Origin of the sequence: Kitasatospora sp. NPDC086791 (assembly GCF_040685975.1) — a bacterium.
Lineage (GTDB): Bacteria > Actinomycetota > Actinomycetes > Streptomycetales > Streptomycetaceae > Kitasatospora.
Window position 1 is genome coordinate 1 of sequence record NZ_JBFBOC010000036.1, and the last position, 55453, is coordinate 55453.

Genomic DNA, 55453 nt, shown 5'->3' on the forward strand with positions numbered 1-55453 from the left:
GCCGCCGTCCGGGTCGCCGTCGCCCTGGCCGAGCGCTACCCGGCCGAGGTGGGGGAGGTGGCGCCCGCCGACCTGCACCGGCGGCAGATCGGCTGGTACCGGACGTGGGCGGAGGGCCTGCAGGCCTGGCTGCGCCGTGGCAAGGACCCGCAGGCGGTGGTCGACCCGCGCTGGCCCGCCCGCTGACCACCCCGGCGCACCGCGTACTGGGCGCCCCGGCGCCCCGTTCCCGGGTGCGCCGGTCCTGCGGGCTGCCGCACGGTCACCTCCGGCCGTCGAGCAGGGCCGCCTTGGCGCGCTCGAACTCGACGGCGTCGAGGGAGCCTTCGCGGTGGAGCGCGGCCAGCCGCTCCAGCTCGGCGGTGAGCGGCGGGCGGGCGTCCTGCGGGGCAGCGGCGTCGGGCCGCAGTTCCCCGACGGCGGCGGTGGCCGGGTCCTGCGGGTCGTAGCGGACGGCGACGCGGCTGCCGACCCGGGGCGCGTCGTAGACGGGGTAGGTTCCGGTGTGCCTGCGGGCGTGTTCGGTGCCGTCGGCCGCCAGGTACCGGACGGTGAGCCGGAGTTCGACCGCGTGGTCCTCGGTGGAGTGCAGGGCCTCGGCCGCGGTGACGGTGCCGGTGGTGCTGACGCCGTGCGCCTCCAGCCGGCGCGCGGTGGCCAGGGCGGTCAGGTACGCCCGGCGTTGCCGCGCGCGCCGGGGCCGGGCCAGGACGGCGGCGGGCACCGCGACGACGGCGGCCGTCGCGGCGGCGGCGAGCAGCCAGGGGTGGGTGCGGCCCTCGGTGCGGGCCGCGCCGAGCAGCCCGGCGGCCAGGGCGGCGAGCAGGACCGGGGCGAGCGGCAGCAGCCGGGGCGCGCCGGCCGTCCGACGGCCCGTGGCGGCGGCCGTGCCGACCAGACCGAGGCCGCCGGCGAGGAGTCCGCCGAAGAGCTGGACGGCGGTGATCGGGCCGCCGTGGCAGGGCGGGACCTCGCAGTCGTCGGGGCCGCCGATCAGCACGACGGCGGTGGACAGGAGCCATCCGCCGCCGGCGCAGAGCAGCCCCCAGCAGATCGCGGCGAGCGTCCGGCCGAAGCCCATCCGCAGTGCGCGGGAAGGGAGTTGATCGTCCGTCGGACGCTTCGTCGTCATGGCCGGATGCTAGTGGGGCGCCCGGCCGCGGAGAACGACCGCCCGCCGATCACCGGGTGAACGGCGGGCGAACAGGGTGACAGGTCCAGACCGCGCGCTACGCCGCCGGGAAGTCGAAGGTGTACCCCTGGGCGACCAGCCAGGGCAGCAGCTGCTTGAGCGCGGCCACGGTCTGGCTGCGGTCGCCGCCGCCGTCGTGCATCAGGATCACGCCGCCCGGCTTGAGCTGCTGCTGCACGGTGGAGACGATGGCCGGCACGCCGGGGCGGGACCAGTCGCGCGGGTCGACGGACCAGCCGAGCGAGGACATCCCGAGGCCCGCGGTGATCTGCTCGTTGTCGGCGTTGAAGCCGCCGCCCGGGGCGCGGAACCAGCCGACCTGGGTGCCGGGGCCGCCGGCCTGGACGATCATGTCCCGGGCCGCGGTGATCTCGGACACGGCCCTGTCGTGCGGGAGCTTCGCGAACGGCTGCGGGTGGTGGACGCTGTGGTCGCAGAGCCGGTGCCCGGCGGCCAGGACGCGCTTGACCATGGCCGGGTTGGCGGCGGCGTTCTGGCCGATCTCGCAGAAGGTGGCCTTGGCGTGGTACTGGGCGAGCAGGTCGAGGATCTGGCCGGTCGCGGGGCCGGGGCCGTCGTCGAAGGTGAGCGCGACGGTGCGGCCGCCGGAGGCGGTGGAGCCGATCACCGTGCCCGCCCCGTGGCGCTCGGGCGGCCCGGCCGGCGCGGAGGTCGCGGCGGGGGAGGCCGGCGCACCGGTCGCGGCCGGGGAGGAGGCGTCGGCGGGCTTGGCCGTGCGCGGCTTCGCGGGGCCGGCCGGAGCCGTCGGGGCGGAGGACCCGGCGGAGCCCGGGGCCGGCGGCACCCCGTCGGAGCCGGGCGTCGGCGCGATGGTGGCCGCCGCCGTTCCGCCCGGCTGCGCGGCGACCGGCGGCTGTGCGGAGACCGGCGACTGCGCGGCCGAGGTGCCCGGCGACTGCAGCGCCCCGCTGGCGGTGCCGCACGCGGTCAGCCCCAACAGGCCGGCCACCGCGACGCAGCCCGCGATCAGCCGGCGCCGGGAGCGGGACGGTCGGGTCGGGGCGGAGGGGTGGCGGGCGGTCCGGTGCATCACGGCGGCTCCTGAGGTGCGAGTACGGTGCCGATCCCTCGGGTCAGGATGACTGTCCGATAGGACGCCCACCGTACGTGCCGCGGTTGCGCGCCGGACCTCTTCCTCCCGGGACTCTTCTCACACCCGCCCGGGTTGGCGTCCGCCCGCGGACCGGGGTATCGCCCGGCCGTCAGAACGGGTACCAGCGCACTCCGGTGGCACCGTCCCGCAGCGAGTCGACCCGCCGCCGGAACTCCGCCAGGGCGGCCGGGTTGCTCGCCGCCTGCTGCGCGACCCAGGAGGCGCTGGCGGTCTCCCGGGCGCCGCGCAGCACCGTGAAGCCGGGCCACTCGCGCACGTCCCAGCCGTACGCCGCGGTGAAGGCGTCGTACTCCTCGCCGGGCACGCCGTAGCGGTCGTGGGCGAGCGCGAGCACCACCAGGTCGTGCTCCCGCAGGTCGGCGGCGACGAATTCGAGGTCGAGCAGCACCGGCCCGTCCGGGCCGACGTGGACGTTGCGCGGCAGCGCGTCGCCGTGGATCACGCCGGGGCGCAGCCGCGGGGCGAGGTCGGGCAGGGCGGCCTCGAAGGCGTCCCGGCGGTGGCGCAGGAAGGCGACGTCCGCGGGGTCGACGTGGCCCTCGGCGGAGGCCAGCCAGCGTTCCACCGGGGCCAGCAGGTCGCGCCGGCCGAGCGGGACGGGCGGCACCGGCAGCCGGTGCAGGGTGCGCAGCAGCGGGGCGAGGTCGACCGGGCGGGCGGGGCGGACGGCGGGCGCGAGCCGGTGCCAGAAGGTGACCGGGTGCCCCTCGGCGAGCTGCGGCTCGGGCGCCACCGCGTCGTACGGGCGCACCACCGGGACACCCTGCCCGGCCAGCCAGTGCGCGACGGTCAGCTCGCGGTGCGCCCGCCCGGACAGTTCGGGGCCGCGGCCGACCTTGGCGACCACGGCCGGGTCACCGAGGTCGAAGACGGCGTTCTCGCCGAGCGCGAGCAGCCGGGCGTCCTCGGGGCCGGGCAGGCCGACGGATCCGCAGGCGCGGGCGAGCAGCAGCCGGGCGCGGCCCTCGTCGAAGGGGATCATGACTGGGCTCCGTTCCGGCGGTGTGCACCCGGGAGGCCCCGGGCGGTGATCATCATGACGCACGGACGCCGGGCCCCGCGCGTCGCGGGGCCCGGCGTGGTCGGCGTCACCGGCGTCGGGTCAGACCCCGACCCTCCGGTGCCGGGCGGTGCCGTCCGCGGGGACGGCGGGCTCCCCGTGCGGGGCGTCCGCGGCGCCCGGCGCCGGGACGGACTCGCCGTGCGACAGGTTCGGCAGCCAGCCCAGCCAACGCGGCAGGTACCAGTTGCGCTCGCCGAGCAGGCTCATCACCGAGGGCAGCAGCACCGCGCGGATCACCGTGGCGTCGATCAGCACGGCGACCGCCAGGCCCACGCCCATCTGCTTCATCGCCTGCATGGACAGGGTGCCGAAGACCGCGAACACCGCGACCATGATCACCGCGGCGCTGGTGACCACCCCGGCCGTGGAGCGGATGCCGTGGGCGATGGCGGCCCGGGTCGGCAGCCCGCGGTCGTGGCCCTCCTTGATCCGGGAGACCACGAACACGTGGTAGTCCATCGAGAGCCCGAAGAGGATCACGAAGAGGAACAGCGGCACCCAGGACTCCACCGCGCCGACCCCGGCGGTGCCCAGCAGCGAGGCGCCCACGCCGTGCTGGAAGACCAGCGTCAGCACCCCGTACGCGGCGCCCACCGAGAGCAGGTTGAGCACCACGGCGGTGCCGGCCACGGCCAGCGAGCGGAAGGAGGTGAGCATCAGCAGGAAGGCGAAGGCGACCACGAAGCCGAAGACCAGCGGCATCGAGCCGGTCATCTTGGCGTTGAAGTCGTACGACCCGGCGGTGCGCCCGGTGACCGGGGCCTCGGTGCCGGGCACCTTGAGGACGGTCGAGGGCACCAGGTCCTCGCGCAGGGACTTCAGCGCGGCGTTGCTGGTGGCGTCGTTGCCGGAGCCGTTGAGCGGGATGTCGACGGTGGCGACGTTCTGGTCGGCGTGCACGGTGACCTCCACCGGTCCGTGCATCCGCCCGTCGGCCAGTGCCCTCGCCTTGAGGTCGGCGATCGCGGCGGTCATCGCGGGGGAGCCGATGTCGGTGGCCTTGATGACGACGGTGGCCGGGGCCGGGCTGCCGGGGAACGCGGCCTCGATCTTCTGCGAGGCGGCGACCAGCGGGTTGCCCGCGGGCAGCTGCTGCCGGAAGGTCAGGTTGGCGGTGTGCATGGTGACCATCGGCGCGGCCAGGGCGAGCAGGAAGGCCCCGGCGAGCACGGTGGAGGCGAGCGGGCGGTTCAGCACCGGGGTCAGCACCGCGTTCCAGAACCGTCCGCCGGTCCGGGCGGAGTCCGCGCGGCGGAGCTTGGCGAGCAGCGGCACCCGGCCCCGGTCGACCCGGTCGCCGAGCATCGACAGCAGGGCGGGCAGCACGGTCAGCGAGCCGAGCACGGCGGTGATCACGACCAGGATGGTGGCGAAGGCCATCGCCCGGAAGTCGGCGATCCCGGTGAGGAACATGCCGGCCATGGCGACCACCACGGTGACGCCGGAGACCAGCACCGCCCGGCCGCTGGTGGCGGCGGCGACGGCCAGCGCGGTGTCCGCGTCGTGTCCGGCGGCCCGCTCCTCGCGCTCGCGGCGCAGGTAGAAGAGGCAGTAGTCGACGCCGACGGCGAGGCCGACCAGCAGCATCACCGAGCTGGCGTCGTTGCTGGTGTGCAGCAGGCCGCTGCTGAGCGCGACCAGCCCGGACGCCGCGACGAACGCGGTCAGCGCGAGCACCACCGGCAGCACGGCGGCGACCAGCGCGCCGAAGGCGATCAGCAGGATGCCGAGGGCGAGCGGCACGGCCGTCCACTCGGCGCGGGAGAAGTCGTTCTTGAACTGGTCCTGGATCCACTTGCCGGAGCTGGCGTCGCCGAGCTCGACCACGGTCAGGCCGGGGTTGCGGGTCTGCACGGCGGCCACCGCGTCCATCACCGGGGTGACGTTCGCGACGGCCTCGTCCCCGGTGCCCTTGAGCGTGACCAGGACGAGCGCGGAGTGGCCGTCCGGGGAGACCGCCTTGGTGTCGTAGGGCGAGCGGACCTCGGCGGCCTTGCCGGTTCCCTGCACGGCGGTGACCACCTGGCCGACGGCCGCGCGGAAGTCGGGGTCGTCGGCGCTGCGGGTGGCGCTCTGGACCAGGACGGTCTCGCTCGCCGGGCTGGTCAGGCCCGCCTCGTCGAGGATCCGCGCGGCCCGGGACACCTGGCCGGGCATCGACTCGGCCTCGGTCACCTTGGTGCTGCCGTGCATGCCGCCGAGCACGGTGGCCAGCACGACGAAGAGCAGCCAGCCGAAGACGGCGGTCTTCCGGTGCCGGGCGCTCCAGGCGCCCATCGTGGCGGCCATGCCGAGTCTTGTCTTCACGGGTATCACGGGTGGTTCCCCCCTGGGAGAGCGGCGGTCGTCGCCGGACGGGAGCGGAGGCGGCCGTGGTCCCCGGCGTCGCCCTGCGCTGCGCGCCGGGTGCGGATCCGGCGTCGCCACAGACACTAGGGAAGCGGCCGTCGACCGGTAATCCGGCTGGCGGGTGACCCTTCCCTGGTGCTCGCCTCGGGGGAGGGGTGGGGTTTTCCCTACCCCCCGACCCTGAGATCTCCTCCTGGGGGAAGGGGGCACGACTCCACCCTGAGGGGGAGGTGACTCCACCCGGAGCACGAGGTCGACGGGGGCTGGGTCGGGAGAAACTGGGTCGGGGCCGTTTCCGGGGCGGTCCTTCGTACGGGGGTTGAAAATGCGGGGGCTACTTGCCGGGCGGCAAGCAAGTGCTCGTAGGATGATGCCCAGTCACTTACCTGCCGACCGGCAAGGCGTGTCGCCGGACACGTCCTGACCGGTCCTGCCGTCGCCCATCGTCCCGTCCCAAGGGCTGCGGTGAGCCATGCCCAGGAGGCATCACGAGCATGTTCCACCGACTAGGACACTTCGTCGTTCGCCGTGCGTGGTGGGTGATCCTCGCGTGGGTCGTCGCGATGGTCGCCATCGTCGCGTCGGCCCCGAAGGTCACCTCGCAGACGGACGAGTCCGCGTTCCTGCCCAAGCACTACGAGTCCATCCAGGCGGCGCAGCTCCAGGAGCAGGCCTTCCCGTCGAGCTTCACCCCCTCCGCGCTGCTGCTCTTCGAGCGCACCGACGGCCAGGCGCTGAACGACGCCGACCAGGCCTCGATGGACAAGGTCGTCAACGGTCTGACCGACGCGCACATCCCTGCGGTCGAGAAGATCCTGCCGGTCGACGCCAAGACCTCGAAGTCCAAGGACGGCAAGTACGCGCTGTCCATGGTCGCCATCGACAAGACCAAGATGCAGAGCGAGGAGTACCCCGACGCGGCCAAGAAGCTGCGCGAGGAGGGGGCCAAGCTCGCCGACGGCACCGGGCTGAAGTTCCGGGTCGGCGGTCAGGCCGCCAGCTCCCTGGACCAGAAGGACGCCTCCGGCGCCACCGACGCCATCGTCCTGTTCGGCAGCCTGCTGCTGGTCATCCTGATCGTCGGCGTCATCTTCCGCAGCATCCTGGCCGGCCTGCTGCCGGTCCTCCTCTCGCTGGTCATCGCGATGCCGGTGGCCAACGGCCTGATCGCCGACGCGATCAAGGTGTTCGACCTGAAGTCCTCCCCGATGACCTCCGCGATCCTGATCATCGTGGTCCTCGGCGTCGGCACGGACTACTTCCTCTTCCTGGCCTTCCGCTACCGCGAGCGGCTGCGCCTGGGCGAGGACCGCAAGACGGCCGTGGCCAACGCCGTCGGCCGGGTCGGCGAGGCGATCGCCTCCGCCGCCGGCGCGGTCGCCGTCGCCTTCGCCGTGCTGATCCTCTCCAGCCTGGGCATGTTCACCGCGCTCGGCCCGGCGCTGGCCATCGCGGTCGTCGCGACCGCCCTGGTCTCGCTGACCCTGGCGCCCGCCGTGCTCGCCGTCATCCCGTCCAAGGGCGTGTTCTGGCCCGGCAAGAAGTGGATGCAGGAGCCGACCAACGCCCGCTTCGCCGCGCTCGGCCGGATGACCGGCAAGAAGCCCGGCCTGGTCGCCCTGGTCTCCGGCGGCATCCTGCTGGTGCTGACCCTGGCCGGCGTCAACTACAACGGCACCTACGACCTGGCGGGAAGCTCGATGCCCAAGGGCAAGGAGTCGATCGTCGTCCAGGACAAGCTGATGACCGCGTTCTCGGCCGGCGCCGCCGACCCGAGCCACGTCTACCTGACCAGCACCAACGGCGCCAAGCTTGGCGACGCCGCGATCAAGGACTTCGCCGGCAAGCTCCAGGGCGTCCCCGGGGTGGCGAGCGTGGTCACGCCGAGCGCCGAGAACAAGGCGATCAACGCCGACGGCACCACCGGTGACTTCACCGTGATGCTGAGCGACGCGCCGGCCTCCAACAAGGCCATCGACACCATCGCGAAGGTCCGCGACACCGCCCACGCCTCGGCCCCGGCCGACACCAAGGCCCTGGTCGGCGGCATCACCTCGGTGTACAAGGACATCAACACCGCGATGGTGCACGACTACACGCTGGTCTTCCCGATCGCGGCCGTGCTCATCATGATCATCCTGGGCCTGCAGCTGCGCAGCGTGGTCGCGCCGTGGTACCTGATGGCCTCGGTCGGCCTCGGCTTCGGCGGCACCCTCGGTGCCACCACCATGCTGTTCCAGAACATCAAGGGCGAGCAGGGCCTGATGTTCATGCTGCCGATCTTCATCTACCTCTTCGTGGTGGCGATCGGCACCGACTACAACATCCTGATCATCGCCCGCCTCCGCGAGGAGGCCCGCGAGGGCCGCAACCCGCGCGAAGCGGCCCGCGAGGCCGTCAAGCACGGCGGCCCGACCGTCGCGGCGGCCGGCTTCATCCTGGCGGCGTCGTTCGCGACCTTCATGTTCGCGGGCAACGTGCTCTTCATGGAGCTCGGCTTCTCGCTGGCCTTCGGCATCGTGCTGGCGGCCTTCGTGATGGCGATGTTCTTCACCCCGGCCCTCACCGCGCTGCTCGGCCACCGCGCCTGGTGGCCCGGCCACGCCGACACCCCCGGCCACGGCCACGGTGACGGCCCGACCCCGCTGGCGGGCGCGCACGGCCGGCCGGAGCCGGCCGGGCGGCACTGATCCGGGGGTGACCCCGCGGCCGGTCCGGGAGTGATCCGGGACCGGTCCGGGGGGTCACCCGGGAGTGATCCGGGAAGGTTCCCGGACCGGTCCCGGAACGGCCCGGTGCACAGGCGGCGTCCCGCTTCGGCGGGGCGCCGCCTGCCCTTGTTCCGAGGGCGTCAAACGTGATCTGTTCAGCGGAAAATCCCCGGTCGCCCGGGGTGTCGCCGTGCTACAGTCGATGCAGTTGCAGTTTTGGTTCCCATGAACGTGTATGTGCGCCTGCTGGTTCCAACCAACAGGCGCATTTGTTTTGTCCGGTGTTTCAGTCTCCGGATGGGGATCGCGGCTACTTGGGGATCCACGAGGTGTGGGTCCCTGATGCCCCAGTTAGAGGAGACGGTTATGGCTACCGGCACCGTGAAGTGGTTCAACAGCGAAAAGGGCTTCGGCTTCATCGAGCAGGACGGCGGCGGCGCCGACGTGTTCGCCCACTACTCGAACATCCAGGCTCAGGGCTTCCGTGAGCTGTTCGAGGGCCAGAAGGTCGAGTTCGACGTCACGCAGGGCCAGAAGGGCCCGCAGGCCGAGAACATCCAGATCATCGGCTGACGTCAGCCCACGCTGACTCGCGATCATCGCGAAGCGGGGCCCGCACCGCACGGTGCGGGCCCCCGCTCATGCCGCCGTACGGCCGGGGCGGCAGACACACTCCCGACGGCCGACCCAGCCCGTGACCCGGGCTGCCGATCGACGGACGGAGACTCCGTGACCACCCCTGCCCGCCCGCCGCGCGACCGCGGCCACCGCACCACCGACCAGGCCCGCCGCACCGGCGGCGGCGACCGCCCGCGCAAGCCGCGCGGCCGCGGCGACTCCTCCCGACAGGGCGCCCCCAAGCAGACCCGGGCCGCCGCGCCCGAGGCCGCCGACTTCACCGTCGTCCAGGGCACCCCGCCCCGCCCCCCGGCGGCCACCTTCGCCGAGCTGGACCTGCCCAAGGGGATCCTCTCCGCGCTCGGCCGCGAAGGCGTCACCGAGCCGTTCCCGATCCAGGCCGCCACGCTGCCCGACTCGATCGCCGGGCGCGACGTGCTCGGCCGCGGCCGCACCGGCTCCGGCAAGACCCTGGCCTTCGGCCTGCCGCTGCTCGCCCGCACCGCCGGCAGCCGCGCCGTCGCCCGGCACCCGCTGGCGCTCGTCCTGGTGCCCACCCGCGAGCTGGCCCAGCAGGTCACCGAGGCGCTCACCCCGTACGCGACCGCCGTCAACCTGCGGATCACCACCGTCGTCGGCGGCATGTCGATCAACCGGCAGGCCAACGCCGTCCGACGCGGCACCGAGGTCCTGGTCGCCACCCCGGGCCGGCTGGACGACCTGATCGGGCGCGGTGACGTCAACCTCTCCGACGTGGCGATCACCGTCCTGGACGAGGCCGACCAGATGGCCGACATGGGCTTCCTGCCGCAGGTCAGCAAGCTGCTGGAGCAGGTCGCCGAGGGCGGGCAGCGGATGCTCTTCTCCGCCACCCTGGACCGCAACGTCGACCGGCTGGTCAAGCGCTTCCTGACCGACCCGGTGACCCACTCGGTCGACCCGTCGGCCGGCGCGGTCACCACCATGGACCACCACGTCCTCCAGCTCGACCAGACCGACAAGGCCTCCGCCACCGCGCACATCGCCTCCCGCGACGGCCGCGTGATCATGTTCGTGCACACCAAGCACGGCGCCGACCGGCTCGCCAAGCAGCTGCTCGCCAACGGCGTGAAGGCCGCCGCCCTGCACGGCGGCAAGTCCCAGCCGCAGCGCAACCGGGTCCTGGACCAGTTCCGCGACGGCCACGTCACCGCGCTGATCGCCACCAACGTCGCCGCGCGCGGCATCCACATCGACGGCCTGGACCTCGTCGTCAACGTCGACCCGCCGGTCGACCACAAGGACTACCTGCACCGCGGCGGCCGCACCGCCCGGGCCGGCGAGTCCGGTACGGTCGTCACCCTCGTGCTGCCCGAGCAGCGCCGCGAGGTCAACCGGCTGATGACGGTGGCCGGCATCCGCCCGACCGTCACCAAGATCCGCCCCGGCGACGCCGACCTGGCCCGGATCACCGGCGCCCGCACGCCGAGCGGCGTCCCGGTCACCGTGGCGGTGCCGGTGGTCCAGGCGGCCGCCGCGCCGGCGGAGGAGACGGCCGGCGGGCGCGCCGGGTCCAAGGCCGGTGCCCAGCGCCGCCGTCCCGGCAAGCGCTCCGGACTGCCCACCGACGTCGACATGAACGGGAACCCGCGCCGCCCCCGCCCCAAGCAGCGGACCGGCGCCGCCGCCCAGGGCGACCGCCCGCAGGCGGCCGGCTTCATCGGCCGCTCCTCCGGGCGCTCCAAGCCCGGCAGCGGCTCCAAGTCCGGCTCCAACTACGGGACCGGGCGCCAGCGCCGCACCGTCGACTGACGCGCGGAACCGAACGGCCCGGTGCCCCCTCGTGCTGAGGGTGCGCCGGGCCGTTCGGCGTTCCGGCGGGCGGTCGTCAGACCGCCACGGCCTCAGGGGCAGCGGGGGCAGCGGCGGCAGCGGGAGCCGGGGCCAGGGCGCGCAGCCGCTCCTCCGTCTCGGCGTCGCGCGGGGCCAGCACGATCAACTGCAGGCCCTCGGCGGCCAGCAGCACGTGCTGGTCGATCCGCAGCAGGCCCACCACCTCGTGCCGGATGGCCTTCCGGATGCCGGTGCGCTCGGCGACCTGGTGCTCGTCCAGCCAGGCGTCCGCCTCCGGGTGCTCGTCGCGCACCTGCTGGATCATCCGGGCCAGGTGGCGCCCCACGGCCGTCGCCTCACCGCCGCGCTCGGCGTAGGCGGAGCGCAGCTGCGCCAGGAAGCGGCGGGCGTGCTCCTCCCAGTCCTCGAGCCGGGCCCGGTGCACGGGGTTGCCGAACACCACCCGGGCCAGGTTGCACTCCTCCGGCGGCCGTCCGGTCAGACCGAACAGCGCGTCCGCGCCCGGGTTCCAGGCCCGGATGTCCCAGGTGGCGTCCATCACGAAGGACGGCGCCGGCCACTGCGCGTGCATCAGCCGCAGCAGCGGGACCGGGACGTCCCCCGGCGCGGCCACCTCGCCGTCCCGGGGGTGGCCGCCGGCCAGCCGGAACAGGTACGCCGTCTCCGCCCGGTCCAGCCGCAGCGTCCGGGCGAGGCTCCCCAGCACCTCCGGGGACGGGTGGATGTCCCGCCCCTGCTCCAGCCACGTGTACCAGGTCACCCCCACCCCGGCGAGCAGCGCCAGCTCCTCCCGCCGCAGCCCGGGCGTGCGCCGCCGCACCCCCGGCGCCAGCCCGACGTCCTGCGGCGTCAGCCGCGCCCGGCGGCTGCGCAGGAAGCTCGACAACGCGGCACGGCGCTCCTGGGCGTCCTCGACCTCGACCATCTCCCCCGTCCTCCCTGGTAGTCGGGCTACCAGTATCCCCACGCACTGCTGCGGACCGCCCGTCCGCGCGAGGCTTGATCACGTCAACGGATCGCACGCGCAAGGGAATTCCGATGAGCAACCGTCAGCACCGTACCGTCCGTACCACCCGCGGCGTCCTGGTCGCCGCCGTGACCGCCGTCCTGCTCGGCACGGTCGGCGCCCTGCCCGCCGCCGCCTCCGCCGGCTGCCCGGCGCCGGCCGTGATCACCGGTCACGCGCCGAGCCTGGTACCCGAGTCGGGCGACTGGGACGCCGCCCACCACCGCTTCCTGCTCGGCTCGCTGCGGCACGGTACCGTCTCCGCCGTCGGCACCGACGGGAGCGTCCGCACCCTGGTACGGGACCCCGCGCTGACCGAGATCGCCGGCCTGCGGATCGACCGGGCCCGCAACCGCGTCCTGGTCACCGACCTCGACAACGGCGTCGGCGAGCGCAGCAGCGCCGCCACCCTGGGGAAGATCGCCGGGATCGGCGCCTACGACCTGGACACCGGGCGCCGGATCTTCTACACCGACCTCGCCGCCGTCGCCGCCGACGGCGGGAACCACCTGGCCAACGACATCGCGCTCGGCCCCGACGGCACCGCGTACGTCACCGACTCCTTCGCCCCGGTGGTCTACCGGGTGACGCCGGACGGCACCGCCGCCGTCCTGCTGCGCGACCCGCGGCTGGCCCCGGCCCCTGGTGCCTACGGCCTCAACGGCATCGTCCACCGGGACGGCCGGCTGCTCCTCGGCAAGTGGGACGACGGCACGCTGTGGCAGGTCCCGGTCCGCGACCCGGCCGCCCTGCGGCGGGTCGAGGTGACCGGCGGCGGGTCCCTGCTCCACCTGGACGGCCTGCGCGGCCGCCCGGACGGCTCCGTCGCGGGTGTCACCAACGCCTTCTCCGGGGCCGGCCGGGACGCCGAGGTCGAACTGCGCTCCGACGACCACTGGCGCACCGCCCGCCTCACCGCCGTCCGCCCCTCCGTCGACCCCACCCCCACCGCCCTCGTCGAGGGCCCGGCCGGCCGCCTCTACCAGCTCACCGGAGGCCTCGCCGAGGCCGTCGCGGGCCACCCGGGGGACACCTTCACCCTGCGGCGGGTCTGAGCGCCGCCGCCCTGTTCGATGTTGGTGAGATACAATGCCATGTATATCACCAACATCGTCGGAGGTGCGGAATGTCCGTGACCCAGATCGACATCGATGAAGAGGCGTTGGAACGCGCGATGGCCCTCGCCGGGGTCCGGACCAAGAAGGACGCCGTCAACCTCGCGCTTCGGTACTACGCCGAACGGCAGGAACGCGCCGCGCGCATCAGCCGGCACTTCGAGCGGGCCCGGTACTGGGGAGCCGTCGAGCACGCCGAGCAGTTGCACCGGGCGGAGAAAGACGCTCGATGATCTACCTGCTGGACACCTCCGCGCTGTTCAGGCTCCTCGGTGAGCCCAAGCTCCAGGCCGCCTGGTTCGACGCGATCGACGCCGGGTCGGTCGCGTCGTGCTACCCGCAGCGCGCCGAGTTCCTCTACAGCGCTCGCAGCGGCCAGGAGTACGACGAGATCGCCGAGATGTTCGCCGACATCTACCCGGATGTCTCCGTCCCCAAGACTGCGGGCCGGTGGATCGACACCGTGCAGCGACGGATGGCACTGGCAGGCCAGCACCGCAGTGCGTCCGCGGTTGACCTTCTCATTGCGGCGACGGCCGCACACCACGGACTCACGGTCCTCCACGACGATGCGGACTACCGGACCGTGGCCCGGCACGCCCCGGACCTGAGCGAGCACAGCATCCTCGACTACGCCTGAGCTCCGTGCGGCTCAGGCGGTGAGCGCCGGGGCCGGCCGCTCCGCGTGGCGGGCCTCGTCGTGGCGGTGCAGCAGCAGGGTGGCCAGCTCCGGGGCGGGGCCGAGGACGTCCGCGAGGACGTCCGCCCCGGCGGCGGCCGCCGCGATGCGGTCCGGCAGCAGGCCCGGGGCCAGCAGGTACGGGGAGACGGCGGTGCGCTCGGCGCCCGCGGCCCGCAGTGCGGCGAGGGCGTCGGGGACGCGCGGGCCGGCGGCGGAGGCGTAGGCGACCTCGACCGCGGCCCAGCCGCGGCTGCGCCGCCACTCGGCGGCGACCGCGCGGGTCGCGGCGTCCGCCGCAGGGTCGGAGGAGCCCGCCGCGGCGAGCACCACGCCGGTCCGGGCGCGGACCGCCGGGGAGGAGACGTCCAGGCCGGCCTCGGCGAGGCGGCGCTCCAGGGCGGCGAGCAGCAGCGGGGACGGGCCGAGCACCTCCGCGACCGGCAGCCGGGAGCCGGCGGCGCGCAGGGCGGCGGGGATGTCGTGTTTGGCGTGGAACGCCCGGTTGAGCAGCAGCGGGACGGCCACCGCGTCCGCCAGCCGTCCCACCACCTGTGGGATCCGCGGCGCGCAGTGGTCCAGGTAGGCGGTGACGACCTCGACGCCGGGCCGCTGGGCCCGCACCTCCTCGACCAGCGCGGCCACGGTCGCGGCGTGCCGCGGGTCACGGCTGCCGTGGGCGATGAGGAGGAGGGCGGGCATCAGCGGTGCCTCACTTGCCGGTGGCCAGCAGACCGCGGTTGCGCAGCACCCGGCGCTCGACCGGGGTGAACACCAGCAGCTCGATGGCGATGCCGACGAACAGGATCAGGACGATGCCCAGCAGCACGCCGGACATGTCGGAGAACTCGCGCTGGTCCTCCAGGAACCGGCCCAGCCCCCGGCCCAGGTCGGGGGAGGAGGCGACCAGCTCGGCGGCCATCAGCGACCGCCAGGAGAACGCCCAGCCCTGCTTGAGCCCGGCCAGGTAGCCGGGCAGCGCGGCCGGGATCAGCACGTGCCGGGCGCCCGCCAGGCCGGTGGCGCCGATGGTGCGCCCGGCCCGCAGGAACAGCGGCGGCACCTGGTCGATGCCGGCCACCAGCCCGTTGGCGATCGACGGGACGGCGCCCAGCAGGATCACCGCGTACATCATCGAGTCGTTGATGCCGAGCCAGATGACCGCGGCCGGCACCCAGGCCACCGACGGCAGCGACTGCAGGCCCTGCAGCACCGGCCCGATCGCGGTGCGCACCGGCCGGACCCGGGCGACCACCAGCCCGATCGGGGTGCCGATGACGACCGCGAGCAGGAAGCCGGACAGGCCGCGCCAGACGCTGGTCCAGATGATCGAGAACAGCGTGCCCTGGTACCAGAGGTCCTGCGCGGAGCGCCACACGTCCGCCGGGCTGGGCAGCTTGTACGAGGAGGTGACGTGCAGGCTGTACGCCCCCTGCCACAGCGCCAGCACCACCAGCACGCCGATCAGCGGCGGCAGCGCCTTGGTCCGCAGCGCCTCGCCGAACGAGCCGCGCTGCGCTGAGACGGCGTCCAGGGCGTCCAGGCCCGCGCCGACGTCGGCGCTGTCGCTGGAACTCCGGGCGGACTCGTCGGTCCTGTCGGTCTTGTCGGTCTTGTCGAGGACGGGGGTGGTGTCAGTGCTGGCCATGGCGACGGATCTCCCCACGCAGTTCTTCGGTGATCTCGATGGACAGGTCGGCGACGCCCGCGGACTCGATGCGGCGCGGCTGCGGCAGGTCGATCCGCCACTCCCGGGCGACCCGGCCGGGGCGGGAGGAGAGCAGCACGACCCGCTGGGCCAGCCGTACGGCCTCGCGCACGTTGTGGGTGACGAAGAGGACGGACAGCTGCCGTTCGGCCCAGATCCGGGTGATCTCGTCGTGCAGCACGTCCCGGGTGATGGCGTCGAGCGCGGCGAACGGCTCGTCCATCAGCAGGACCTTGCTGCCCTGGGCGAGCGCCCGGGCCATCGCCACACGCTGGCGCATGCCGCCGGACAGCTCGTGCACCCGCTTGCCGTACGAGCCCTTCAGGCGGACGAGTTCGAGGAGGCGCTCGGCCTCGGGGCGGCGCTCGGGGCGGGGCAGGCCGGCCAGCTTGAGGGCGAGTTCGATGTTCTTCCCGGCGGTGAGCCAGGGGAACAGCGCGTGCTCCTGGAACATCAGGGCGGGGCGCCCGCCGGGCACCTCGATGCTGCCGGCGGTGGGCTTGTCGAGGCCGGCGACAAGGTTGAGCAGGGTGGACTTGCCGCAGCCCGAGGCGCCGAGCAGGGTGACGAACTCGCCGGGCGCGACGTCGAGGGTGATGTCGTCCAGGACGTGGGTCTGCGCGCCGGGGCGGCCGAAGGTCTTGTGCACGTGCGAGATCCGGACGGCGGGTGCGCCGCTGTGGGCGTCGGCGCCGGGCGCGTCCGCCGAGGTGGTCAGTGCCGAAGTCATCCGGACACCTCCTGATGAGTGGTCTGCTGGGGCTGCGAGCCGGGGCCCGGGCCCCGCCCGTCCCGGTGGGCATCGATCGGGGATCGACCGGGCGGGCGGGGGCCGGACCGCGGAGTCGGTGGCGAACGGCCTTGCGGTGGGCGCTACTTGGCGCCGAGACCGGCGTCCGCCACGGCGGCCTGGCCCTGGGCGGCGAGGACCTTGTTCAGCAGGGTGAGGTCGTAGATGCCGTTCAGGTTGGGCTTCTTGAGGAGCCCGGCGGTGACGGCGTGGTCGGCCTCGGCCTGCAGGGTGTTCGCCAGCGGGTCGTCCAGGAAGTCGATGTCGGCCCAGGCCGGGTCGAGGACCGCGGGCTCCAGCGCGTTGCCGGCTTCCTTCTTGATCGCCTCGTTGGCGTCGGCCTTGGCCTTGTCGGAGTTGGCCTTGATGAAGGCGTTGGTCTTCACCGAGCCGCGCAGCACGGCCTCCACCACGTCCGGGTGTTCCTTGAGGAACTTCTGCGAGACGATGATGTTGGTGATCACGAACTTCTTGTCCGGCCAGACGTCCTTCTCGTTGAGCAGGACCTTCGCGCCGAGCGTGACCAGCTTGGAGGCGGTGGGCTCGGGCACCCAGGCGCCGTCGATGGAGCCGGACTTGTAGGCGTCGGGGGTGACCTTGTTGTCGGTGCGCACCACCGAGACGTCGCCCGCGCCGGAGGCCGCGTCGACCTTCAGGCCCTTGCCCGCGAGGTAGTTGAGCAGGGCCACGTCCTGGGTGTTGCCCAGCTGCGGGGTGGCGATCTTCTTCCCCTTGAGGTCGTCCAGGGAGGAGACCTTGTCCGGGTTGACCACCAGCTTGACCCCGCCGGAGGCCGAACCGCCGATGATCTTCAGCGACTGGCCGTCGGACTTGGTGTAGCCGTTGATCGCGGGGGAGGGGCCGATCCAGCCGATGTCGATCGAGCCGGCGTTGAGCGCCTCGATCTCGGCCGGGCCCGCGTTGAACACCTGGGTCTTGATCTGGGTGCCGCCCAGCTCCTTCTGGAAGAAGCCCTCCTGGAGGCCGACCAGCGGGGTGCCGTGGGTCAGGTTGGCGAAGTAGCCGATCTTCACCGAGTCGGCGGAGAGCTTCGCGCCGGAGTCCGCCGCGGTGGCCGCGGCGCTGCCCTTGGCGTCGGAGGACTTGTCCGCCTTGGAACCGTAGCTGCAGGCCGACAGCAGGGCGACGGCGGTCAGGCCGGCGGCGGCCGCGGCGGCGGTGCGTCTGATCCGGCCGGCGTTGGGGCGGACGCGGGGATGCGAGGACGGGCGGTGCGAAGGGGCCGGGTTCGGTGCCATGGTGAGTCCTGTTCGCGGACGGACCGTCAGGAGGCGGTCTCGGGGCGGATGGTGCGGAAGGTGGTGCGCGCGGCAGCGGAGTGCCGGGGCAAGCCGGGCGGCTGTGGGGGGGAAGACAGCCCGGTGACAGGGCGTTCTCAGCCCTGTCGGCCCGCACATCGGGTCAAGCCGCCCTGGCCGCTGCCGAGGACGCCGCTGCCGATGCGGCCGCCTTCCTTGTCCATGCCCGAGAACGCCTCGCGGGGCATCAGACCCAGTCCTCCTCGTCGGGAGCGTCGGTGGTGCGTACGGTCTCGAAGGCCTCGCCCGCCATGCCGGCGGTGAGGGTGGTGCCGTCGGCCGGGTCGATCAGCAGGAACGAGCCGGTGCGGCGGTTGTCGGAGTAGGTGTCGAGGGCCAGCGGCTCGGCGGTGCGCAGCACCACGTGGCCGATGTCGTTGACGTTCAGTCCGTCGGCGCCGCTGCGCTGTTCGAGCGTGTCGATGTCGATCCGGTAGGAGATCTCCTTGACGAGCGCGCGCACGGTGCGGGTGGTGTGCTTGAGCAGCACCTTGTCGCCGGCGCGCAACGGGCGCTCGTTGAGGTGGCTGACGGTGGCCTCGATGTCCTTGGTCGGCGCGGGGGCCGGGCCGGCGGCGATGAGGTCGCCGCGGGAGATGTCGAGGTCGTCGGTGAGGCGGACGGTGACGGACTGGGGGGCCCAGGCGAGGTCGGTCTCGCGGCCGAGTGCGTCGATGCCGGCGACGGTGGTGGTGTGGCCGGAGGGCAGGACGGTGACGGTGTCGCCGACGCGCAGCACGCCGGAGGCCAGTTGGCCGGCGTAGCCGCGGTAGTCGGGGTGTTCCTCGGTCTGCGGGCGGATGACGTACTGGACCGGGAAGCGGGCCGGTTCGGCGCTGCGGTCGCTGCCGACCGGGACGGTCTCCAGGTGTTCCAGCAGGGTCGGGCCGCCGTACCAGTCCATGTGGGCGGAGGGTTCGACGACGTTGTCCCCGGCGAGGGCGGAGATCGGGACGGCCAGCACGTCGGTGACGCCGAGCGAGGCGGCGTAGGCGGTGAACTCGGAGGCGATGGCGGCGAAGACGGGCTCGGCGTAGTCGACGAGGTCCATCTTGTTGACGGCCAGCACGACGTGCGGCACCCGCAGCAGGGCGGCGACGGCGGCGTGCCGGCGGGTCTGCTCGACCACGCCGTTGCGGGCGTCGACCAGGACGACGGCGAGTTCGGCGGTGGAGGCGCCGGTGACCATGTTGCGGGTGTACTGCACGTGGCCGGGGGTGTCGGCGAGGATGAACCGCCGCCGGGGGGTGGCGAAGTAGCGGTAGGCGACGTCGATGGTGATGCCCTGCTCGCGTTCGGCGCGCAGGCCGTCGGTGAGCAGCGCGAGGTCGGGTGCTTCCTGGCCGCGCTTGCGGGAGGCGTGCTCGACGGCCTCCAGCTGGTCGGCGAGGACCGACTTGGAGTCGTGCAGGAGACGGCCGACCAGGGTGGACTTGCCGTCGTCCACGGAGCCGGCGGTGGCGAAGCGCAGGAGCGAGGTGGCGGTGCCGGTCCGGGTCGTGCCGGCCTGGGTGGTGCTGGTCATGGTTAGAAGTACCCCTCGCGCTTGCGGTCTTCCATCGCGGCCTCGGACATCTTGTCGTCGGCGCGGGTGGCGCCGCGCTCGGTGAGGCGGGAGGCGGCGATCTCGGCGATCACGGCCGAGATGGTGGTGGCGTCGGAGTCGACGGCGCCGGTGCAGGACATGTCGCCGACGGTGCGGTAGCGGACGAGGCGCCGCTCGACGGGTTCGCTGTCCTTGGGGCCGCCCCACTCGCCGGCGGTCAGCCACATGCCGCTGCGGGCGAAGACGTCGCGCTCGTGGGCGTAGTAGATCTCCGGGAGCTCGATGCCCTCGCGCTCGATGTACTGCCAGACGTCCAGCTCGGTCCAGTTGGAGAGCGGGAAGACGCGGACGTGCTCGCCGACGGCGTGCCGGCCGTTGTACAGCGACCACAGTTCGGGGCGCTGGCGGCGCGGGTCCCAGGCGCCGAACTCGTCGCGCAGGGAGAAGACGCGTTCCTTGGCGCGGGCCTTCTCCTCGTCGCGGCGGCCGCCGCCGAAGACGGCGTCGAAGCGGTTGCTCTCGATGGCGTCGAGCAGGGGGACGGTCTGCAGCGGGTTGCGGGTGCCGTCGGGGCGCTCGCGCAGCACGCCGCGGTCGATGAAGTCCTGGACGTGGGCGACGTGCAGGCGCAGGCTGTGCTCGGCCACGACGCGGTCGCGGTAGGCGATCACCTCGGGGAAGTTGTGGCCGGTGTCGACGTGCAGCAGCGAGAAGGGGACGGCGGCGGGCGCGAAGGCCTTGAGCGCCAGGTGCAGCATGACGATGGAGTCCTTGCCGCCGGAGAACAGGATCACCGGGCGTTCGAACTCCCCCGCGACCTCGCGGAAGATGTGCACCGACTCGGCCTCCAACGCGTCCAGGTGGGACAGCGCGAAGGGGCCCCCCGAGTTCCGCTCGGGGTCGTCGGTACGGACCGGGCTGTCGGTCGCGGTGGTCATGCGAGGCCCCTCTCGGTCAGGAAGGCGTGCAGCTCGGCGGCGGAGTCGGCCACCTCGCGGCCCTGGGTCTGGATCCGCAGCTCCGGGTTCTCCGGCGCCTCGTACGGGTCGTCCACACCGGTGAGACCGGAGATCTCGCCGGCCGCCTGCTGGGCGTACAGGCCCTTGACGTCGCGTTCGGCGCACAGCTCGACCGGGGTCGCGACGTGGACCTCCAGGAAGTCGGTGCCCGCCGCGGCGTGCCGCTCGCGCACGGCGGCGCGGGAGTCGGCGAAGGGGGCGATCACCGGGGCGAGCACCTTGACGCCGTTCGCGGCCAGCTTCTCGGCGACGAAGCCGATCCGGGTCACGTTGGTGTGCCGGTCCTCGCGGGAGAAGCCGAGGCCCTTGGACAGGAACTCGCGGATCTCGTCGCCGTCCAGGACCTCGACCTTGTGGCCCTCGGCGCGCAGCCGCTCGGCCAGCGCGAAGGCCAGCGTGGTCTTGCCGGCGCTCGGCAGCCCGGTCAGCCACACGGTGGCGCCGCGCTCGCAGGGGGCGGCCGCGGGGGCCGCCTCTGCGGCTCCGTCGGCGACCAGGGCGTGAACTGTCACGGGTTCTTCCTCACGTGTGGGGGCGGGGGTGGGGCGGGGCGGTCAGAGGTGGATGCCGCACTCGGTCTTGCCGGAGCCGGACCAGCGGCCGGCCCGGGCGTCCTCGCCCTCGGCGGGCTTGCGGGTGCAGGACAGCGGCGAGCAGCCGATCGAGGTGTAGCCCTCCCACAGCAGCGGGTTGAGCAGCACTCCGTTGGCGGCGACGTAGGCGTCCACGTCCTCCTGCGTCCACCGGGCGATCGGCGCGATCTTGACCTTGCGGCGCTTGGGGTCCCAGGAGACCACCGGGGTGTTCGCCCGGGTCGGCGACTCGTCGCGGCGCAGCCCGGTGGCCCAGGCGTCGTACCCGCCGAGGCCGCGGTTCAGCGGCTCGACCTTGCGCAGCGAGCAGCACAGGTCCGGGTCGCGGTCGTGCAGGTGCGGCCCGTGCTCGGCGTCCTGCTCGGCCACGGTCAGCAGCGGGGTGAGCGTGATGACGTTGACCGGCATGGTCGCGGCCACCGCGTCCCGGGTGCCGATGGTCTCCGGGAAGTGGTAGCCGGTGTCCAGGAACACCACGTCCACGCCGGGGAACACCGAGGAGGCGAGGTGGGCGACGACCGCGTCCTCCATGGAGGAGGTGACGCAGAACCGCTTGCCGAAGGTGTCGGCGGCCCAGCGCAGGATCTCCTGCGGGGTCGCCTCCTCCAGCTCGCGGCCGGCCCGGACGGCCGCCGCCTCGTGGTCAGCCGTGGTGCTGCTCATCGGACGTACCCCCGTGGTCGGTCGGTGACAGCAGGCCGAGGAACTTCAGCTGGAAGGCGCGGCGGCAGCCGTGGCACTCCCAGGCGCCGTGCCCGGCCTCGGACGGGCGCAGGTCTTCGTCCCCGCAGTAGGGGCAGAAGAAGGGGGCCGCTCGCTCGCTCACGACAGCTGCTCCTCGGTCGCCCGGGCCGTCCACTGGGCGAAGCGCTCGCCCTCGGTGCGGTCGGCCTGGTAGCGGGTCAGCAGGCGCTCGACGTAGTCGGGCAGGCCGGCGCTGGTGACCTTGAGGCCGCGGACCTTGCGGCCGAAGCCGGCCTCCAGGCCGAGCGCGCCGCCCAGGTGCACCTGGTAGCCCTCGACCTGCTCGCCGTTCTCGTCGGTGACCAGCTGGCCCTTGAGGCCGATGTCGGCGACCTGGATGCGGGCGCAGGCGTTCGGGCAGCCGTTGATGTTGATGGTCAGCGGCTCGGCGAACTCCGGCAGGCGCTGCTCCAGTTCGCCGATGAGCGTGCGGCCGCGCTCCTTGGTCTCGACGATGGCGAGCTTGCAGTACTCGATGCCGGTGCAGGCCATGGTGCCCCTGCGGAACGGTGACGGGGTGACCCGCAGGTCGAGCGCCTCCAGGCCGGCCACCACCGACTCGACGTGCTCCTCGGCGATGTCGAGGACCAGCATCTTCTGCTCGGCGGTGGTGCGCAGCCGGTCGCTGCCGTGGGCGGCGGCGAGGTCGGCGACCTCGCCGAGCAGCTTGCCGTCGACCCGGCCGACGCGCGGCGCGAAGCCGATGTAGAAGCGGCCGTCCTTCTGCCGGTGGACGCCGACGTGGTCGCGCCAGCGGGCGGCGGGCTCGGCGGGGGCGGGGCCGTCGACCAGCCGGTACCGCAGGTACTCCTCCTCCAGGACCCGGCGGAACTTCTCCACGCCCCAGTCGGCGACCAGGAACTTCAGCCGGGCGCGGTTGCGCAGGCGGCGGTAGCCGTAGTCGCGGAAGATGCCGATGACGCCGCCGTAGACGTCGGCGACCTCGTCCAGCGGGACCCAGGCGCCCAGCCGCACGCCGAGCTTCGGGTTGGTGGACAGCCCGCCGCCGACCCACAGGTCGAAGCCGGGCCCGTGCTCGGGGTGGACCACGCCGACGAAGGCGACGTCGTTGATCTCGTGGGCGACGTCCAGCAGCGGGGAGCCGGAGACCGCGGACTTGAACTTGCGCGGCAGGTTGGAGAAGTCCTTGTTGCCGATGAAGCGGCGCTGGATCTCCTCGATGGCGGGGGTTCCGTCGATGATCTCGTCCTCGGCGATGCCGGCCACCGGGGAGCCGAGGATGACCCGCGGGGTGTCGCCGCACGCCTCGGTGGTGGACAGGCCGACGGCCTCCAGCTTCTGCCAGATCGCCGGGACGTCCTCGATCCGGATCCAGTGGTACTGGATGTTCTGACGGTCCGTCAGGTCGGCGGTGCCGCGCGCGTACTGCTCGGAGACCTCGGAGATGGCCCGCAGCTGGGGGACGGTCAGCCGGCCGCCGTCGATGCGCACGCGGAGCATGAAGTACTCGGCGTCCAGCTCGTGCGGGTCCAGGATCGCGGTCTTGCCGCCGTCGATGCCCTCCTTGCGCTGGGTGTAGAGCCCCCACCAGCGCATCCGGCCGCGCAGGTCGGCGGGGTCGATCGAGTCGAAGCCGCGGTGCGCGTAGATCGTCTCAATGCGTGTCCGCACATTGAGACCGTCGTCGTCCTTCTTGAACTGCTCGTTGGCGTTCAGCGGCGTGTGGTGGCCCATGCCCCACTGGCCCTCGCCGCGGTGGCGGGTCACCTTGCGGGCCGCGGCGGGGCGGCGCGCGGCGGGGCTGTCGGCCGTGGGCTCGACGGTCTCGGGGGAGGTGGCCATGGTGAAGTCCTTCGGGGCGGGTGGCGCTGGTGCCGGATGGGTCGCGGGGCGTGCTCAGCCGTGCTGTGCTGCTCTGACCTGCGGTTATCTCAGGGCCGGGAGACAGTGACCGAGGCCGTGGCGGGCGCCTGCACATCCGCTGCGGCGGGGATGGCGGGAAGGGGTGGCGCCGGGTGCGGTGGTGCGGCGGGGTGGGCTCAGATCACCGGACAGATGGCGCTGGACACGCGAAGGAGATCGACGTGGAGTCGACCTACCAGGGTGGTTCCGGCGCTAGACATGGCAAGAGATTCGCACGGCGCGGGACTCGCGGTCCACTAACATCCGCATGCTGGACGCTGAGGTTTCGTCATATGGGACACCCGGAGGTTCCCGCCGCTCCCGGCCAGGGCGTCCGGCCACGCCTCCCCACCCCGGGGAGATCAACCGGCGAGCCCCGGCCCGATACCGTTAGCCCTGTGCAAGCAGCAGGCGATACGAGCAGAGCGAACCCCGAGCGGCCCTCCCGGCGCCGGGGCAAGGGCGCCCGACGCGCGGCCAAACAGGCTGCCTGGCGCCGCACGGCGTGGGAGCTGATCAGGGACACCACCAACACCTGCGTCGAGTACCGGGTCACCGGCCTCGCCGCGGAGGCGGCGTTCTTCACCCTGCTGTCGATCCCACCACTGCTGCTCGGCCTGGCCGGCACCCTCGGCTACCTCGACAAGTTCCTCGGCGCGGGCACCATCGACCGGCTCAAGCACGACATCGTCTCAGCCTCCGGGACGGTCCTGTCGGACTCCTCCGTCAAGGAGGTCGTGGTCCCGCTGCTGAACCAGGTGTTCGACCACAGCCGGCCCGACCTCGTCTCGATCGGCTTCCTGCTGTCGCTGTGGTCCGGCTCCAGGGCCCTCTACATCTTCATCGACACCATCACCGTCATGTACGGGCTCGACGGCAAGCGGGGCATCGTCAAGACCCGGCTGATGTCGCTCGGCCTCTACCTCGGAGCCCTGGTGATCGGCTCCCTGGTGCTGCCGCTGCTGATGGCCGGGCCCGGGCTGGTGGAGAACGCGGTGCCCGGCATCGCCGGGCTGGTCGGCGCCGCCTACTGGCCGGTCGCGATCGTGCTGCTGATCGTCTCGCTGACCACCCTCTATCACCTGGCCGTCCCGGTCTCGACCCCGTGGCGGGAGGACATCCCCGGCGCCCTGGTCGCCCTGGTGGTGCTGGTCTTCTGCAGCGTCGGCCTGCGGCTCTACCTGGTCAGCTCGGTCGAGGGCCCCTCGGTGTACGGCTCGCTGGCGGCGCCGGTGGCCGTGCTGCTGTGGATCTTCGTGGTGGCCCTCGCGGTGCTCATCGGCGCCGCCATGAACGCCGCGATAGACCGGCGCTGGCCCACCCTGGAGACCGCCGACGCCAGGGCCGAGAACGAGCGGGCGCACGAGGAGGCGGCCGCCGCCGTGGTCCGCGAGGTCGCCGCCCGACGGGCCGTCGAACGGGCCCGGCGGGCCCGCGAACTCGGGCTCGCCGAGGGCGTCGAGGAGGAGTGGGGCGAGGACGAGGGCGAGGACGTCGAGGTGCCCTCCGAGTACCCGGAGCGGTGGGCGGACGTACTGGCGGCCGACAACCTGCGCGGGCGGCTCACGGCCCGCGGCGGGCCGCACCACCGGCCCGCTCCGCCGCCGCCGGACAGCGACCGGCCGACCGGGCCGCCGCCGGAGCGCGCGGGGCCGCCCGCGGGGCCGCCGGGGCCGGTCGGGCCGCTCGGGCCCCCGGGCCCGCCAGAGCCGCCGGGGCAGCAGGTGCCCGGCTACCCGCCGCGGCCGCCCCGGCCGCCGTGGGAGCAGCGGTAGCCGGGGGCGGTGAACGCACAGGGCCTCTCCCGCTGGTGCGGGGGAGGCCCTGTCGGTTTCTTCGTGGCGGTTCTCGTCGTGGCGGTCTGCGCCCGAGGTGGTTCGTCGTCCTGCCGGCTCTGGTCCTGCCGACTGTCGGACGGTCAGCCGGTCGCCGGGTTCGGGGGGTAGCCGTAGTGCGGGGCGGCGGCAGGGGTGTGGCCGTGCTGCGGGGCGGCGGGCTGCGGGGCCGCGGGGGCGTGACCGTACGCGGGGCGCAGCTCGGTGGGGGCGGAGGGGTCGGCGCTGCCCGGGGCGGCGGGAGCGGGGTCCGTGGGCGCCTCGGCCGGCGTCGGGCCCGCGGACGCCGGGCCCGCGGGTGTCGGGCCGGACGCCGGCGGGGCGGCCCGGGCCGGGAGCGGCTCGGGGGAGGGCAGGGCCGGCTCCAGGGCGGTGCGCCCGGAGGAGTCGCTCAGCTTGATCAGCAGCGCGACCATCAGCCAGTTCGCCAGCAGCGAGGAACCACCCGCGGCCAGGAACGGCAGCGCCTTGCCGGTCAGCGGGACCAGCCCGCTCACCCCGCCGACCACCACGAAGATCTGCAGCGCCAGCGCCGCCGACAGGCCGGTGGCCAGCAGCTTGCCGAACGGGTCGGTCAGGCCGACCGCGGTGCGCAGACCCCGCTGGATCAGCAGCACGTAGACCAGCAGGACGGCCGTCACCCCGGCCAGGCCCAGCTCCTCGCCGATGGTGGTGAAGATGAAGTCGCTGCGCCCGGCGAAGCCGATCAGCCAGGGCCGGCCCGAGCCCAGACCCGTCCCGGTCAGGTGCCCGGTGCCGAGGCTGAACAGCGCCTCGGCGGGCTGCTCGGAGATCGCCTGGTCGTGCACCGGCTTGTAGTAGTCGAGCGGGTGCAGCCAGGCCTCGACGCGGCCGTGCACGTGCGGCTCCACGGTGCCGACCACCGCCGCGCCGCCGACCGCCATCAGCAGGCCGAGCACCACCCAACTGGTCCGCTCGGTGGCCACGTACAGCATCACGATGAAGACGCCGAAGAAGATCAGCGAGGTGCCCAGGTCGCGCTCGAAGATCAGCACCAGCAGGCTGACCACCCAGATCGCCAGCACCGGCCCGGCGTGCCGGCCGCGCGGCAGGGTCATCCCCCAGATCTTGCGGCCGGCCAGGGCGAGCGCGTCCCGGGAGGCCATCAGGTAGCCCGCGAAGAAGATCGTGATCGCGACCTTCACGAACTCGTCCGGTTCGAAGGAGAGCCCGAACAGCCGGATCCAGCGCTTGGCTCCGAAGCTGTCGCTGGGCGAGGCCACCGGCGCGGCCAGCAGGATCAGCGCGCCCGCCATCAGCAGGTAGACGTAGCGCTGGAAGAAGCGGTGGTGCTTGACCAGCACGATCAGCGCGATCGCCGCCGCCACCGAGAGGAACACCCACATCAGCTGGGAGGGCGCGGCCGGGAGCTTCTGGTAGTCGCCCTTGGCGCTGTGCGCGGCCTTGTAACTGATGTCCAGCCGGTCCAGCAGCACCAGCCCGAAGCCGGTCAGGAAGACGCCCAGCGGCAGGATCAGCGGGTCCGCGTACGGGGCGAACCGCCGCACCGCCAGGTGCGCCGCCCCGGCGAGCGCGCCCAGCGAGAGGGCGTGCACCAGCAGTCCGGGCGGCAGCTTGCCGGTCAGGGCCAGATCGGCCTCGATGTGTCCCGCGAGACAGACGGCCACCGCGAGCGCCATCAGGCCCAGCTCGATGTTGCGGTGGCGCGCGGCCAGCCGGCGGCCCTCGCCGCGTGCAGTGCTTTGCACCTCGTGTCGTCCCCTTGTCACCCACGTGGCGGGTATCGCCGACGGGCATCCTGCCAGACGTTTGTGTCGCGGCCGCGGTTGCGAACCCGGGGGCTCCGAGGGCAGAACTTTGCCTGGGCAAAGCTTTGCCGGGGCTCGGTAAAGCTTTGTTCAGCACCGGGTATAGAGGTGGGCCCCGGGTGCTCCCGGCCGGTGGCGCGGCGACATCATGGCCGGGCGCCACGGTGTCCGCCGCGGCGCCCGACGGCGACGGCGCGGAGGACCGCCGGCGCCCCGGTGGCGACGGGTGCGAGCGAGGTGACCGGACGGATGAACGGCGCGGTGGACGGCGCGGTCTCCGTGCTCGCCTACGACGGCCCGCCCCCGTGGCAGTGGTCCGACCTGGCCACCTCCTGGACGGCCGAACCGCTGGTGCTCACCCTCTCGGTGCTGCTCGGCGGCTGGTACCTGGCCGCGGTGCGCACCGTCCACCGCTCCGGCGGCGAGCGGTGGCAGCCCACCCGCACCGCCGCGTTCCTCGGCGGGCTGCTGCTGTGGATCTGGTGCACCTGCTCCGGCCTCGGGGTGTACGAGCGGATCCTCTTCACCGACCGGGCCGTTCAGGTCGTGCTGCTGCTGATGGTCGTCCCGCTGCTGCTCGCGCTCGGCGCGCCGGTCTCGCTGCTGGTCGGGGCCGCGCCGCCGGCCCGGCGGGAGCGGATCCTGCGGGCGCTGCGCAGCCGCCCGTCCAAGGTGCTGATGTTCCCGGCCGTTTCGACCGCGCTGCTGATGGCGCCGCCGTGGCTGCTCTACTTCACCCCCTGGTACGAGGAGTCGGTGTCCAGCGCGGCCGGGAACGTGCTGCTGCACCTGGCGCTGGTGCTGCTCGGGCTCGCGTACTTCTGGCCGCGGCTGCAGCTCGACCCGGTCGGGCACGAGTACCCGCACCTGGTCGGGCTGTTCATCACCTTCGCCGAGGTGATCTTCGACGCGGGGCTCGGGATCGTGCTGATCTACGGCGGCCACCTGGTCGCCGAGCACCACTACGTCGCGCTCGGGCGGCCCTGGGGGCCGAGCCTGGCGCAGGACCAGACCTGGGGCGGCAACGCGTTCTGGGTGCTGGGGGACCTGGTCGGGCTGCCGTTCCTGGCCGCGCTGGTGCGGCGGATGGTGGTGCAGGGGCGGGAGGAGAACCGGGCCGTGGACGCCGAGCTGGACGCGCGCTTCGAGGCGGCGGCCGAGGAGGCGCGGGCGGCGGGGCGGCCGGAGGAGGAGGAGACGGGGATGCGGCCGTGGTGGCTGGACGACCCGAACCTCAAGCACCGCTACGGGGGATGAGCTCCCGTGCGCGGGGGTGCGGCCGTGGCGGGGGTGCCCTCCGGGCGGGGCTGCTCCGGTGTGCCCTCCGGGCGGGGGCCCGGCCATCGGCCGAGCGCATTTCCGCAGGTCAAAAATGGGTTGGCGGGACGAGATCGCTTCGCTAGCGTGTGACGTGTCCGGTTCGGGGGCCATTGGGTCGCCCGAGGAGTAGAGAGCAGGAGGTGAACCCCCGTGGTCGTTGTCGCCCCGATAGCTGCCCAGGGCAGCACGCGCGTTCACCTCCTCTTCCCGGCCGCCGGCTGAGCCTTTCGCGCCAGCCGTAGCCCGCCGGGACCTTCTCCTCCCGAAGGGCCACTGCGTTGTTCGACGCTGCCTCCGTTCCGTCTTTCTCCACCCCTTCTTCCTTCACCCCTTCTTCCCTCCCCGGCGTCGGCTCCGGGCTGGCGGGCTACGGCTGGACGTCCGAGCTCGCGGAGCTGTTCGCCCCGCTCGGCGAGGCCGGGCTGCTCCCGGCCCGGATCGTCCGGGTCGACCGCGGCCGGTGCGACGCCGTGATCGCCGACCCGGAGACGGGCGAGCCGCGCACCGTCCGGTTCGACACCCGGCCGGTCGGGGACGCCGACATGATCAACTGCCCGTGCACGGGCGACTGGGCGGCCGTGGACCTCCACGCCCAGCCGATGGCCGCCGTCGCCGCGCTGCTGCCGCGCTCCACCGCGATCATCCGCAAGGTGGCCGGCAAGCGCTCCGACGGCCAGGTGCTGGCCGCCAACGTCGACACCGTGCTGATCGCCTCCTCCCTCGCGACCGACCCGGACCTCGGGCGGATCGAGCGCTTCCTCGCCCTCGCCTGGGAGTCCGGCGCCGAACCACTGGTCGTCCTCACCAAGGCGGACCTGGTGGACGACGCCGACTTCATCCGGGCCGACGTCGAGGCGATCGCCCCCGGGGTCACGGTGCTCGTGGTGAGCGCCGAGACCGGGGAGGGCATGGACGTGCTGCGTGCCTGCACCCCCGGCACCACCGCGGTGATCGGCCAGTCCGGCGTCGGCAAGTCCACGCTCACCAACGCGCTGGCCGGCGCCGAGGTGATGACGGTCCAGGAGGCCCGCGAGGTCGACCAGAAGGGCCGTCACACCACGACCACCCGCGAGCTGATCCCGCTGTCCGGCGGGGGCGTGCTGATCGACACCCCCGGGCTGCGCGAGGTCGGCCTCTACGGTGGCGAGGGCGTGGACCTGGCCTTCGCCGACATAGCCGAGCTGGCCGAGGAATGCCGCTTCCACGACTGCGGCCACCACACCGAGCCGGGCTGCGCGGTGCGGGCGGCGCTGGCCGACGGCACCCTGCCGCAGCGCCGGATGGACAGTTACCTCAAGCTCCAGCGCGAGAACGAGTGGATCGCCTCGCGTTCGGACGCCCGGGTGGCCAAGGCCCGGCTGCAGAAGTGGAAGACGATCACCAAGTCGATGCGTGCCGCGGGAGGTCCGGTGAAGCGCTGATCCGACGGCGTCGGCCGACACCGTCGTCGCGCTGCTGCGGCGGCGGCGGTGGCCGGTCGGCGCCGCCGGTTCTCGGTTCTCGGTGCTCGGGGCTCGGCCCGCGCCGGTCGGCCTCTGCCGGTTGGCCTCTGCCGGGTCCGCCCGGCTCAGCGGAGGTCGGCCACCAGGCGGAAGCGCTGCAGGACCACCGGGGTGGCGTCGTCCACGGCGAAGTCCGGGTCGTCGAGGGCGGCGAGCATCTCCGGGCTGCGCCAGAACCCCTCGTGCGTCGCACGCCACTCGGCCACGCTCCGGTAGCCCTCGCCCTCGTCCAGGGCGTGCTGCAGGTCGACCTCGCCGAGCGGGACCACACGGACGTCCGTGGTCTCGATCACCGCGACCCGGCGGCCGTCGGAGTCGAGGACGGCGGCCCGCTCGCCGGGCTGCGGCAGGGGCTCGCCCTCGTGCACGTAGTCGGCGATCAGGCCGGTGGTGCTGGTCTTGGCGCCGCTGAGGACGGCCGCGACCAGCTGGTCGCGCAGCGGGCCGGGGAACGCGAACTCCTCCGGGGGCAGGGCGACCACCCGCGGGTCGTCCGGGCCGGCGTACGGGTGGTCGGCGGGCTGGTCACCGGGCTGCTCGCTCATGGGGCGAGCGTAGCCGCGGGGTGGCCGGACGACCCGCGAATATCGGGCCGGGCGGTGGGCCTGCGGGCACGGCGATGTCCGATTCCCGCCAGTCGCCCCCCCGCTCGATCCCGCAAACTGGACAACGTGATCGACGACGACATCCGGTACCGAGCCGTGGACAGCCGCGACGCCCGCTTCGACGGCGTCTTCTTCACGGCCGTCACCTCCACCGGCATCTACTGCCGACCGAGCTGCCCCGCGGTGACCCCGAAGCGCGTCAACTGCGTCTTCTACCCCAGCGCCGCGGCCGCCCAGGGTGCCGGCTTCCGCGCCTGCCGCCGATGCCGCCCCGACTCCGTGCCGGGCTCCCCCGAGTGGAACCACCGCGCCGACCTGGTCGGCCGCGCGATGCGGCTGATCGGCGACGGCGTGGTGGACCGCGAGGGCGTCGCGGGCCTGGCCGGCCGCCTCGGCTACAGCTCCCGCCAGCTGCAGCGCCAGCTCATCGCCGAGCTCGGCGCCGGCCCGATCGCGCTGGCCCGCGCCCGTCGCGCCCAGACCGCCCGGCTCCTCCTGCAGACCACCGAACTGCCCGTCACCGACGTCGCGTTCGCGGCCGGCTTCGCCTCCGTCCGGCAGTTCAACGACACCGTCCGCGAGGTCTACGACCGCACCCCCAGTGGCCTGCGCGCCGAGGTCGCCGCCGGCCGCCGCACCGGGACCCCGGCCGGTGGCCTGACCCTGCGCCTCGCCTACCGCGGCCCGCTGGACAGCGAGCACCTGATCGACTTCCTCGCCCTGCGCGCCGTCCCCGGCGTGGAGGAGGTCGTCCCCGGCGCGCGTCCCGGCGTTCGCACCTACCGGCGCACCCTCGCGCTCCCGTACGGGCACGGCATCGCCGAGGTCGACGGCCTGGCACCGGGCGAACCGCGCACCCGAGGCTGGCTGGACTGCCGCCTGTTCCTCGCCGACCTGCGCGACCTGCCGACCGCCGTCCAGCGGCTGCGCATCCTCTTCGACCTGGACGCCGACCCGCTCGCGGTCGACGACCAGCTCGGCGCCGACCCGGTGCTCGGCCCGCTGGTCCGTGAGCGTCCGGGCCTGCGCTCGCCCGGCCACGTGGACCCGCACGAGCTCGCCGTCCGCGCCGTCCTCGGCCAGCAGATCAGCGTCGGCGCCGCCCGGACCCTGGCGGCCCGGCTCACCGAGAAGTACGGCACCGCGCTGCCCCAGCCCAGCGGCGGCCTGCGGCTGCTCTTCCCGACCGCCGCCGCGCTGGCCACCGCGGACCCGGAGGACTTCGCGATGCCCGCCGCCCGCCGTCGCGCCCTCACCGGGCTGTGCGCCGCGCTGGCGGAGGGCGTGGTGAACCTCGACAGCGGGGTCGACCGGGAGGAGGCCGCGGCCCGGCTGCTGGACCTGCCCGGCATCGGCCCCTGGACGGTCGGCTACCTGCGGATGCGGGCCCTCGCCGACCCCGACGTCTTCCTCCCGAGCGACGTGGGCGTCAAGCACGGCCTGGTCCGGCTCGGCGCCCCCGGCGACCCGAAGTCCGCCACCCGGGCGGCCGAGGCCTGGGCGCCGTGGCGCTCCTACGCGGTCCACCGGCTGTGGGCCGGCCCCGCGATCACCAGCACCGGAACGGAGAACGAACGAGCATGAGCACCACCGCCCGCACCGCCACCACCGCCCAGACCACCGCCGCCCACACCGGCAAGACCCGCGCCGGCACGGCCCACGCCACCGCGGCCCGCGCCACCACCGTCTACACGACCATGGAGAGCCCGTTCGGCCCGCTGCTGCTCAGCGGGGTCCTGCCCGAGGACGGCGGACCGGCCGCGCTGGCCACCGTCACGGCGCCGGGCCAGAAGTACGCGCTGGCCGAGCCCGCCGACGACTGGGTCCTCGATCCGGAGGCGCTCGCCGAGCCGGTGGCCCAGCTGACCGCTTACTTCGCGGGCGAGCGCACCGGGTTCGACCTGCCGCTCGCGCCGGTGGGCACCGAGTTCCGCCGCCGGATCTGGGCCGCGCTGGACGAGATCCCGTACGGCACGACCGTCACCTACGGCGAACTCGCCGAGCTGGCCGGGCAGGAGCCGCGGATGGTGCGGGCGGTCGGCGGCGCGGTGGGCGCCAATCCGCTGCTGATCGTGCGCCCCTGTCACCGGGTGCTCGGCGCCAACGGCTCGCTCACCGGCTTCGCGGCGGGCGTGGACCGCAAGCGCCTGCTGCTGGAGCTGGAGAGCGGCACGCTGTTCTGAGTGCCGGTCCCGCGACGCCAGGCCCGCCCGCGGCCCGCTCCGCTTCCGTCGGTCACGCCGAACCGCGCAGGTCCACCCGCCAGTTGTGGCTGCGCATGAACCGCCCGGGCGGGAATTCGAAGTCCGTCGCACCGAGCAGGGTGAACCCGGCCTTGGCGCAGACCGCGTTGGAGGCGGGGTTGTCCACCGACGGGAAGGCGTGCAGGTACCGGTGGGCGGCCTCGCGGCGGGCGGCCGCGACCGCGGCACGGGTGGCGGCGACAGCGATGCCCCGGCCCTGGAAGCCGGGCAGCACGTTCCACCCCATCTCGTGGACGGTCCCGCCCTCCCAGGTCCGGGTGCCGTAGCCGACCGTGCCGACCGTCTCGCCACCGACGGCCTCGCCCCCGACCGTCTCGCCCCCGACCGTCTCGCCCCCGACCGTCTCGCCCCCGACCGCCGTGCCCTCGGGCAGCAGCACGATCCGGTACATGCAGCCGAGGCCGGACGGGACGAAGTCCAGGTAGCGGCCGTGCCGGACGAGCAACTGCTCCTCGGTCTCCGGCCCGCCGACGTGCTTCTTCATCTCCGGGGTGTTGACCCGGCGCAGCAGCGCGAGGTCGGCGTCCGTCCAGGGCTCGATCCGCACCCGTACCGGGGCGCCCGTCCGTGCTGTGGTCATGCCGGGGACGGTAGTGGTCGGCCGAGCCGTCGGCCAGCGCTTTTCCCGGCCGCGGAGCGCCGGTGGCCGGCGCTGTCGGCTCAGCCCTGCTCGGTGCCGGTGCCGGTGCCGGTCCCCGTGCCGGTGCCCGGCTGGGCGAGGGCGCGGGCCAGCTGCTCCAGGGCGGGCAGGGCGTCGACCACCGCCTGACGGTCGGCGGGGTCGAGGGTGCCGAACGCGGTGGCGATGCGGCGCTCGTGGGCGTGCTGCCAGTCGTCCAGCTGGCGCCGGCCGGCCGGGGTGAGGGCGATCCGGGCGGTGCGGCGGTCGCCGGGGTCGGCCTGGCGGTCCACGAAGCCGGCTTCGAGCAGCTTGCCGACCAGTCCGCTGACGGTGTTGGGGGCGAGCCGCTGCCGGGCGGCCAGTTCGCCGACCCGCAGCGGCGCGGCGGCGAGGGTCTGGAGGAGTTCGACCTGCGCCATCGGCAGGGACTCCCACGGGTAGTCGGTGCGGATGCTGCTGCGCAGTGCGCGGCGCAGCCGGGTGACGGTGTCGGTCAGCCGTCGGGCGTGCTCGACCGCCGGGTCGGGGCTTCCGGTGGCGAAGTCGGGAACGTGTGGTGACGACGGCATGGCGGACAGCGTATCGCCTGGTACGGGGCGTGCCGGGGGCGTGGTCCGTCCCTCGGACGCGGGGCGGACGCCCTGCGAGACGCTGCGTATCGCGGAGCGATCTGCTCGTAGAAAGAACATATCTGTATCCGATATATTTGTGGCATGAACGCCACCGCCCTTGCCGCGCGGCTGCTCGCCGAGCGGCCCCGCCCCCGCGGCATCGCCGGCTGGCGCCACGCCCACTGGCTGGCCGTCGGCACGGTCTGTCTCGGCGCCTTCCTCGGCCAGCTCGACGCCAGCGTCATCGCCCTGGTCTTCCCCGCCATCGGCCACCACTTCGACGCGGGCTTCGCCGCCGTCGAGTGGGTCGCCCTCGCCTACCTGCTCGTCCTGGTCGCCCTGCTGGCCCCGATCGGCCGACTGTCCGACCTGGTCGGACGCAAGACGATGTACATCGGCGGCTTCGCCGTCTTCGGCCTCTCCTCGCTCGGCGCCGGATTCGCCGGCGGCCTCTGGATCCTGGTCGGCTGGCGGGCCCTCCAGGCCGTCGGCGCCGCGATGATGCAGGCCAACAGCGTCGCGCTGGTGGCGCGCGGGGTCCCGGAGCACGCGATGCGGCGCGCGCTCGGCATCCAGGCCTCCGCCCAGGGCCTCGGGCTGGCGCTCGGGCCCAGCCTCGGCGGGCTGCTGGTCGAACACGCCTCGTGGCGCTGGGTGTTCTGGGTCAACGTGCCGATCGCCGTGTTCGGCATCCTGGCCGGGTGGTACCTGCTGCCCCGCACCCGGATCGACCGTCCGGGCCCGGCCACCGTGCCCGGGCCCCGGGCCCGAGCCGTGCCGGAACCACGGGCCCGAGCCGTGCCGGAAGCGCAGGCGCGGGCCGTGCCGCGGCTCCCCGTGCCCGGCGCGGTGCTCCCGCACCCGGACCACGCCCGCTTCGACCTGCCCGGCATGCTGCTGCTCGCCGGTGCGACCACGGCGCTGCTGCTCGCGCTGTCCACCGCCTCCGGCCTGCCGCTGCCCGGCTGGGCCGTCGCCGCCCTGCTGCTCGCCGCCGCCGTGCTCACGGTGGCGCTGGTGCGCCAGGAGCGGCGGGCCGCCCGGCCGATCCTGGCGCCCGGACTGGTCAACACCCCGGGCGTGCGCTCCGGCCTGGTGGTCGCGCTGATCGGCTACCTGCTGCTGTTCTGCCCGCTCGTGCTGGGCCCCGTGCTGCTCACCGGCGCCGGGGTGTCGACGGCCGGCGCGGGCCTGCTGGTCACCCTGCTGCCCGCCGCGTTCGCCTTCGCCGCGACGGTCGGCGGCGGGCTGCTGCCCCGGGGCTGGTCGGATGTGACCAGGTGCCGCTCCGGCGCCGCCGTCGCGGCCGGCGGGCTGCTGCTGTTCGCCCTGCTGCCGGCCTCGACCGCCTCGGCGGTCCCGCTGCTGGTCGCCGGGTACGGGCTGGGCCTGCTGCTGCCCGCCAACAACGCGCTGGTGATGCGGGCGATCCCGGCGGAGTGCTCGGCGGTCGGCGGCGGCATGGTGAACATGGCGCGCAGCCTCGGTACGGCGCTCGGCATGGCGCTGTCCGTCCTCGGTGTCCACCTGGCGGGCGCCGCGTCCGGTGGGCGGACGGTGCTGCTCCTCCTCGCCGCGGTCGCGGCGGCGGCCGCCGTCCTCACCCGGTCGACCCGCGAGGCGGGCGCCGTCCGCGACACCCGTACCGTCCGCGACACCCGTACGGCACGAGACGCCCGTACCGCGCGCGACGCCGGACGGCACGCGGGGCCCGGGCGGAGCGGCGTCAGCGGGTCGGGGCGTTCAGGGCGTCCTGGGCCCGGTTGAGGCCGAGCCGGACCAGGGTCTCCAGGGCGTTCGCGCAACGGTCCAACGCGCCTGGCAGCGCGGCCAGTTCGTCGTCCGAGAACTTCTTCAGCACGAAGTCGCCGACGCTCTGTCCCTTCGGCGGCCGCCCGATGCCGAACCGCAGCCGGACGAAGTCGCGGGTGCCGAGCACCTCGCCCACCGAGCGCACCCCGTTGTGACCGCCGGGTCCGCCGCCGCGCTTCAGCTTGGCGGAGCCGAACGCGAAGTCCAGGTCGTCCTGCACGACCACCAGCCGCTCGACCGGCACGCCGTACCGGCGCATCAGTGCGGCCACCGGGCGGCCGGACAGGTTGATGAACCACAGCGGCTTGGCGAGCAGCACCGGGCGGCCGTCGACCTCGATCTCCGCGACCAGGGTGGCGATCCCGCGCCGCCGGAACCGGGCGCCGTGCCGATCGGCCAGCCGGTCGACGGCGAGGAAGCCCGCGTTGTGCCGGGTCTGCCGGAACCACGGTCCGGGGTTGCCCAGCCCGGCGATCAGCCACGGGGCGCCGGTGCCGCTGTGGGAGCCGGGGGAGCCGGGGGAGTCGGGGGCGCCTGGGGTCATGCGAGGTCTCCGTGCAGGTGGGGGGGGGAACGGCGGACGGCCGGGGCGCGGCGGGGACGGTACGGGACCGTCGGCCGCGCCCCGGCCGTCCGGGGAACGAGAGCGGTGGGCGCCGGGCGGGCCGCCGCCGGCTCAGGAGGCGGGCACGCCGGGGGCGGCGCCGCGTTCCTGGAGCATGTCGGTCATCAGCTGCACCTCCGAGGTCTGGGCGATCACCATCGACTGGGCGAGCCGCTTCTCGGTGTCGTTCCTGGCCAGGTCCACGTAACCCTGGGCCATCTCGACGCCGCCCTTGTGGTGCTCGATCATCAGCTGCAGGTAGAACACCTCGGCGTCCCGTCCGCTGAGCGAACGCAGCTTCGCGATCTGGGCGTTGGTCGCCATCCCGGGCATCAGCGAACCGTCGTGCGCCTGGTAGTCGTGGCCCATCTTCATCCACGTCATCGGCTTGGCGGTCGAGTGCTGGGTCAGCCCCCACTGGTCCAGCCAGCCCATCATCATCCCGCGCTGGTTGGCCTGGGTGTTGATGATGTCGAAGGCGAGGGTGCGGGTCGGCTCGTCGGCGGTCCGGTCCCGGACCGCGAACGACAGGTCCACCGCCTGCTGGTGGTGGGTCGCCATGTCACGGGCGAAACCGGCCTCCGGCGAGTCGTCCGCCGGGACGGACAGCGACGTGCCGGAGGCGGAGGTCCCGCTCGCCACCAGGGCCGGCACGCCGAGCGCCAGCGCCACGGCGGTGGCCAGCGCGGCCGGCCACCACAGGCGCCGACGGCGCGGGGCGGCGGCCGTCACGTCCTCGGTCACGCCGTCCTGAGCCACGCCGTCCTCGGCCGTGGCGTCCTCGGGGCGGCCCGCGTCGGCGCTCACATCTGCCCCATGGTGCAGGAGGCGCCAGGCTCCTGGGTCTGCTTGCCCTGGACGTACTTGGTGAAGAACTGGTTCACCCGGGGGTCGTTGGCGCTGTCCACGACCAGCTGGGTGCTCCAGGCGTTCAGGGTGATGGTGCCCTGCTCGTCCGGGTACGGGCTCATCAGCGAGTACGGGGTGGTCTTCACCTTGTCGGAGAGGGTCTTGATGTCGTCCGGCGTGGCCTTGCCGTTGTACGTCACCCACACCGCGCCGTGCTCCAGCGAGTGGACCGCGCGCTCGTTCTCGACCGGCTGGTCGTAGACGTGGCCCATGCAGTCCAGCCAGATCGCGTTGTGGTCGCCGCCGACCGGCGGGGTCATCGGGTAGGTGACCTTCTCCTTCACGTGGTTGCGGGTCAGCTCGCCGAAGGTCTTCACGCCCGGGATGTCCGCGTTGGCGGCGGCTTCCTTGTCCTTCTTCTTCTGGTTCTGGTCCATGACGACCCAGGTGCCGGTGGCTATCGCGGCGATCACCAGCACGCCGGCCGCGACCGAGGCGACGACCTTGTTGCGGCGGTCGCGGCGCTGCTCGGCGGCGCGCAGCTCGGCGATCCGGGCGCGGCGGTCGAGGCCGGCCTGCTTGCCGCCGGACTTGTTGGACTGCTTGGAGGCGGAACCCATGGTGGTGTCCTTGTCTCCGCCGCGCACCGGTCGGTGGCGGCGGTCAGCTGGAGTGTGGGGCGAGGCGGATACGTCGGCGGCTGGGCCGACGGTGGGTTCCGCTCAGGACCGGTGGACCTGGAGCTCGTGCAGGTCGGGCGCCGGGTGCGAACCGTCCAGCAGACCCGCGGGCACCACCCGGGGCGGCGCCTCGGGCGCGGCCGGGGTGAGGGGTGACACGGCGGGCTGCGGCTGCGGTGGCGGATTCGGCAGCTGGGCGTCCTGCGAGCTGTACGGGTGGCTGGAGCAGCCGTTGTTGCGCGGGGGCTCGCCGTCGGCGGTGCAGAGGATCCAGTGGCCCTGCTCCTCGGCGATCCGGCGGTGGTCGGCGGCGTTCGGGGCCCTGCCGACCTCGGCGAGCTTCGCGGCCTTGGCGGGCCTGGTGGCTTGTCCGGTCTGGCCGGTCTGGCCGGTCTGGCCGGTCTGCCTGGTGTGGTCGGTGTGGGGCGCCTGTCCGGTCGCGACCTGGACGCTGACGACGGCGACGGCTGTGACCGGGGCCGCGGCCGGCGCGCTGCGCGGGGCGGTCCCGTCCATCGCCTTCGCCTGACCCGCGCAGGGCAGCATCGTCAGCAGGGCGACGAGCAGCAGGACCAACAGCGCACCCACCGGGCGGCCCGCCGGTGCGGCCCTCCCCGGTCGGGGCGAGCTGGGGGCCGACGCGGTCATGCGGACATTTAATCAGCCGAACGTGTGAAGCGATGCCCCCCATCGGCCCCCATTTTCGGGGGTCGGCACGCCCGGATGTCCAGGAAACACCCTGCTCCGGGCACATCCGGCAAGCACGGACGGAACGGAAGTGGACGGGGCGGTGACGGCCGTGCTGAGGCCCCGCGGCGCGGGCGACGAACCGGCAGGTCGGCGCGGTGGCCGGGATGTTCCGATGGGTGACCGGTTGTCGCCGAAACCCGGACAGGGCCGTTGCCCTTGGAGAACAATGACGTCGTGCCCGGCCCGCCGGGGTGGCGCGACCACGGACCGAGCAGGAGCCGCCAGATGAGCAAGCAGGGTGCACCCGCACAGCCGCACCGGTCCGACGACGGCTGGTGGGACACCGTCTACGACGGTCCGGCGGGCACCCTCCCGGACACCCCGCACGCCGACCCGGGGGACGGCAGCGTGGACGACTGGTTCGAGACGGCGGTCGGGCTGATCGGGCAGCAGCGGTCGGCGGAGCCGGAGCCGGTGGCGGCACCGGCCGTAGAGCCGGTCGTGGAACCTGCGCCGGAAGCGGAGCCCGCGCAGGACGACCGGGACAGCCTCGACGACTGGTTCGACACCGCGGTCGGCGTGATCGACGGAGCGGACGGGACGGGGCACCGGCGGACGGCCACGGAGACCGACCGGTTCCCGGCACCCTCCTCCGCCGACGACGCCCCGAAGCCGGAGCCGGAGCCGGAGCCGGAGCCCGTGCCGGAGCCCGTGCCGGAGTCGACGCCGAAAGCCGCCCCGGTCTCGCTGGAGAAGGACGACCCGCCGTCGGCCCCCGAGCCGGAACCCGTCGCTGAGCCCGTCGTTCAGCCCGAGCCTGAGCCCGAGCCCGCTGCCGAGCCCGAGGCCGTCGTGGCCGAGGTGCTCGAAGCACCTGAAGCGCCCGCCCCCGTCCCGGCCGCCATCCCCGCCCCCGCCCCCGCCCCGGCCCCCGAACCCGAGCCCGACCACGCACCGGCGCCCGGGCCGGCCCCGGAACCGGTGCTTCCCACCGCGACCGTCCCCGACCCCCGGCCGGCCGGCCGCCGCGCACCGCTCGCCGACGGCGGCGCCGCCGTCCCGCACGTCGGCGAACGCCCCCCGACGTACGGGCCCGAGCCGACGGCCGTACCGGAGGCGGACCCGGGCTCGCTCCGCTCGCTCGTCCCGGACACCGTGCTGGAGGGGGCGCAGTACGGACCGTCCGTGCTGCGCGCGGCCTCCGTCCGCGGCGACTCCGCCCGCTACCGGGGCGAACCGCGCCGGGACTCGCTACTGGTCACCCGCTTCGGCGACGGGCCGGACGGGCTGCTGCTCGCCGTCCTCGGCGGCTTCGACCGGGTGGGCGGCGCCGAGGGCGACACGGTCACTCCGGAGGCCGTCGCCGCCGGTACGGGCGAGGCCTGCCGCCAGCTCGCCGCAGCGATCGGGCGCAGCCGGGCCGGGCTGGCCGCCGACCTGCGCGACGGCGCCCGGGACCGGCTCCGCTACGGCCTCCAGCGGCTGGCCACCGGTGCCGCCGCGCCGCTGCGCGCGCTGGCGCCCCGGGCGGAGGGGGACGACACGCCGTCCCCGGCCTCGCTGCACTGCCTGATGGTGTCGCTCGACCCGGAGGCCGGCTACCGCGCCGCCTTCGGCGTCGGCCCGGGCGGCCTCTACCTGCTGCGCTCCGGCCACTGGATCGACGCGTACGCGGCGCGGCTGCTGCACCACCCGGACGGCCAACCGTCGGTACCCGAGGCCCCGGTCCCGGAGCCGCGCCCGTTCCGCTTCCGGCTCGTCCCCGCCACGCCGGGCGACATCCTGCTCCTCTGCACCCCCGGACTGGCCCGCCCGATCGCCGACGAACCGGCCGTCGCCCACTTCCTCTCCACCCACTGGGCCCATCCCCACCCGCCGGGCACCGTCGACTTCCTGCGCCAGGTGCAAGTCCGCGCCAAGGGCTACGCCGACGACCGCACCGCCGCCGCCATCTGGACCGAATAAATGTAGACCGGTCTACATATTCTGCCCCACCCCTGCGCATGCGCCTGTGCGCCAGAAGTCGCCCCAGCCGACTTCTGGCGCAGGCGATTCCCATGCGCGGGATCCCGCCGTCCCGCCCCAGCAATCGCGCGCAACCGGGCTGGGGCCGACTTCCTGCGCGCGGGTGAGCCGCCGTGAGTTGGTAGAAGGCCGGGTCTAAGGCAAATCTGTAGACCGGTCTGCTGATTTTTTCCGAGAGGAAGGCGGCGCTGCGTTAGAAGTCGGACTGGTCGACTTCTCGTGCGGGGTGGATGGGCATTGCGGCGCCGGGCGCCGCTCAGGTGTGGAGGAGGATGCGGGCTACGGCGGTGGCCTGGGTGAGGGCGGCTGGGGGGCGGGCGTCGGGGAGGCCGATGGCGATGGGGACGGCGAGGCCGTCGAGGAGGGCGCGGATCTGGGTGGCGCGGTCGGCGGCGGGGCCCGGGGTGAAGTGGCCGGTGACGGTGCCCTCCTCGACCAGGGTGACCAGGTCGGCCTGCCAGGGGGCCTCGATCTCCCGCTGGCCCTGGCGGAGTTCGGCGCTCGCGGGGGACCGGCCCCACACCTCGACCCAGAGGATCCAGCGCGGGTCCCCCGCCCCCTCGGGCAGGTAGAGGCGCAGGTAGGCGTCGAGGCGCTGCCAGGGGTCGAGGGAGCGGTCGGCGAGGGCCTCGCGGCGGCGGACGCCGAGCTGCTCCTCGCTCCAGCGGAGGGTCTCCAGCAGCAGCTGGTCCTTGCTGCCGAAGTAGTAGAGCAGGTGTCCGGCGCTCATCTGGAGCTGTTTGCCGAGCCCGGCCATGGTGAGCTTGGCCAGCCCGTGCTCGGCGATCGCGGCCCGGGCGGTGGCGAAGACCTCCTCGCGGGGGCGTGCCGGCCGGCGCGGACGGGGGTCGGCCATGTGCGTTGCTCTCCCTCGGTGGAACGGAGGTTCGAAGGCTACCGGGGTTGCCGGGGCGGGAGGTGGGCCCCCGCCCTGGTAACCCCGGTAGCCCCGGTAACCCCGGTGGCCCTGGCGGCCCCGGGTGTCAGAGCGCCTTCGGCTGCTGCTGGGTGATGCAGTGGATGCCGCCGCCGTTCGCGAAGATCTCGCGGGCGTCCACGAGTTCGACGGTGCGCCCCGGGTAGGCGCGGCCGAGGACGGCGGCGGCCTCCTGGTCGCGCGGGTCGGCGAAGGCGCACAGGATCACGGCGCCGTTGGCCACGTAGTGGTTGATGTAGGAGTAGTCGACCGGCTCGCCGTCCTCGTCCAGCAGGACGGTGGGCGCGGGCAGTTCGATGACCTCCAGCTGCCGGCCCTGCGCGTCGGTCGAGGCGCGCAGGAGGGCGACGAGCTCCTGGCAGACCTCGTGGTCCGGGTGGGAGGGGTCGGGCTGGACGTGCGCGACCACGACGCCCGGGCGGACGAAGGAGGCGACGATGTCGATGTGCCCGCGGGTGCCGAACTCGTCGTAGTCGCGGGTGAGTCCGCGCGGCAGCCAGACCGCCTTGGTGGTGCCGAGGAAGGCGTGCAGCTCGGCCTCGACCTCCTCCTTGGTCCAGTCGGCGTTGCGGCCCTCGCCGAGCTGGACGGTCTCGGTGACCAGCACCGTGCCCTCGCCGTCGACGTGGATGCCGCCGCCCTCGTTGATCAGCCGGGAGGCGAAGCGCTGGACCCCCGTCAGTTCGCCGATGTGCTCGGCGATGTGCTGGTCCTTGTCCCAGCGTGCCCAGGACTGCGCGCCCCAGCCGTTGAAGATCCAGTCGGCGGCGGCCACCGAGCCCTTGCCGTCGATCAGGAAGGACGGGCCGATGTCGCGCATCCAGGCGTCGTTCAGCGGGCGCTCGACGATCTCGACCCGCTCGGAGACGTACTTGCGCGCCTCCGCCGTCTCACCGGTGTTGACGATCAGCGTCACCGGCTCGTACCGGACGATGGTGTCGGCGACCGCGGCCCAGGCCTCGCGGGCGGCGTGCAGCGCCTCGGGGCCGTCGAAGGTGGGGTTGGCGGTCGGGAAGGCCATCCAGGTGCGGTCGTGCGGGTGCCACTCGGCGGGCATCCGGTAGCCGAGGGCGGCGGGCGTGGGGGTGGTCATCATCGAGTCCTAGGGGGAGATCGGGAAGATCGCGGGAGATCGGACCGCGGGAGATCGGATCGGCGGAGATCGGACCGCGGGAGATCAGAGGAAGTAGAGGCGGCTGAGCGAGACGCTGTCGGCCGGTTCGGAGCGCAGCGGCGAGCCGTCCAGCGAGACCAGCCCGGTCTCGGTGACCTCGACCTGGCCGACCCGGGCGTTGCGCACCATGTCGCGCGGCCCGATGCCGCGGGTGCCCCGGACGCCGACGCGGCGACGGCGGGTGGGCAGCCCGTCGGCGGGGCGGTCGAGGTAGGCGCCGTCAGCGGCGGCCTGGGCGACGAAGGCGACCGAGAGGTCGGCGGCGGTCGCGCCGTGGGCGCCGAACTGCGGCCCCAGGACCAGCGGTTCGCAGCGGTCGGTGGAGGCGTTGGGGTCGCCGACCACACCGTACGCGGGGAAGCCGGCCTTGAGGACGAGCTGCGGCTTGGCCCCGAAGTGGTCCGGGCGCCACAGCACGATGTCGGCGAGCTTGCCGATCTCGATCGAGCCGACCTCGTGGACAAGGCCGTGCGCGATGGCCGGGTTGATGGTGAGCTTGGCGATGTAGCGCAGCACGCGCTCGTTGTCGTCGCCGCTCTCCGCCGTCCCGTACGAGCCGACCCCGTCCATCGGGCCGAGTTCGGCCTTCATCTTGCCGGCCATGGCGAAGGTGCGGCGCACGGTCTCTCCCGCGCGGCCCATGCCCTGGGCGTCGGAGGAGGTGATGCCGATGACCCCGAGGTCGTGCAGCACGTCCTCGGCGCCCATCGTGCCGGCCCGGATCCGGTCGCGGGCCATCGCGGCGTCGCCGGGCAGGTCGACCTTGAGGTCGTGCGCGGAGACGATCATGCCGAAGTGCTCGCCGAGGGCGTCCCGGCCGAACGGCAGCGTCGGGTTGGTGGAGGAGCCGATGACGTTGGGCACGCCCGCCATCTTCAGCACGTTGGGGACGTGTCCGCCGCCGCAGCCCTCGATGTGGAAGGCGTGGATGGTGCGGCCCTCCAGCACCTTCAGGGTGTCCTCGACCGACAGGCACTCGTTCAACCCGTCGGTGTGCAGCGCGACTTGGACGTCGTAATCCTCGGCGACCCGCAGCGCGGTGTCCAGCGCGCGGGTGTGCGCGCCCATGTCCTCGTGCACCTTGAAGCCGGACGCGCCGCCCTCGGCCAGCGCCTCGACCAGCGGGGCCGGGTCGGAGGACGAACCGCGGCCCAGGAAGCCGATGTTGACCGGCCAGGCGTCGAAGGCGTTGAACGCGTGGCGCAGCGCCCAGGGGGAGTTGACGCCCACGCCCCAGACCGGGCCGAACTCCTGGCCGATGATCGTGGTGACGCCGGAGGCCAGCGAGGCCTCCATGATCCGCGGCGAGAGCAGGTGGACGTGGGTGTCGATGGCGCCGGCGGTGGCGATCAGGCCCTCGCCGGAGACGATGGTGGTACCGGTGCCGACGACCACGTCCACGCCGTCCAGGGTGTCCGGGTTGCCGGCCCGGCCGATCGAGGCGATCCGGCCGCCGATCAGGCCGATCGAGGTCTTGCGGATGCCCTGGACCGCGTCGATCACCAGGACGTTGCTGATCACCACGTCGCAGGTGTCGCGGACGGCGGCGGGCTTGAGGTGCAGGCCGTCCCGGGCGGTCTTGCCGAAGCCGGCCAGGAACTCGTCGCCGGGTGCCTGGGAGTCGGACTCCACGCGGACGATCAGACCGCTGTCGCCGAGCCGGACCCGGTCCCCGGCGCGCGGGCCGTGGACGGAGATGTAGTCGTGGGGGGTGATCGCCGTCATGAGGGCACCTCCGCGTCGTCGAAGCTGGTCAGGTAGCCGGTCGCGCGGGCCTTGGCCAGGGCGGCCTCCTTCGCGCCGGGCGCGTCCAGGGGTCCGTCCACGAGCCCCGCGAAGCCGATCGCGACCCGCTCGCCGCCGATCGGCACCAGGCCGACCTCGACGGTGGCGCCCGGGTCGAAGCGCACCGAGGAGCCGGCCGGGACGGCGAGGTGGGTCCCGTAGGCGGCGGCGCGGTCGAAGGCCAGGCGCGGGTTGGCCTCGAAGAAGTGGAAGTGCGAGGTGACCGAGATCGGCACCTCGGAGGTGTTGTGGACGGGGAGCAGCAGGGTCTCCTCGACCGGGTCGTAGCCGGTGCCGTCGCCGATCAGCGCGCCGCCGGGGGCCTCGTCGCCGAGCGAGCCGGCGCCCTTGAACGGGTCGTTGACGACGGCGAGGCGGGTGCCGTCCTCGAAGACGGCCTCGACCTGGACGACGGTGACCACGTCCGGCACGCCGGGCAGCACGTCGTCGGCGGTCAGCACGGAGCGGCCGGCCTCGATCGCCTCGGCCAGGCGCCGGCCGTCGCGGGCGGCCTCGCAGACGGTGTCCGCGATCAGGGCGGTGGCCTCGGGGATGTTGAGGCGTACGCCCCGGGCTCGGCGGGCGCGGGCCAGCTCGGCTGCTGTGAAGATCAGCAGCCGGTCCCGCTCGGTGGGGGTCAGTCGCACGGTTCCTCGCTCGCGGTCGCCGGGGGAGGGGGTGGGGTGGGCGTGGGGCCCGGTGGCTTCCGGGTGATGTTAGAACGCCGTTCAAACATCTGAGGTCATTGAACCCGGACCGGCGCGCCCTGTCCAGCGTTGCCGCTCCGCGTCGCTTCGGCTTCCCGGGCGGGGGAGGGGAGTGAGCGGGGGCGAGGCGGGGGCGCGTGGTCGGGCGCACGGTCCGAACGGGCGCCGGGCGTGCGCGGGATCGAGGGGTGGCGGGTTCGAAAACTGCCCGTGCGCTTCGCAAACCCGTCCGGCGCGGGCAGTTGGATCACGCGAACCTCCCCGTGCCCCTTTCACCCCACGTGATCGGACGCACACTGTTGCAAACGCCGCCAACTGGGCATGAGGATGGTGGTCAGATCGAGGAGGCCACCCGACCGGCGGGGGATCCGGAGTCGGGGGCCCGGATTTCAGGGCGGGGGCATGTAGTGATGGACGGTCAGTCACGATTCCCACGGCAGCGGACGAGTTCGGGTGACGCCTACCGGTCCGGACCGGCCCAGGGCGCGGTCGGCGGCACCGGCGCGACCGGCAGCGCCGGAACGACCGGCACCGCCGGGTCCGCAGGGATGGCCGGGACCGCCGGAACGCCCGGAGCGGCGGGAGTCGCCGGGACGGCCCTGCCGGGCACGCCGGCCCCCGGATGCGCGCTGCACCGCCGGCTGCACCTGACGCTCGACCCGGCCGACCTGGTCGCGGTGGGCTCGGTCCGGCGACGGCTGCGCTCGGCACTGAGCCACTGGGGGGTGCCGGAGCTCTGTGACACCGCCGAGCTGCTCTCCTCCGAGCTGGTCACCAACGCGTTGCTGCACACCGCCAAGGGTGCGGTCTTCGACGCGGTGCTCGGCACGGACCACCGGCTGCGCATCGAGGTGCAGGACGGCACCAGCAGGCTGCCCGGCCGTCGGCGCGACCCGGAGGCCGAGTACGCGACCTCGGGGCGCGGCCTGTTGCTGGTGGAGGCGCTCGCGGACTCCTGGGGCGTGCAGCTGAGAGGAGACGGCAAGGTCACCTGGTTCGAACTCGCGTCACCCTGAGACGAACCGAGACCGGCCGGGACGGGCCGCGACCGGCTGAATCCGGTTCGCGCGGTCGTACGATAGTCCGTGGTCGATTGATTCGCTGTCGAAGGAAGCCCTGAACAGAAGGCGGAGCGGAAGATTTCCGGCCCGTTGGCATTGCCGCTCGGCGGAACATTGGCCAGGATGGTGGGACCGTGTGTCCACGTGCGGGAAGCAGCGGGGAGACCGTACCTCGACTGACCACCGTCCGTCGGCACCGTCCTATCCAGCACGACCATCACATCGCCACGCGGCCCGTCCGGACGGTCGGCGCGGTCCGTCACGGCAGCGGCAGGAGCAGCATGCCCACTGAGCCCGAGTCGCCGGGGCCGGCGCTCCCTCCCGGCGCGTCCGTCGCCGAGCCGCGAGCTGTGGAGCCCGGGACCGCACAGCCCGGAAGCGCGGAGCTCCGCACCGCAGAGCCGCCAACCGCGGATCTCCGGACCGCGGATCTCCGGACCGCGGGGCCCCGCGTCGCCGAGCAGCCGACCGGCCCGGAGCCGCGGACCCTCGGACAACCCGTCGCCGGCCCCGCCGCCACCCCCACCGGCGGGACGGGCCGGACCAGGCCGCCCGCGCAGCAGACCCGGAGGTCCCCCGCGGTGCGCCCGTCCCCCAGCCTCGCCGCCGCCCGGCTGGCGCCCGTGCTCTCCGGCGGACTGCCGCCGGCCTCCGCCGACACCATGCCGGACTGGCTGGAGCCCGCGATGGCCGCCAACGGCATCGGCTCCTTCGACTGGGACATCCGCCGCGACGTTCTGGAGGGCGACCAGCGGGCCTGCGCGATCATCGGCCTGGACGCCCCGGCGCAGGTCCGTTTCGACCGCACCGCCGCCTCCTTCCTGGCCCTGCTGCACCCCGAGGACGCACCGGTGGTGCGCCGCCGGGTCGAGCGCGCGGTCGCCGAGCTCGGCCAGTGCGGCGCGTACTACCGCACCGTCGGGCCGAACGGCTCGATGCGCGCGGTGCGCTTCCGCGGCAGGGTGCTCGCGGACGCCTTCGGCCGGGCCTCCCGGATGGTCGGCTTCGTCTGGGACGCCACCGTCGAGCTGCACAAACGCGACCACGCCGACCGGATGGCCCTGCTGCGCGAGGAGCGCTCCCGGTTCATCAAGGAGGCGGCGCGCGCTCTCTCCGAAGCCGTCACCGTCCGTGACGTGGCCCGGGTGTTCACCGAGCTGCCGCTGCCCGGACTGCCGCCGGACGGCCTGGTGCTGGCCTCCTTCGAGGCGGGACGGGCCCGGGTCCTCGGCGCCTCCGGCTACCGCACCGACTCGCTCGCGGTCTGGGACCGCACCGTGCTGCCCGCCGGCCACCCGGCCGCCGAGGCGCTGCGGCACCGCGCGCCGGTGTTCGTCTCCACCCGCGAGGACTTCCGGGACGGCTACCCCGAGGTGTGGGAGCCGACCAGCCGCACCGGCCGCGGCTCCTGGGCGTACCTGCCGTTGGTGGCCAGCGGCCGGGCGATCGGCGTCTGCGTGGTCAGCTTCGACGACGAGCGCGAGCTGGACGCGGACGAGCGCACCCTGCTGACCACCCTGGGCGGACTGGTCGCCCAGTCGCTGGCCCGGGCCCGGCTGCACGACGCCGAGCACGAGCTGGCGGCCGGCCTGCAGCGGGTGATGCTGCCGCGCACCGTCCCGTCCGTACCGGGCGTGACCACCGCCGTGCGCTACCTCGCGGCCGGCTCCGGCCTGCAGATCGGCGGCGACTGGTACGACGTGGTGCCGCTGCCCGGCGGGCACGTCGGCCTGGTGATCGGCGACGTCCAGGGCCACGACGTGCACGCCGCCGGGATCATGGGCCAGCTGCGGATCGCGCTGCGCGCCTACGCGGCCGAGGGCCACCCGCCCGCCGCCGTGATGGCCCGCGCCTCCCGCTTCCTCGCCGATCTGGACACCGACCACTTCGCGACCTGCACCTACGCCGAGGTCAACGTGGACTACGGCGTGGTCTACGCGGTCCGGGCCGGCCACCTCGACCCGGTGGTGCGCCGCGCGGACGGCACCGCCGCGGTGGTGCCGGTGGCCGGCGGGCTGCCGCTGGGCATCGACCCGGACCAGGAGTACCGGGTCACCCGGTTCAGCCTGGACCCGGGCGAGACGGTGCTGCTCTGCACCGACGGGCTGGTCGAGGCGCGCGGCATGGACCTGGACGAGGGCGTCGCCCGGCTCACCCGGGTGCTCGCCGAGCCGCTGCCGCCCGCCGAGCGGGCGGCCCGCGACCCGCTGGAGGAGCTGGCCGAGCGGATCGCCTCCCAGGCCGCCGACTCCAACGAGCGCGAGGACGACATAGCGCTGCTGCTGCTGCGCTGGGACGGCCCGGCGGGCGGCCTGGCCGCCCAGCAGCTGCGCCGCCGGATCGGCCAGGCCGACCTGGCGCGGGTCGCCGAGGTGCGGGCCGAGCTGCGCGACGCGTTGCGCCGCTGGGGTGTCGCCGAGTTCATCGACACCGCCGAGCTGCTCTCCTCCGAGCTGGTCACCAACGCCATCCGGCACACCGACCGGGACGCCATGTTCACCGCCCGGCTCTACCGGGAGCTCGAGGAGGACGGCGGGCGGTCCCGGCTGCGGGTCGAGGTGGAGGACGAGTCCGACCTGTGGCCGACCCGCCGGACGCCGGGGGAGCAGGCCTCCTCCGGGCGCGGGCTGATGCTGGTCGAGGCGCTTGCGGACTCCTGGGGCGTGGAGCCGCGCGGGTCGGGCAAGCGGATGTGGTTCGAGCTCAGCGGGGCGACGGCGGCCTGAGCGCCCAGGAAGCCCCGGACGTCCGGGAGGCCAGGGGCGCTCGGGAGGTCGTCCGCGCCCCCTGTGAGCACCGACGCCCCCGCGCACGTCGACCCTCACGGGGCGTGCACGGGGGCGTCCGGCGCCCGGAGCGTCAGCCGAACTGCTGCTCCAGGTCCTTCAGCTTGCGCTCCAGCGAGTCCAGCCGGGGCAGCGTGACGGTGTCCTCCTCCACGGTCAGGTCGATGGTGCGCCGCTCCGGGCGGGCCGGCAGACCGGGCTGGACGACCGCGCCCTCGGCGGGCTCGACCTCGCGCGGCGCCGCCGACCCGACCTCGCGCGGGGCGGCGGTCCGCTCCACCCCGGGGCGCTCGGCGGCGCTCCGTTCGACGGTGGTCCGCTCGGCAGTCGCCCGGTCAGCCCGATCGGCCCGGTCAGCCCGTTCGACCACGGGCCCGTCGGTTATGGCCGGTTCCGAGCCGGACTCCAGCTGCCGTGCGGCGGTGCCCCGGCGCCAGGTGCTGTGGGAGCGGTTGATCGCCCGGATCTCGGCCCGCTCGCGGCGCCCGGCCAGCTTGCGGCGCTCCTTGTCCAGGGCACGCTCCCGCTTGTCGTCGCGGACCTCGTCCACCGCCTCGTCCAGGCTGCGCACGCCCTCCAGGAGCATCAGCGACCAGGCCGCGTAGGTCTCGCGCGGGGCGCGCAGCCAGCGGACGATGCGGATCTGCGGCAGTGGCCGGGGGACCAGCCCCTGCTCGCGCAGCGCGGCCCGGCGGGTCTGCTTCAGCGCCCGGTCGAACAGGACCGCCGCCGAGAGGGACATGCCGGAGAAGAACTGCGGGGCCCCGGCGTGGCCGAAGCCGCGCGGGGCGTGCACCCAGTTGAACCAGGCCGAGGCGCCGGCGAAGACCCAGACCAGCAGCCGGGAGCCGAAGGCCGCGTCGCCGTGGCTGGCCTCGCGGACGGCGAGCACCGAGCAGAACATCGCGGCACCGTCGAGCCCGAACGGGACGAGGTACTCCCAGCCGCCGGACAGGCCCAGGTTCTGCACGCCGAAGCCGACCAGCCCGTGGAAGGACAGCGCGGCGGCGACCCCGGCACAGCAGAACAACAGGGTGTACGAGGCGGCGCCGTACAGGGATTCCTTGCGGCGGCGCCGTTCCTCGGAGCGCTCCCAGGAATCCGTGCCCGGGCCGCCGGCGGATCCCCGGTTGCGGAGCAGGGCCACCAGGAGCGCGCTGACCAGCAGCCCCGCGACTCCGGTGACGGCCCACCCGAGCGGTATGTCGGACAATTTCATCGCCGGGACCAGCCTCGCTTTCCTGCGTCGCGTTCCTTCGTCGTGATGGCGGGGACCATCATGGCGGATGCTCGGCGGGCGAATGACCGATTCGCTGTCAATGCGCTGGGGAGAGGGATTTCTGACTCAGCGACAAAAATATTGTCTGACTAATTCGAAGCGGATTGTTCCTGGAATTCCGGGCTTTTCGGACCCGGGCCCGGACGGACGTTCGTCAACCCCGTGTGACCCGTGGGCAGCCGCTGCACATGGACCCCGGCTCCGCGGTGTACGCGAGGCAGCAACTGGCCCGGGACCGGTCCGCACGCGGAGCGCCGTCGCCCCCGGGCGCCGGGGGCGCGAACCCGGCGCCGGGCGTGAAGGGGGCCGGGGCGGGAGCGGGGTTCCCGTCCGCGCCGGGCGCGCACGCGGGCTCGGCCGGTCCGCCGGGCGCCAGCAGTGCGGACAGTTCGGCGCGCGCCCGTTCCGCCTCCCCGAGCAGCCCGCCCGCGTACCAGAGCCCCTCCACCACCGCGTCCGTGGCCATCGCCCACAGCACCCGGGGTCCGCGCCGCGCCTCCGGGCGGAAGGCGGTCAGCACCGGGGTCAGGAACCCGCCGAGCGCGCACCGCAGCGCGGCGGCCAGCGCGGCCTCGTCCGCCGCCGGCCGGGCCTGCGCCGAGCCGGCCGCCGGGTCGTCCGGCAGGCAGGCGAACTCCGCCGGGCGGACCGTCAGTTCCACCGCCCCGGACCGTCGGCGCAGCGAGACGTCCCCGAGGGTGAGCAGCGGGACGCGCCGCTCCAGGAACCACGGCAGCGTGAACAGCAGCGAGACCGGCCAGACGAAGCGGTGCAGCCCGAAGCCGGCCGCGACGTCCGGGCGCAGCGGCCGCCCGTAGCGGGCGAGGCCCTGCCGGGCGTCGTGGGCGATCAGCTCGCGCACGGCCCCGGGGCGGGCGGCCAGGTCGGCGGCGGGCAGCCAGCCGCCGCCGCGCCGGGGCGGTGCGCAGCGCACGCTCAGCACCGGGGTGAGCCCGGTCAGCCGGTGGTACGAGGGGGCGCCCGGGGTGGCGGGGGTCGGGGCGGAGCCGGGGGCGTGCGCCCCGGTGCTGTGGGGGGCGCGCGGCGTGGGGCCGGGCCGGGTGCTGCTCGCGGTCATGGGCGGGCCCCATCGGGTCGACCGGGGCCCGCCCGTGGACCGCCCGGCGCCGTCCGGCGGTGGTGTGCCGGGCGCGGCCGGACCGGGGCACGGCGGTGCCCGGGGAACGGCAAGGCGACCCGGCCGGGACGCTGCCCGTCCCAGCCAGGTTAGGCTCACCTTAGCTGATGGTTCCCCCGGTCTCGCTCGCGATGCGTCCGTCCGGGGGAGGCCCCGGCGCGCCGGCGGTGCCCAACTGGCGTGCCAGCCAGACCGGCACGCCGCCCAGGGCCTGCACCAGCCGGGTCGCCTCGGCGCGCAGCCGCGAGGCCTCGGCCGGTTCGGACACCTCGGCGAGCGCCGCGAGCGCCGGAGCCACCCCCACCGTGAAGCCGAGTTGCTCGCGCAGCCGCAGCGAGGCGTCGAAACCCTCCCGGGCGCTGCCCCGGTCCCCGCGGGAGAGTGCCAGCGCGGCCAGGTGGCGCCAGGTGTACGAGCGCAGCAGTTCGTCGCCGCGCTCGCCGGCGCCCTCGTGCGCCCGGCGGTAGGCGATCCAGGCGGCGCCGCGGTCGCGCAGCAGGTTCTCGGCGACCAGCCCGCGCCGGAAGTCCAGCAGCGGGCGGCCGGGTGCGTCCGGCGGCAGCAGGGCCGAGGTGCGGCCGAGCGCGGCCTGCGCCTCGTCCAGCCGGTCCCGCGGGCCGAGCACGCTCGCCACGTACGCGAGGAAGCCGCGGGCGCAGGCGGCGGCCGCGCGCTGCTCGGTGCCGGCCGCCAGCGCCTCCGCCAGGCGCAGCGCCTGCTCCGCCTGGGTCCAGTACGCCGCGGTGAACAGGCACTGTTCGATGAGGAGTTCGGCCCGCCCGAGGGCCGCTGCCGGGTCCTGCTCGGCGGCCGGGCGCAACAGTTCGGCGGCCTCCTGCCAGCACGCCCGGGACCTCAGTCGCCACACGGTGTCGCCCGGCTCCTCCGCTGCCGCCCGCCCCCGCCCGTCCGGGCCGCTCGGGCCCCATCCGTGCTCCGACAACGCCACCTCCTTGTGTGCGCCATCCAGCAGGGCGCGGACCCGCCCCTGGGGCCCTGCCGCCACGACCCGTGCGCATGGCGGCGGCAGGGCGAAAAGCCCGCGCTGTGGCGGCAATTCAACACGGGGGTGAGCTTGTGCACCAGATCACGAGCGGAGGTTGTTGCGTTCGGAGGAGAAATGATCTAGAGGGGTGCGAGTGGCGCGGTCCGGCGGGGCGCCCGACCGGTCGGGAGGGGTCAGGAGGTCCAGCCGGTCTCCATCAGGGCCTCGGCGGCGCCGTTCGCGGGCTGCGGCACGCCCGCCAGGTCCAGGCTGAACAGGGCGACCAGCAGCTGCTCGCCGCGCACCGTGGCCTGGTGCGAATAGCCCGCGAGGGTGAACATCGCGGCGGCCATCTCCTCGGCGTGCAGGGTCTGCAGCCACAGGCACTCGACCGACTTCACGTCGGCCGGCTCGGTCCAGGTGTCGACCTGCGCGACCATCCGGCTGCCCAGCAGGGTGACCCCGTCGCGCTCCTGCGCCTCGGTCAGCTCCAGGTCGTCGAAGCCGAGCCACTCCAGGTAACGGGCGGCGGTGAACACCGCGTCCTGCGAGGTGCGCACCGGGTGCGGGCGGAAGGGGGCACGGTGGCGGAACGGGCGGGAGCGGCCGGCCGAGGTGCCGGGGGGCGCGGGCGGGGCGGGCACCGGCGCGCCCATCGGGTGGGCCGGGTGGGGGCGGGAGGACTGCGGGCCGGGGGCGGCGAGCGGGCCGGCCGTGCCGCTGCCCAGCCGGGTGGTGCGGTCCACCGGCAGCCGGACGGTGGCGCCGCAGTTGCAGGTGAACTCGGGCTGCGGCCACTGGTCGGAGCGGCCGCAGTGCGGGCAGCGCATGCTCAGCCAGGAGTCCTCCCAGGACCGGAAGCGCACCTGCACCGGCACGCCGCCACGCAGCAGAGGCACCTTGAGCGAGGCGCCGCAGGGGCAGGGCAGCGACGGCGGTTCGTACAGGTGCTCGCGGCGGCAGGCGGGGCAGCGGATGGCCCGGGCGCCACCGCCCGCCCCCGGGTGCGTGGGGTCGTGTCCGGTGAAGTCGTCGGGCAGTCCGGCCATCGCGGGCTCCGTCCGTCGGTGTCGGGTGGGTGGGACGATTCCCATGCTCCCCGAAATGTCCGGCGATGGGCGCGGAATGGGGCAATCCTCAGGGACGGATCAGGGAACCCTGAGCACCGGGGGCGAGGCGGCCTCCGTCCCGAGGAGGAGGGTCAACCGGCGGACCAGCGGGCCAGGTCGGCGGGGGTGTCCAGGTCGTCCGGGACGGCGACGTCGGCGCACTCGACCAGGACGACCTCCGCCGCGTGCGCCGCCAGCAGGGCGCGGGCGCCGGCATCGCCGGAGGCGCCCGCGGCCGCCTCGGCGAAGTGCCGGGCGCCGATCAGCACCGGGTGGCCGCGCCGCCCGTGGTAGGCCGCCGCGGCCAGTTCGGCGCCCGCCCGGTGCGCGGCCAGCAGCCGGGCGACGGCGGCCGGGGTGACGCCCGGGGTGTCCACCAGCATGACGAGCGCCGCCGGGGCCCGCGGCGGGAGCGCGGCCAGGCCGGCCCGCAGCGAGGAGCCCATGCCGCCGGCCCAGTCCGGGTTGGCCACCAGACGGCAGCCCGGCAGGTGCGCGGTGGCCCGGACCCGGTCGCCCGCCGCGCCCAGCACCACCGTGACGTCCGGGCAGCCGCCGGCCCGGACCACCGCCACCGCGTGCTCCACCAGTGGCCGGTCCCCGTACCGGAGCAGCGCCTTGGGTCGCCCGCCGAGGCGCCGCCCGCCCCCGGCGGCGAGCACCAGGGCGGCGACCGGGGCGGCGACCGGGGCTGGTCCGGCGGGCGTCGGCGCAGTCTGCATGGGTCCAGCCTGCCGGTCCCGGGCGGGAGTGCGCACTGTGCGAAGCCACAAGGCGGCGCAGGGGGCGTGGGACCGGGCCGCGATGGTGCCGACGGAGGAGGTCCTGGCCGCGCCGGCGGAGCGGTACGACCTGGTGCCGGTGGGGCGGCGCGGCAGCGCCCCGGCGCGGGAGTGCCGGATCGGGGGGCGGACGCGGTGGTCGGGGTGATCGCCTCCGGCACCGGCCGTTCCGCGGCGGCTGCGACCGGGTCCGGCTGACCGCCGACGGGCGGGCTGCGCGACTGCCTGTTCGCGACGGAGGAGTCGGGTCTGCGGGCGATGCTGCGCGGCGGGGCGGACGACGCGGCGATCGAGGCGGTCCGGCGGGCGGCGATCGAGGGGCCGGGGCACGCGATCGGGCGCACGGGCTTCGTCCGGCCGGACCGGCCGAGGTCCGCGATCGGCGGCTGACACCCGCGGGGAGCGCGTGGGGCGCGTACGCGGTGCGCTTCGCCCAGGTCTCGCTGACGTACCGACTGCCGGTCACCGAGGCCGAGAAGAAGGTCGTGCTGCAGCAGTGCGACAGCTGACGAAACGTTACGGCAACACGACGACGGCCGAGCCGTACGAGCGGCGGAGGGCGGCCGCGAGGTGCCCCCGGGTACGCCCCCGGTTGCGGGGCGGGTGCGGGCCGGATGGTATTCGTGGGCGGTGGCCCCGATGATCTCCTGCTATCTCCGATCCCCCCGGTTCCCCCGGCGCGCGCTGCCCGCCCTCGCCCTGGGCACCGCCCTGGCGCTGCTGAGCGGCTGCACCGGCGCTGGCGGAGCCGGCGGGTCCGGTCGTACGGCCACCCGGCCGCCGCTCGACGACCTGGTCACCGCCACCGCCTCCCCGGCGCTGCGCGCGCTCTACGGCCAGCGGATCGACTGGCGGGCGTGCCCCGGGGACGACGGCCAGGACGGACCGGCGATCGAGTGCGGCACCCTGACCGTGCCGCTGGACTACGCCGACCCCGGCGGCCGCACCACCGCCGTCGCCCTGGCCCGGATGCCCGCCGCCGACCCGGGGCAGCGGATCGGCGCCCTCGTGGTCAACCCCGGCGGACCCGGCAACTCCGGCGTCAGGATGATCCGGGAGGACTGGCAGAGCTTCCAGGGGGCCCCGCGCGACCGCTTCGACCTGGTCGGCTTCGACCCGCGCGGCGCCGGCGACACCACCCCCGTCCACTGTCTGGACGACCGCACCCGCGACACGTGGAACGCCACCGACGACCAGACCTACGACCACGGCCGGATC

At 74.3% G+C, this 55453-nt stretch carries 49 protein-coding genes and 2 pseudogenes (1 of these 51 cut by a window edge); 18 read left to right on the top strand and 33 right to left on the bottom strand.

Translation table 11 applies throughout. The features are described 5' to 3' along the window. Nucleotides 1-186, top strand: a pseudogene (locus AB0Q99_RS29880) (3'-5' exonuclease); the annotation flags it as partial. Between the two features lie 76 nt (nucleotides 187-262). On the opposite strand, the gene AB0Q99_RS29885 reads toward AB0Q99_RS29880, so the two are convergent. The 4 genes from AB0Q99_RS29885 to AB0Q99_RS29900 all read right to left on the bottom strand — a co-directional run bounded on the left by AB0Q99_RS29885 (nucleotide 263) and on the right by AB0Q99_RS29900 (nucleotide 5679). After that, nucleotides 263-1132, bottom strand: a complete 870-nt coding sequence (locus AB0Q99_RS29885; protein WP_363576698.1) for a DUF3592 domain-containing protein — start codon at nucleotides 1130-1132, stop codon at nucleotides 263-265. Between the two features lie 97 nt (nucleotides 1133-1229). Next, nucleotides 1230-2243 carry a polysaccharide deacetylase family protein gene (locus tag AB0Q99_RS29890; RefSeq protein WP_363576699.1) on the bottom strand — a complete coding sequence of 338 codons (1014 nt, stop codon included), beginning with the start codon at nucleotides 2241-2243 and terminating at the stop codon, nucleotides 1230-1232. Nucleotides 2244-2415: 172 nt separating this feature from the next. Then, a complete protein-coding gene (locus AB0Q99_RS29895; RefSeq protein WP_363576700.1) occupies nucleotides 2416-3309 on the bottom strand; it encodes an aminoglycoside phosphotransferase family protein in 894 nt (297 codons plus the stop codon). Nucleotides 3310-3429: 120 nt separating this feature from the next. Further along, a complete protein-coding gene (locus tag AB0Q99_RS29900; protein ID WP_363576701.1) occupies nucleotides 3430-5679 on the bottom strand; it encodes an MMPL family transporter in 2250 nt (749 codons plus the stop codon). 554 nt (nucleotides 5680-6233) lie between these two features. On the opposite strand from AB0Q99_RS29900, the gene AB0Q99_RS29905 reads away from it, so the two are divergent. The 3 genes from AB0Q99_RS29905 to AB0Q99_RS29915 all read left to right on the top strand — a co-directional run bounded on the left by AB0Q99_RS29905 (nucleotide 6234) and on the right by AB0Q99_RS29915 (nucleotide 10859). Then, nucleotides 6234-8429, top strand: a complete 2196-nt coding sequence (locus tag AB0Q99_RS29905; protein WP_363576702.1) for an MMPL family transporter — start codon at nucleotides 6234-6236, stop codon at nucleotides 8427-8429. A 387-nt stretch (nucleotides 8430-8816) separates the two neighbouring features. Then, entirely contained in the window at nucleotides 8817-9023 is a 207-nt protein-coding gene (locus tag AB0Q99_RS29910) for a cold-shock protein (RefSeq protein ID WP_030060364.1), read from the top strand. A 156-nt stretch (nucleotides 9024-9179) separates the two neighbouring features. Continuing rightward, nucleotides 9180-10859, top strand: coding sequence for a DEAD/DEAH box helicase (locus tag AB0Q99_RS29915; RefSeq protein ID WP_363576703.1), 1680 nt, complete (start codon nucleotides 9180-9182; stop codon nucleotides 10857-10859). A 76-nt stretch (nucleotides 10860-10935) separates the two neighbouring features. On the opposite strand, the gene AB0Q99_RS29920 is transcribed toward AB0Q99_RS29915, so the two are convergent. Next, the gene (locus tag AB0Q99_RS29920) at nucleotides 10936-11826 is read right to left on the bottom strand and encodes a helix-turn-helix transcriptional regulator (protein ID WP_363576704.1); all 891 of its coding nucleotides are present in this window, start codon (nucleotides 11824-11826) and stop codon (nucleotides 10936-10938) included. A 113-nt stretch (nucleotides 11827-11939) separates the two neighbouring features. Here AB0Q99_RS29920 and AB0Q99_RS29925 point away from each other — a divergent pair, with 113 nt between their 5' ends. The 3 genes from AB0Q99_RS29925 (at nucleotide 11940) to AB0Q99_RS29935 (ending at nucleotide 13662) form a co-directional block, all read left to right on the top strand. After that, nucleotides 11940-12962, top strand: coding sequence for a hypothetical protein (locus AB0Q99_RS29925; RefSeq protein WP_363576705.1), 1023 nt, complete (start codon nucleotides 11940-11942; stop codon nucleotides 12960-12962). Between the two features lie 71 nt (nucleotides 12963-13033). Beyond that, nucleotides 13034-13255, top strand: coding sequence for a type II toxin-antitoxin system VapB family antitoxin (locus AB0Q99_RS29930; RefSeq protein WP_363576706.1), 222 nt, complete (start codon nucleotides 13034-13036; stop codon nucleotides 13253-13255). After that, complete coding sequence (locus tag AB0Q99_RS29935) at nucleotides 13252-13662, top strand: PIN domain-containing protein (protein ID WP_363576707.1); 411 nt, start codon at nucleotides 13252-13254, stop codon at nucleotides 13660-13662. Before AB0Q99_RS29930 ends, AB0Q99_RS29935 begins: the two co-directional genes overlap by 4 nt. Nucleotides 13663-13674: 12 nt before the next feature. On the opposite strand, the gene AB0Q99_RS29940 is transcribed toward AB0Q99_RS29935, so the two are convergent. From AB0Q99_RS29940 to AB0Q99_RS29990, 11 genes are all read right to left on the bottom strand, one after another. Further along, a complete protein-coding gene (locus AB0Q99_RS29940; RefSeq protein WP_363576708.1) occupies nucleotides 13675-14403 on the bottom strand; it encodes a sirohydrochlorin chelatase in 729 nt (242 codons plus the stop codon). Between the two features lie 10 nt (nucleotides 14404-14413). Next, the gene (locus tag AB0Q99_RS29945) at nucleotides 14414-15349 is read right to left on the bottom strand and encodes an ABC transporter permease (RefSeq protein WP_363576709.1); all 936 of its coding nucleotides are present in this window, start codon (nucleotides 15347-15349) and stop codon (nucleotides 14414-14416) included. Then, complete coding sequence (locus AB0Q99_RS29950) at nucleotides 15336-16139, bottom strand: ABC transporter ATP-binding protein (RefSeq protein WP_363576710.1); 804 nt, start codon at nucleotides 16137-16139, stop codon at nucleotides 15336-15338. Before AB0Q99_RS29950 ends, AB0Q99_RS29945 begins: the two co-directional genes overlap by 14 nt. 143 nt (nucleotides 16140-16282) lie before the next feature. Then, complete coding sequence (locus tag AB0Q99_RS29955) at nucleotides 16283-17458, bottom strand: aliphatic sulfonate ABC transporter substrate-binding protein (protein ID WP_363576711.1); 1176 nt, start codon at nucleotides 17456-17458, stop codon at nucleotides 16283-16285. Between the two features lie 247 nt (nucleotides 17459-17705). Then, complete coding sequence (locus tag AB0Q99_RS29960) at nucleotides 17706-19043, bottom strand: GTP-binding protein (RefSeq protein WP_363576712.1); 1338 nt, start codon at nucleotides 19041-19043, stop codon at nucleotides 17706-17708. A 2-nt stretch (nucleotides 19044-19045) separates the two neighbouring features. Continuing rightward, nucleotides 19046-20002 carry a sulfate adenylyltransferase subunit CysD gene (cysD, locus tag AB0Q99_RS29965; RefSeq protein WP_363576713.1) on the bottom strand — a complete coding sequence of 319 codons (957 nt, stop codon included), beginning with the start codon at nucleotides 20000-20002 and terminating at the stop codon, nucleotides 19046-19048. Then, nucleotides 19999-20580 carry an adenylyl-sulfate kinase gene (gene cysC / locus AB0Q99_RS29970; protein WP_363576742.1) on the bottom strand — a complete coding sequence of 194 codons (582 nt, stop codon included), beginning with the start codon at nucleotides 20578-20580 and terminating at the stop codon, nucleotides 19999-20001. Before cysC ends, cysD begins: the two co-directional genes overlap by 4 nt. 57 nt (nucleotides 20581-20637) lie before the next feature. Beyond that, nucleotides 20638-21339: a phosphoadenylyl-sulfate reductase gene (locus tag AB0Q99_RS29975; protein WP_363576714.1), complete on the bottom strand. Its 702-nt coding sequence runs from the start codon at nucleotides 21337-21339 to the stop codon at nucleotides 20638-20640. Beyond that, the gene (locus AB0Q99_RS29980; protein ID WP_363576715.1) at nucleotides 21320-21502 is read right to left on the bottom strand and encodes a hypothetical protein; all 183 of its coding nucleotides are present in this window, start codon (nucleotides 21500-21502) and stop codon (nucleotides 21320-21322) included. Before AB0Q99_RS29980 ends, AB0Q99_RS29975 begins: the two co-directional genes overlap by 20 nt. Then, a complete protein-coding gene (locus AB0Q99_RS29985) occupies nucleotides 21499-23223 on the bottom strand; it encodes a nitrite/sulfite reductase (RefSeq protein WP_363576716.1) in 1725 nt (574 codons plus the stop codon). The genes AB0Q99_RS29980 and AB0Q99_RS29985 overlap by 4 nt, the downstream gene beginning before the upstream one ends. 197 nt (nucleotides 23224-23420) lie before the next feature. Next, nucleotides 23421-23504 (bottom strand): putative leader peptide, encoded by an 84-nt coding sequence (locus AB0Q99_RS29990; RefSeq protein WP_317621159.1) that lies wholly within the window; start codon nucleotides 23502-23504, stop codon nucleotides 23421-23423. A 177-nt stretch (nucleotides 23505-23681) separates the two neighbouring features. Between AB0Q99_RS29990 and AB0Q99_RS29995 the strand changes: the two genes are divergently transcribed. Beyond that, complete coding sequence (locus AB0Q99_RS29995) at nucleotides 23682-25058, top strand: YihY/virulence factor BrkB family protein (protein WP_363576717.1); 1377 nt, start codon at nucleotides 23682-23684, stop codon at nucleotides 25056-25058. A 143-nt stretch (nucleotides 25059-25201) separates the two neighbouring features. Here AB0Q99_RS29995 and AB0Q99_RS30000 read toward each other — a convergent pair whose 3' ends face one another. Further along, complete coding sequence (locus tag AB0Q99_RS30000; protein WP_363576743.1) at nucleotides 25202-26779, bottom strand: FtsW/RodA/SpoVE family cell cycle protein; 1578 nt, start codon at nucleotides 26777-26779, stop codon at nucleotides 25202-25204. Nucleotides 26780-27145: 366 nt separating this feature from the next. On the opposite strand from AB0Q99_RS30000, the gene AB0Q99_RS30005 reads away from it, so the two are divergent. Next, the gene (locus tag AB0Q99_RS30005) at nucleotides 27146-28165 is read left to right on the top strand and encodes a cytochrome c oxidase assembly protein (protein WP_363576718.1); all 1020 of its coding nucleotides are present in this window, start codon (nucleotides 27146-27148) and stop codon (nucleotides 28163-28165) included. Nucleotides 28166-28587: 422 nt separating this feature from the next. Continuing rightward, nucleotides 28588-29649: a ribosome small subunit-dependent GTPase A gene (gene rsgA / locus AB0Q99_RS30010; RefSeq protein ID WP_363576744.1), complete on the top strand. Its 1062-nt coding sequence runs from the start codon at nucleotides 28588-28590 to the stop codon at nucleotides 29647-29649. A gap of 146 nt (nucleotides 29650-29795) precedes the next feature. Here rsgA and AB0Q99_RS30015 read toward each other — a convergent pair whose 3' ends face one another. Continuing rightward, entirely contained in the window at nucleotides 29796-30275 is a 480-nt protein-coding gene (locus AB0Q99_RS30015; RefSeq protein WP_363576719.1) for an ASCH domain-containing protein, read from the bottom strand. Between the two features lie 126 nt (nucleotides 30276-30401). Between AB0Q99_RS30015 and AB0Q99_RS30020 the strand changes: the two genes are divergently transcribed. Continuing rightward, on the top strand, nucleotides 30402-31919 hold the full coding sequence (locus AB0Q99_RS30020) for an AlkA N-terminal domain-containing protein (protein WP_363576720.1): 1518 nt from the start codon (nucleotides 30402-30404) through the stop codon (nucleotides 31917-31919). 113 nt (nucleotides 31920-32032) lie between these two features. Further along, on the top strand, nucleotides 32033-32518 hold the full coding sequence (locus tag AB0Q99_RS30025) for a methylated-DNA--[protein]-cysteine S-methyltransferase (RefSeq protein WP_363576745.1): 486 nt from the start codon (nucleotides 32033-32035) through the stop codon (nucleotides 32516-32518). Nucleotides 32519-32570: 52 nt separating this feature from the next. On the opposite strand, the gene AB0Q99_RS30030 is transcribed toward AB0Q99_RS30025, so the two are convergent. Together AB0Q99_RS30030 and AB0Q99_RS30035 are read right to left on the bottom strand one after the other, a co-directional pair. Continuing rightward, the gene (locus tag AB0Q99_RS30030) at nucleotides 32571-33179 is read right to left on the bottom strand and encodes a GNAT family N-acetyltransferase (protein WP_363576721.1); all 609 of its coding nucleotides are present in this window, start codon (nucleotides 33177-33179) and stop codon (nucleotides 32571-32573) included. 80 nt (nucleotides 33180-33259) lie between these two features. After that, complete coding sequence (locus tag AB0Q99_RS30035; protein ID WP_363576722.1) at nucleotides 33260-33790, bottom strand: MarR family winged helix-turn-helix transcriptional regulator; 531 nt, start codon at nucleotides 33788-33790, stop codon at nucleotides 33260-33262. Nucleotides 33791-33934: 144 nt separating this feature from the next. Here AB0Q99_RS30035 and AB0Q99_RS30040 point away from each other — a divergent pair, with 144 nt between their 5' ends. Next, entirely contained in the window at nucleotides 33935-35599 is a 1665-nt protein-coding gene (locus tag AB0Q99_RS30040) for an MFS transporter (protein ID WP_363576723.1), read from the top strand. Here the strand turns inward: AB0Q99_RS30040 and pth are convergent. From pth to AB0Q99_RS30060, 4 genes are all read right to left on the bottom strand, one after another. Next, a complete protein-coding gene (gene pth, locus AB0Q99_RS30045; protein WP_363576724.1) occupies nucleotides 35559-36188 on the bottom strand; it encodes an aminoacyl-tRNA hydrolase in 630 nt (209 codons plus the stop codon). The two genes, AB0Q99_RS30040 and pth, sit on opposite strands and share 41 nt — an antisense overlap. Before the next feature lie 132 nt (nucleotides 36189-36320). Beyond that, nucleotides 36321-36902, bottom strand: a complete 582-nt coding sequence (locus AB0Q99_RS30050) for a DUF305 domain-containing protein (protein WP_363576746.1) — start codon at nucleotides 36900-36902, stop codon at nucleotides 36321-36323. Nucleotides 36903-37051: 149 nt separating this feature from the next. Continuing rightward, nucleotides 37052-37717, bottom strand: a complete 666-nt coding sequence (locus tag AB0Q99_RS30055) for a DUF3105 domain-containing protein (protein WP_363576725.1) — start codon at nucleotides 37715-37717, stop codon at nucleotides 37052-37054. Nucleotides 37718-37819: 102 nt separating this feature from the next. Beyond that, nucleotides 37820-38425, bottom strand: coding sequence for a hypothetical protein (locus AB0Q99_RS30060; protein WP_363576726.1), 606 nt, complete (start codon nucleotides 38423-38425; stop codon nucleotides 37820-37822). Nucleotides 38426-38752: 327 nt separating this feature from the next. Between AB0Q99_RS30060 and AB0Q99_RS30065 the strand changes: the two genes are divergently transcribed. Further along, entirely contained in the window at nucleotides 38753-40432 is a 1680-nt protein-coding gene (locus AB0Q99_RS30065; protein WP_363576727.1) for a hypothetical protein, read from the top strand. A 316-nt stretch (nucleotides 40433-40748) separates the two neighbouring features. On the opposite strand, the gene AB0Q99_RS30070 is transcribed toward AB0Q99_RS30065, so the two are convergent. The 4 genes from AB0Q99_RS30070 to AB0Q99_RS30085 form a co-directional block, all read right to left on the bottom strand. Beyond that, complete coding sequence (locus tag AB0Q99_RS30070) at nucleotides 40749-41348, bottom strand: TetR/AcrR family transcriptional regulator (protein WP_363576728.1); 600 nt, start codon at nucleotides 41346-41348, stop codon at nucleotides 40749-40751. 127 nt (nucleotides 41349-41475) lie between these two features. Next, nucleotides 41476-42525 carry an agmatine deiminase family protein gene (locus tag AB0Q99_RS30075; RefSeq protein WP_363576729.1) on the bottom strand — a complete coding sequence of 350 codons (1050 nt, stop codon included), beginning with the start codon at nucleotides 42523-42525 and terminating at the stop codon, nucleotides 41476-41478. Nucleotides 42526-42606: 81 nt separating this feature from the next. After that, complete coding sequence (locus tag AB0Q99_RS30080; protein WP_363576730.1) at nucleotides 42607-44328, bottom strand: urease subunit alpha; 1722 nt, start codon at nucleotides 44326-44328, stop codon at nucleotides 42607-42609. Further along, complete coding sequence (locus AB0Q99_RS30085; RefSeq protein ID WP_363576731.1) at nucleotides 44325-45035, bottom strand: urease subunit gamma; 711 nt, start codon at nucleotides 45033-45035, stop codon at nucleotides 44325-44327. Before AB0Q99_RS30085 ends, AB0Q99_RS30080 begins: the two co-directional genes overlap by 4 nt. Nucleotides 45036-45643: 608 nt before the next feature. Here AB0Q99_RS30085 and AB0Q99_RS30090 point away from each other — a divergent pair. Next, complete coding sequence (locus AB0Q99_RS30090; protein ID WP_363576732.1) at nucleotides 45644-46111, top strand: ATP-binding protein; 468 nt, start codon at nucleotides 45644-45646, stop codon at nucleotides 46109-46111. A 626-nt stretch (nucleotides 46112-46737) separates the two neighbouring features. Continuing rightward, entirely contained in the window at nucleotides 46738-48882 is a 2145-nt protein-coding gene (locus AB0Q99_RS30095; protein WP_363576733.1) for a SpoIIE family protein phosphatase, read from the top strand. 133 nt (nucleotides 48883-49015) lie between these two features. On the opposite strand, the gene AB0Q99_RS30100 is transcribed toward AB0Q99_RS30095, so the two are convergent. The 5 genes from AB0Q99_RS30100 to AB0Q99_RS30120 form a co-directional block, all read right to left on the bottom strand. Further along, a complete protein-coding gene (locus AB0Q99_RS30100) occupies nucleotides 49016-50161 on the bottom strand; it encodes a DUF2637 domain-containing protein (RefSeq protein WP_363576734.1) in 1146 nt (381 codons plus the stop codon). 214 nt (nucleotides 50162-50375) lie between these two features. After that, nucleotides 50376-51299, bottom strand: coding sequence for a (2Fe-2S)-binding protein (locus tag AB0Q99_RS30105; RefSeq protein ID WP_363576735.1), 924 nt, complete (start codon nucleotides 51297-51299; stop codon nucleotides 50376-50378). 160 nt (nucleotides 51300-51459) lie between these two features. Further along, the gene (locus tag AB0Q99_RS30110) at nucleotides 51460-52227 is read right to left on the bottom strand and encodes a hypothetical protein (protein WP_363576747.1); all 768 of its coding nucleotides are present in this window, start codon (nucleotides 52225-52227) and stop codon (nucleotides 51460-51462) included. A 311-nt stretch (nucleotides 52228-52538) separates the two neighbouring features. Beyond that, entirely contained in the window at nucleotides 52539-53393 is an 855-nt protein-coding gene (locus tag AB0Q99_RS30115) for a hypothetical protein (protein WP_363576736.1), read from the bottom strand. Between the two features lie 152 nt (nucleotides 53394-53545). After that, a complete protein-coding gene (locus tag AB0Q99_RS30120; protein WP_363576737.1) occupies nucleotides 53546-54175 on the bottom strand; it encodes an NTP transferase domain-containing protein in 630 nt (209 codons plus the stop codon). 55 nt (nucleotides 54176-54230) lie between these two features. On the opposite strand from AB0Q99_RS30120, the pseudogene AB0Q99_RS30125 reads away from it, so the two are divergent. Beyond that, nucleotides 54231-54625: pseudogene (locus AB0Q99_RS30125) on the top strand (GTP 3',8-cyclase MoaA); the annotation flags it as partial. A 249-nt stretch (nucleotides 54626-54874) separates the two neighbouring features. Then, nucleotides 54875-55453, top strand: the beginning of a protein-coding gene (locus AB0Q99_RS30130) for an alpha/beta hydrolase (protein WP_363576748.1). It continues 1005 nt past the right edge of the window; the window shows 579 of its 1584 coding nt (coding positions 1-579); its start codon is at nucleotides 54875-54877; its stop codon lies off the right edge, out of view.

What these genes read in the sequence shown, in the direction of transcription:
- AB0Q99_RS30060 (WP_363576726.1), bottom strand. Translation starts at nt 38,425, where the DNA reads ATGACCGCGTCGGCCCCCAGCTCGCCCCGACCGGGGAGGGCCGCACCG.
- AB0Q99_RS30055 (WP_363576725.1), bottom strand. Translation starts at nt 37,717, where the DNA reads ATGGGTTCCGCCTCCAAGCAGTCCAACAAGTCCGGCGGCAAGCAGGCC.
- AB0Q99_RS29895 (WP_363576700.1), bottom strand. Translation starts at nt 3,309, where the DNA reads ATGATCCCCTTCGACGAGGGCCGCGCCCGGCTGCTGCTCGCCCGCGCC.
- AB0Q99_RS29960 (WP_363576712.1), bottom strand. Translation starts at nt 19,043, where the DNA reads ATGACCAGCACCACCCAGGCCGGCACGACCCGGACCGGCACCGCCACC.
- AB0Q99_RS29975 (WP_363576714.1), bottom strand. Translation starts at nt 21,339, where the DNA reads ATGAGCAGCACCACGGCTGACCACGAGGCGGCGGCCGTCCGGGCCGGC.
- AB0Q99_RS30000 (WP_363576743.1), bottom strand. Translation starts at nt 26,779, where the DNA reads ATGGCGCTCGCGGTGGCCGTCTGTCTCGCGGGACACATCGAGGCCGAT.
- AB0Q99_RS29900 (WP_363576701.1), bottom strand. Translation starts at nt 5,679, where the DNA reads ATGGCCGCCACGATGGGCGCCTGGAGCGCCCGGCACCGGAAGACCGCC.
- AB0Q99_RS30120 (WP_363576737.1), bottom strand. Translation starts at nt 54,175, where the DNA reads ATGCAGACTGCGCCGACGCCCGCCGGACCAGCCCCGGTCGCCGCCCCG.
- AB0Q99_RS29885 (WP_363576698.1), bottom strand. Translation starts at nt 1,132, where the DNA reads ATGACGACGAAGCGTCCGACGGACGATCAACTCCCTTCCCGCGCACTG.
- AB0Q99_RS30070 (WP_363576728.1), bottom strand. Translation starts at nt 41,348, where the DNA reads ATGGCCGACCCCCGTCCGCGCCGGCCGGCACGCCCCCGCGAGGAGGTC.
- AB0Q99_RS29945 (WP_363576709.1), bottom strand. Translation starts at nt 15,349, where the DNA reads ATGGCCAGCACTGACACCACCCCCGTCCTCGACAAGACCGACAAGACC.
- AB0Q99_RS30080 (WP_363576730.1), bottom strand. Translation starts at nt 44,328, where the DNA reads ATGACGGCGATCACCCCCCACGACTACATCTCCGTCCACGGCCCGCGC.
- AB0Q99_RS29905 (WP_363576702.1), top strand. Translation starts at nt 6,234, where the DNA reads ATGTTCCACCGACTAGGACACTTCGTCGTTCGCCGTGCGTGGTGGGTG.
- AB0Q99_RS30015 (WP_363576719.1), bottom strand. Translation starts at nt 30,275, where the DNA reads ATGAGCGAGCAGCCCGGTGACCAGCCCGCCGACCACCCGTACGCCGGC.
- cysD (WP_363576713.1), bottom strand. Translation starts at nt 20,002, where the DNA reads ATGACCACCGCGACCGACAGCCCGGTCCGTACCGACGACCCCGAGCGG.
- AB0Q99_RS30030 (WP_363576721.1), bottom strand. Translation starts at nt 33,179, where the DNA reads ATGACCACAGCACGGACGGGCGCCCCGGTACGGGTGCGGATCGAGCCC.
- AB0Q99_RS29985 (WP_363576716.1), bottom strand. Translation starts at nt 23,223, where the DNA reads ATGGCCACCTCCCCCGAGACCGTCGAGCCCACGGCCGACAGCCCCGCC.
- AB0Q99_RS29925 (WP_363576705.1), top strand. Translation starts at nt 11,940, where the DNA reads ATGAGCAACCGTCAGCACCGTACCGTCCGTACCACCCGCGGCGTCCTG.
- AB0Q99_RS29990 (WP_317621159.1), bottom strand. Translation starts at nt 23,504, where the DNA reads ATGTCTAGCGCCGGAACCACCCTGGTAGGTCGACTCCACGTCGATCTC.
- AB0Q99_RS29910 (WP_030060364.1), top strand. Translation starts at nt 8,817, where the DNA reads ATGGCTACCGGCACCGTGAAGTGGTTCAACAGCGAAAAGGGCTTCGGC.
- AB0Q99_RS29930 (WP_363576706.1), top strand. Translation starts at nt 13,034, where the DNA reads ATGTCCGTGACCCAGATCGACATCGATGAAGAGGCGTTGGAACGCGCG.
- AB0Q99_RS30040 (WP_363576723.1), top strand. Translation starts at nt 33,935, where the DNA reads ATGAACGCCACCGCCCTTGCCGCGCGGCTGCTCGCCGAGCGGCCCCGC.
- AB0Q99_RS30025 (WP_363576745.1), top strand. Translation starts at nt 32,033, where the DNA reads ATGGAGAGCCCGTTCGGCCCGCTGCTGCTCAGCGGGGTCCTGCCCGAG.
- AB0Q99_RS29935 (WP_363576707.1), top strand. Translation starts at nt 13,252, where the DNA reads ATGATCTACCTGCTGGACACCTCCGCGCTGTTCAGGCTCCTCGGTGAG.
- AB0Q99_RS29950 (WP_363576710.1), bottom strand. Translation starts at nt 16,139, where the DNA reads ATGACTTCGGCACTGACCACCTCGGCGGACGCGCCCGGCGCCGACGCC.
- AB0Q99_RS30035 (WP_363576722.1), bottom strand. Translation starts at nt 33,790, where the DNA reads ATGCCGTCGTCACCACACGTTCCCGACTTCGCCACCGGAAGCCCCGAC.
- AB0Q99_RS29920 (WP_363576704.1), bottom strand. Translation starts at nt 11,826, where the DNA reads ATGGTCGAGGTCGAGGACGCCCAGGAGCGCCGTGCCGCGTTGTCGAGC.
- pth (WP_363576724.1), bottom strand. Translation starts at nt 36,188, where the DNA reads ATGACCCCAGGCGCCCCCGACTCCCCCGGCTCCCCCGGCTCCCACAGC.
- AB0Q99_RS30090 (WP_363576732.1), top strand. Translation starts at nt 45,644, where the DNA reads ATGGCCGGGACCGCCGGAACGCCCGGAGCGGCGGGAGTCGCCGGGACG.
- AB0Q99_RS30075 (WP_363576729.1), bottom strand. Translation starts at nt 42,525, where the DNA reads ATGATGACCACCCCCACGCCCGCCGCCCTCGGCTACCGGATGCCCGCC.
- AB0Q99_RS29890 (WP_363576699.1), bottom strand. Translation starts at nt 2,243, where the DNA reads ATGCACCGGACCGCCCGCCACCCCTCCGCCCCGACCCGACCGTCCCGC.
- AB0Q99_RS30115 (WP_363576736.1), bottom strand. Translation starts at nt 53,393, where the DNA reads ATGGCCGGACTGCCCGACGACTTCACCGGACACGACCCCACGCACCCG.
- AB0Q99_RS30105 (WP_363576735.1), bottom strand. Translation starts at nt 51,299, where the DNA reads ATGACCGCGAGCAGCACCCGGCCCGGCCCCACGCCGCGCGCCCCCCAC.
- AB0Q99_RS29955 (WP_363576711.1), bottom strand. Translation starts at nt 17,458, where the DNA reads ATGGCACCGAACCCGGCCCCTTCGCACCGCCCGTCCTCGCATCCCCGC.
- AB0Q99_RS30065 (WP_363576727.1), top strand. Translation starts at nt 38,753, where the DNA reads ATGAGCAAGCAGGGTGCACCCGCACAGCCGCACCGGTCCGACGACGGC.
- AB0Q99_RS29940 (WP_363576708.1), bottom strand. Translation starts at nt 14,403, where the DNA reads ATGCCCGCCCTCCTCCTCATCGCCCACGGCAGCCGTGACCCGCGGCAC.
- AB0Q99_RS30100 (WP_363576734.1), bottom strand. Translation starts at nt 50,161, where the DNA reads ATGAAATTGTCCGACATACCGCTCGGGTGGGCCGTCACCGGAGTCGCG.